Annotated in this window: 43 protein-coding genes (1 of these 43 running past the window's edge); 23 read left to right on the top strand and 20 right to left on the bottom strand. The window is 41.3% G+C overall.

All coding sequences use genetic code 11. The annotated features are described in order from the left end of the window. The 4 genes from ACM0OZ_RS23870 to ACM0OZ_RS23855 all read left to right on the top strand — a co-directional run. A protein-coding gene (locus ACM0OZ_RS23870) for a PAS domain S-box protein (protein ID WP_414585301.1) crosses the window boundary here: on the top strand, window positions 1–1,245 show its 3' portion. Its footprint begins 204 nt before the window's first position; only the last 1,245 of its 1,449 coding nucleotides appear in the window; its start codon lies off the left edge, out of view; the stop codon is at window positions 1,243–1,245. Window positions 1,246–1,351: 106 nt separating this feature from the next. Next, complete coding sequence (locus ACM0OZ_RS23865; protein WP_414585300.1) at window positions 1,352–1,675, top strand: hypothetical protein; 324 nt, start codon at window positions 1,352–1,354, stop codon at window positions 1,673–1,675. A gap of 561 nt (window positions 1,676–2,236) precedes the next feature. Then, the gene (locus ACM0OZ_RS23860; protein ID WP_414585299.1) at window positions 2,237–3,091 is read left to right on the top strand and encodes a bifunctional class I SAM-dependent methyltransferase/HIT family protein; all 855 of its coding nucleotides are present in this window, start codon (window positions 2,237–2,239) and stop codon (window positions 3,089–3,091) included. A gap of 192 nt (window positions 3,092–3,283) precedes the next feature. Next, window positions 3,284–3,577 carry a hypothetical protein gene (locus ACM0OZ_RS23855; protein ID WP_414585298.1) on the top strand — a complete coding sequence of 98 codons (294 nt, stop codon included), beginning with the start codon at window positions 3,284–3,286 and terminating at the stop codon, window positions 3,575–3,577. Window positions 3,578–4,122: 545 nt separating this feature from the next. Here the strand turns inward: ACM0OZ_RS23855 and ACM0OZ_RS23850 are convergent. Next, the gene (locus tag ACM0OZ_RS23850; RefSeq protein WP_414585297.1) at window positions 4,123–5,475 is read right to left on the bottom strand and encodes an N-acetylmuramoyl-L-alanine amidase; all 1,353 of its coding nucleotides are present in this window, start codon (window positions 5,473–5,475) and stop codon (window positions 4,123–4,125) included. Window positions 5,476–5,682: 207 nt separating this feature from the next. Between ACM0OZ_RS23850 and dnaG the strand changes: the two genes are divergently transcribed. Together dnaG and ACM0OZ_RS23840 are read left to right on the top strand one after the other, a co-directional pair. After that, entirely contained in the window at window positions 5,683–7,596 is a 1,914-nt protein-coding gene (dnaG, locus tag ACM0OZ_RS23845) for a DNA primase (RefSeq protein ID WP_414585296.1), read from the top strand. 191 nt (window positions 7,597–7,787) lie between these two features. Continuing rightward, window positions 7,788–8,153, top strand: coding sequence for a hypothetical protein (locus ACM0OZ_RS23840; RefSeq protein ID WP_414585295.1), 366 nt, complete (start codon window positions 7,788–7,790; stop codon window positions 8,151–8,153). Window positions 8,154–8,520: 367 nt separating this feature from the next. On the opposite strand, the gene ACM0OZ_RS23835 is transcribed toward ACM0OZ_RS23840, so the two are convergent. The 7 genes from ACM0OZ_RS23835 to ACM0OZ_RS23805 form a co-directional block, all read right to left on the bottom strand. Further along, window positions 8,521–11,979, bottom strand: coding sequence for an SAV_2336 N-terminal domain-related protein (locus ACM0OZ_RS23835; RefSeq protein WP_414585294.1), 3,459 nt, complete (start codon window positions 11,977–11,979; stop codon window positions 8,521–8,523). 53 nt (window positions 11,980–12,032) lie between these two features. Beyond that, window positions 12,033–13,181, bottom strand: coding sequence for an AAA family ATPase (locus tag ACM0OZ_RS23830; protein ID WP_414585293.1), 1,149 nt, complete (start codon window positions 13,179–13,181; stop codon window positions 12,033–12,035). Between the two features lie 24 nt (window positions 13,182–13,205). Further along, complete coding sequence (locus ACM0OZ_RS23825) at window positions 13,206–15,287, bottom strand: hypothetical protein (protein WP_414585292.1); 2,082 nt, start codon at window positions 15,285–15,287, stop codon at window positions 13,206–13,208. A gap of 740 nt (window positions 15,288–16,027) precedes the next feature. Further along, complete coding sequence (locus tag ACM0OZ_RS23820; RefSeq protein WP_414585291.1) at window positions 16,028–19,543, bottom strand: caspase family protein; 3,516 nt, start codon at window positions 19,541–19,543, stop codon at window positions 16,028–16,030. 903 nt (window positions 19,544–20,446) lie between these two features. Continuing rightward, window positions 20,447–20,659: a hypothetical protein gene (locus ACM0OZ_RS23815; protein WP_414585290.1), complete on the bottom strand. Its 213-nt coding sequence runs from the start codon at window positions 20,657–20,659 to the stop codon at window positions 20,447–20,449. A 127-nt stretch (window positions 20,660–20,786) separates the two neighbouring features. Further along, window positions 20,787–25,316, bottom strand: a complete 4,530-nt coding sequence (locus ACM0OZ_RS23810; RefSeq protein WP_414585289.1) for an NB-ARC domain-containing protein — start codon at window positions 25,314–25,316, stop codon at window positions 20,787–20,789. Window positions 25,317–26,195: 879 nt separating this feature from the next. Further along, window positions 26,196–27,692, bottom strand: a complete 1,497-nt coding sequence (locus ACM0OZ_RS23805) for a multicopper oxidase family protein (RefSeq protein ID WP_414585288.1) — start codon at window positions 27,690–27,692, stop codon at window positions 26,196–26,198. Between the two features lie 739 nt (window positions 27,693–28,431). On the opposite strand from ACM0OZ_RS23805, the gene ACM0OZ_RS23800 reads away from it, so the two are divergent. The 4 genes from ACM0OZ_RS23800 (at window position 28,432) to ACM0OZ_RS23785 (ending at window position 30,922) form a co-directional block, all read left to right on the top strand. Next, entirely contained in the window at window positions 28,432–29,379 is a 948-nt protein-coding gene (locus tag ACM0OZ_RS23800) for an ABC transporter ATP-binding protein (RefSeq protein WP_414585287.1), read from the top strand. A gap of 65 nt (window positions 29,380–29,444) precedes the next feature. Further along, on the top strand, window positions 29,445–30,218 hold the full coding sequence (locus tag ACM0OZ_RS23795; RefSeq protein WP_414585286.1) for an ABC transporter permease: 774 nt from the start codon (window positions 29,445–29,447) through the stop codon (window positions 30,216–30,218). A gap of 169 nt (window positions 30,219–30,387) precedes the next feature. Further along, complete coding sequence (locus ACM0OZ_RS23790; RefSeq protein ID WP_414585285.1) at window positions 30,388–30,612, top strand: DUF433 domain-containing protein; 225 nt, start codon at window positions 30,388–30,390, stop codon at window positions 30,610–30,612. After that, window positions 30,596–30,922, top strand: coding sequence for a DUF5615 family PIN-like protein (locus ACM0OZ_RS23785; protein WP_414585328.1), 327 nt, complete (start codon window positions 30,596–30,598; stop codon window positions 30,920–30,922). The genes ACM0OZ_RS23790 and ACM0OZ_RS23785 overlap by 17 nt, the downstream gene beginning before the upstream one ends. A 139-nt stretch (window positions 30,923–31,061) precedes the next feature. On the opposite strand, the gene ACM0OZ_RS23780 is transcribed toward ACM0OZ_RS23785, so the two are convergent. The 3 genes from ACM0OZ_RS23780 to ACM0OZ_RS23770 form a co-directional block, all read right to left on the bottom strand. After that, on the bottom strand, window positions 31,062–31,835 hold the full coding sequence (locus ACM0OZ_RS23780; RefSeq protein ID WP_414585284.1) for a glucosamine-6-phosphate deaminase: 774 nt from the start codon (window positions 31,833–31,835) through the stop codon (window positions 31,062–31,064). Between the two features lie 130 nt (window positions 31,836–31,965). After that, the gene (locus tag ACM0OZ_RS23775; protein ID WP_414585283.1) at window positions 31,966–32,172 is read right to left on the bottom strand and encodes a zinc ribbon domain-containing protein; all 207 of its coding nucleotides are present in this window, start codon (window positions 32,170–32,172) and stop codon (window positions 31,966–31,968) included. After that, window positions 32,085–32,924, bottom strand: coding sequence for a hypothetical protein (locus ACM0OZ_RS23770; RefSeq protein WP_414585282.1), 840 nt, complete (start codon window positions 32,922–32,924; stop codon window positions 32,085–32,087). Before ACM0OZ_RS23770 ends, ACM0OZ_RS23775 begins: the two co-directional genes overlap by 88 nt. Before the next feature lie 220 nt (window positions 32,925–33,144). On the opposite strand from ACM0OZ_RS23770, the gene ACM0OZ_RS23765 reads away from it, so the two are divergent. Further along, the gene (locus ACM0OZ_RS23765; protein WP_414585281.1) at window positions 33,145–33,312 is read left to right on the top strand and encodes a hypothetical protein; all 168 of its coding nucleotides are present in this window, start codon (window positions 33,145–33,147) and stop codon (window positions 33,310–33,312) included. A gap of 75 nt (window positions 33,313–33,387) precedes the next feature. Next, a complete protein-coding gene (locus tag ACM0OZ_RS23760) occupies window positions 33,388–34,068 on the top strand; it encodes an HAD family hydrolase (RefSeq protein WP_414585280.1) in 681 nt (226 codons plus the stop codon). Between the two features lie 25 nt (window positions 34,069–34,093). On the opposite strand, the gene ACM0OZ_RS23755 is transcribed toward ACM0OZ_RS23760, so the two are convergent. The 4 genes from ACM0OZ_RS23755 to ACM0OZ_RS23740 all read right to left on the bottom strand — a co-directional run bounded on the left by ACM0OZ_RS23755 (window position 34,094) and on the right by ACM0OZ_RS23740 (window position 40,210). Continuing rightward, the gene (locus tag ACM0OZ_RS23755; protein WP_414585279.1) at window positions 34,094–35,605 is read right to left on the bottom strand and encodes an ABC transporter substrate-binding protein; all 1,512 of its coding nucleotides are present in this window, start codon (window positions 35,603–35,605) and stop codon (window positions 34,094–34,096) included. Between the two features lie 40 nt (window positions 35,606–35,645). Then, window positions 35,646–37,013, bottom strand: coding sequence for a protein kinase domain-containing protein (locus ACM0OZ_RS23750; protein WP_414585278.1), 1,368 nt, complete (start codon window positions 37,011–37,013; stop codon window positions 35,646–35,648). Between the two features lie 825 nt (window positions 37,014–37,838). Next, window positions 37,839–38,948, bottom strand: a complete 1,110-nt coding sequence (locus ACM0OZ_RS23745; protein WP_414585277.1) for a helix-turn-helix domain-containing protein — start codon at window positions 38,946–38,948, stop codon at window positions 37,839–37,841. Between the two features lie 377 nt (window positions 38,949–39,325). Further along, on the bottom strand, window positions 39,326–40,210 hold the full coding sequence (locus ACM0OZ_RS23740; RefSeq protein ID WP_414585276.1) for an alpha/beta hydrolase: 885 nt from the start codon (window positions 40,208–40,210) through the stop codon (window positions 39,326–39,328). Between the two features lie 181 nt (window positions 40,211–40,391). Between ACM0OZ_RS23740 and ACM0OZ_RS23735 the strand changes: the two genes are divergently transcribed. Continuing rightward, complete coding sequence (locus ACM0OZ_RS23735) at window positions 40,392–41,348, top strand: RodZ domain-containing protein (RefSeq protein WP_414585275.1); 957 nt, start codon at window positions 40,392–40,394, stop codon at window positions 41,346–41,348. A gap of 39 nt (window positions 41,349–41,387) precedes the next feature. Here ACM0OZ_RS23735 and gatA read toward each other — a convergent pair whose 3' ends face one another. Then, window positions 41,388–42,842, bottom strand: a complete 1,455-nt coding sequence (gene gatA / locus ACM0OZ_RS23730) for an Asp-tRNA(Asn)/Glu-tRNA(Gln) amidotransferase subunit GatA (RefSeq protein WP_414585274.1) — start codon at window positions 42,840–42,842, stop codon at window positions 41,388–41,390. 623 nt (window positions 42,843–43,465) lie between these two features. On the opposite strand from gatA, the gene ACM0OZ_RS23725 reads away from it, so the two are divergent. The 3 genes from ACM0OZ_RS23725 to gntT all read left to right on the top strand — a co-directional run bounded on the left by ACM0OZ_RS23725 (window position 43,466) and on the right by gntT (window position 47,293). After that, the gene (locus ACM0OZ_RS23725) at window positions 43,466–44,812 is read left to right on the top strand and encodes an OB-fold nucleic acid binding domain-containing protein (RefSeq protein ID WP_414585273.1); all 1,347 of its coding nucleotides are present in this window, start codon (window positions 43,466–43,468) and stop codon (window positions 44,810–44,812) included. 537 nt (window positions 44,813–45,349) lie between these two features. Next, entirely contained in the window at window positions 45,350–45,967 is a 618-nt protein-coding gene (locus tag ACM0OZ_RS23720; RefSeq protein WP_414585272.1) for a hypothetical protein, read from the top strand. A 261-nt stretch (window positions 45,968–46,228) separates the two neighbouring features. Beyond that, complete coding sequence (gene gntT / locus ACM0OZ_RS23715) at window positions 46,229–47,293, top strand: guanitoxin biosynthesis MATE family efflux transporter GntT (RefSeq protein WP_414585271.1); 1,065 nt, start codon at window positions 46,229–46,231, stop codon at window positions 47,291–47,293. Between the two features lie 194 nt (window positions 47,294–47,487). Here gntT and ACM0OZ_RS23710 read toward each other — a convergent pair whose 3' ends face one another. Beyond that, window positions 47,488–48,084 (bottom strand): class I SAM-dependent DNA methyltransferase, encoded by a 597-nt coding sequence (locus ACM0OZ_RS23710; RefSeq protein ID WP_414585270.1) that lies wholly within the window; start codon window positions 48,082–48,084, stop codon window positions 47,488–47,490. A gap of 375 nt (window positions 48,085–48,459) precedes the next feature. Here ACM0OZ_RS23710 and ACM0OZ_RS23705 point away from each other — a divergent pair, with 375 nt between their 5' ends. The 6 genes from ACM0OZ_RS23705 to ACM0OZ_RS23680 all read left to right on the top strand — a co-directional run bounded on the left by ACM0OZ_RS23705 (window position 48,460) and on the right by ACM0OZ_RS23680 (window position 54,713). Then, window positions 48,460–48,789, top strand: a complete 330-nt coding sequence (locus tag ACM0OZ_RS23705) for a hypothetical protein (RefSeq protein ID WP_414585269.1) — start codon at window positions 48,460–48,462, stop codon at window positions 48,787–48,789. Between the two features lie 4 nt (window positions 48,790–48,793). Further along, a complete protein-coding gene (locus ACM0OZ_RS23700; protein WP_414585268.1) occupies window positions 48,794–49,174 on the top strand; it encodes a hypothetical protein in 381 nt (126 codons plus the stop codon). A gap of 330 nt (window positions 49,175–49,504) precedes the next feature. After that, complete coding sequence (locus ACM0OZ_RS23695) at window positions 49,505–49,843, top strand: DUF6464 family protein (protein WP_414585327.1); 339 nt, start codon at window positions 49,505–49,507, stop codon at window positions 49,841–49,843. A 397-nt stretch (window positions 49,844–50,240) separates the two neighbouring features. After that, window positions 50,241–50,786, top strand: coding sequence for a hypothetical protein (locus ACM0OZ_RS23690; protein WP_414585267.1), 546 nt, complete (start codon window positions 50,241–50,243; stop codon window positions 50,784–50,786). Window positions 50,787–51,114: 328 nt separating this feature from the next. Next, window positions 51,115–53,145, top strand: coding sequence for a sulfite reductase, ferredoxin dependent (gene sir, locus ACM0OZ_RS23685; RefSeq protein WP_414585266.1), 2,031 nt, complete (start codon window positions 51,115–51,117; stop codon window positions 53,143–53,145). A gap of 488 nt (window positions 53,146–53,633) precedes the next feature. Next, window positions 53,634–54,713 (top strand): ATP-dependent 6-phosphofructokinase, encoded by a 1,080-nt coding sequence (locus ACM0OZ_RS23680; RefSeq protein WP_414585265.1) that lies wholly within the window; start codon window positions 53,634–53,636, stop codon window positions 54,711–54,713. 118 nt (window positions 54,714–54,831) lie between these two features. Here ACM0OZ_RS23680 and ACM0OZ_RS23675 read toward each other — a convergent pair whose 3' ends face one another. Continuing rightward, window positions 54,832–55,104: a type II toxin-antitoxin system RelE family toxin gene (locus ACM0OZ_RS23675; protein WP_414585264.1), complete on the bottom strand. Its 273-nt coding sequence runs from the start codon at window positions 55,102–55,104 to the stop codon at window positions 54,832–54,834. Further along, on the bottom strand, window positions 55,091–55,390 hold the full coding sequence (locus ACM0OZ_RS23670; RefSeq protein ID WP_414585263.1) for a hypothetical protein: 300 nt from the start codon (window positions 55,388–55,390) through the stop codon (window positions 55,091–55,093). Before ACM0OZ_RS23670 ends, ACM0OZ_RS23675 begins: the two co-directional genes overlap by 14 nt. Window positions 55,391–55,431: 41 nt before the next feature. On the opposite strand from ACM0OZ_RS23670, the gene ACM0OZ_RS23665 reads away from it, so the two are divergent. Further along, a complete protein-coding gene (locus ACM0OZ_RS23665) occupies window positions 55,432–56,088 on the top strand; it encodes a Uma2 family endonuclease (protein ID WP_414585262.1) in 657 nt (218 codons plus the stop codon). A 50-nt stretch (window positions 56,089–56,138) separates the two neighbouring features. Here ACM0OZ_RS23665 and ACM0OZ_RS23660 read toward each other — a convergent pair. Further along, window positions 56,139–57,671: hypothetical protein (locus ACM0OZ_RS23660; RefSeq protein WP_414585261.1), on the bottom strand; the 1,533-nt coding region annotated here is incomplete at its 5' end.

The following is a 57,671-nucleotide window of genomic DNA, read 5'->3' as shown; positions in this document are numbered from 1 at the left end:
TACCAAGGTAAAGAAACTGTAGCCGCCTGGAGATATTTACCTTCTTTGAATGGAGGTATTTTAGTTAAAATAAATACTTCAGAAGCATTTTCTTCCTTAATAGCATTAAGAAGAGTTGTGATTGTTTTAGGGTTTATTACCTTATGTGTGGTAATTTTAGCCGCCTTTGCAGTCGCTAAATCTATTTCTAAGCCTGTTGTCAAACTGACTCAAGTTGTTCAAGATCTGGCTCGCGGTAATTTGAATCAACAAGCACCAGTTCTAACCCATGATGAAATTGGTCAATTAGCACAATCATTTAACTTCATGGGAAAAAAACTTCAAGAATCTTTTAATATAATTAAAGCAAGAGAGCAGGAACTAGCTACTGCAAAAGAGCAATTAGAGGCTGTTTTAGATGCCGTTCCAGGTTCCATTTCCTGGTTTGATTCTGGGGGATTATATATCGGTGTAAATCGTTATGTAGCCGAAAATTGGAATATTTCTCAAGATGCTTTTATTGGTAAAGAAGTAGGTTTTCTTAAGGGTAGTTCGTTGATCGCTAGCTTTATGCGTGATTTTTTTGCTTCTGAAGAAGAGGCTGCTTCACAACTCATAGAAGTAGAAGTGAATGACTCGCCAAAATACTATTTAATTGCGGCTCAAAAATATCAGAAAGGTAAGGCGACCGTATCTGTTGGGATTGATGTTACAGAACGCAAAAAAGCAGAGGAAGCGCTGCGAATTGCTGAGGAAAATTACCGCAGTATCTTTGAAAATGCTTTAGAAGGTATCTTCCAATCCCAACTTGATGGGCGCTTTCTCAGTGTAAATCCAGCAATGGCACGTATCTATGGCTATGATTCTCCGTCAGAGATGATAGCTAGTATTCATGAAATTGATACCCAAATTTATGTTGACCCCAATTGTCGAGAAAAGTTTGCATACCTAATGGAGGAAACAGGCAAGGTTAAGGATTTGGAATATCAGATTTATCGGCGTGATGGTAGCATCATCTGGGTACAAGAAAATACAAGGGCAGTCCGCGATACAAGCGGCAAGCTGCTGTACTACGAAGGAATTGTGCAAGACATTAGCGATCGCAAACGCCGGGAAGATGAACTCAAACGACAATTAGCTGAATTAAAAGTTGAAATTGACCAGAAGAAGCGCGAACAAGAAGTAGCTTTGATTACTAAAAGTGGATATTTTCAGGAGTTACAAAGTGAAATTTCTTCTGTGAATTTGGATGAGTTTTGGGAGTAGTACATGATAAGGTGATGAGTTTGTATTTATTACTGGAGTTTAGGGCAAAGGGCACTACGTCAAGCTCTGGAGAAAGCAAAACAACCTTAGCCTGTATCGTGTTGCTGTGAACGCCAACGCTGAAGATGGTCTAGAAGTCGATGGCAATTTCAACTCCATCAGTGCTAGCAACAGTGTATTCATCAACAACGTTGGTGATGGCTTTGATGTGAATGGAAACAGCAACATAGTTGGTCTGTTGGCAATGTCCTCAATTAACAACGGAGAGGATGGGCTGGAAATCAATGGCAATGACAACTTCTTGACTGTCATTGGCAGCACTTTCAGCAACAATGCAGGTGAACCCATTGCTGACCGAGGCATCGGCAATACCCTGAACTTGAGTGGTAACACTATTTCAGGTCTAGAAAACCAGCCAATTGTTATCTAGTAGCAGACTCAAACAGATTTGTCGGCTTCTAACTGAAGTCCAATAGGTTAAGCAAAACTACTGTTTGACTAAGATAAGCTTACAGGTACTACAAAACTTCGTTAATTTATAGCTGAGCGCAGTTGTTAAGGATGTAAACAACCCGCATGCGCGTGATAACTGCGCTACAGAATGTAAACCGAACACCAAGAGTGGCTGTCCTTAACCTTAACAACGACAGCCACTCTTTCTGTTGGAAGTCAAGGCTAATTAAGATGCGTTTGCTTTGGGGCGATCGCCCAACTTTCTACCGACGGACAATTTCTCGATCATGTCCGCGAGATTATCAGGTTTTTTAAGACAGCATAGTTGAGAATCCAGAATTGCTGCAATTCCTGAGACAGAATTATAGCGGGTTTGGTGTTGCCTGGAATACAGTAGAGACCGTACAGTACAGTCTCTACATACCATTGTGTATGTGATTCAAACGAGAACCGCACTTACTTCGGACTCCTAATTTTTAGTCGTCCGGTGGTTTGCAGTTTATCAGGGCTACTTAATCGAAAGAAGATTTCTGTTTCTATGAAAAAGCAAAAAAATCAATTTAGCCACCTCACCGCAATAGAAAGAATTTACCTATCAGTACCTGCACAGTTTTTGTTAGATAAGAATATGCTTCAAGGTAAAGTTCTAGACTTTGGTTGTGGCTTTGGCAATGATGTTAAATTATTGCGACAAAAAGGATTTGATATTACAGGTTATGACCCTTATTATTTCCCGCAATACCCTAATGAGAAATTTGACACAATAATTTGCTTTTATGTTTTAAATGTTTTATTTCTTGAAGAACAAGCTAATGTTCTCATGGCAGTCTCGAACCTATTGAAGCCGGGAGGTAAAGCGTATTATGCAGTGAGAAGGGATATAAAAAGAGAAGGTTTCCGAGAACATTATATCCATAAAAAACCGACATATCAATGTATTGTTAAACTTCCTTTTAAATCAATTCACTCAGATGAGTATTGCGAGATTTACGAGTATAGCCATTATAATTTACAAAGAAACTCATCTAATCATTGCATATTTTGCAACCCTCATAAAAATCTAACTATCCTAACCGAGTCAGCAACTGCTTATGCTATGTTTGATGGTTATCCCGTAAGTAAAGGGCATGTTTTGGTGATTCCAAAACGTCACGTTAGTAATTATTTTGAACTTCCGTTTAAAGAACAATCTGCTTGTTGGTTTATGGTTAACAGAGTGCAAGAAATTCTTAGTAAAGAATTTCAGCCCGATGGTTTTAATGTGGGAATGAACATCAATCGAGATGCAGGTCAAAATATGATGCATGCCAGTATTCATATTATCCCTCGTTACAAAAATGATACTGTTGGTGCTAAAGGTGGAATAAGATATGTGATTCCTAAAAGAAAATAGTTTGTAGTTTGTCGGTTGGGCAGAACCGCAAGAATGTTATCAATACAAGGTGCGATTGCCCCTTGGGCAATCGCTGTAATCTTGTTCTACTACTACCATTAAGCAAGTAAAAATAAAAAATTAGAAAAACCAATTTGTATTCACAGTACCTTGAACATGAGTTTTTTCGGAAATGAAAGGCGTGATATTAGCATGATGAAATATATTGCTTTAGTACTGCTATTGATACTTTTCTCCTTAGTAACTTTACCTGCTGAGGCATCTGTATGTCGGAGTTATCAAGGTCAGAAAATTTGCATTCTCAGTATCAAACGCAGCGCTAAAAATTATTGGGAATATAGGGCTGCCGTGAGCGTAGATGGAATCAAAAGACCAATCGAAGTCTATAACTGTCTTGAGCAAATTAAAGTTGAAAAAGATGGAACTGTCGTACCATTTGAGGACAATGATCCAGGTAAGTTGATATGCAGTTATTTCCAGAAGTAAATAGTAAACAAGAGTCCAAAAGTCAATTGGATAAAAATAAACCAGAGATTAACACAGATGCACACGTGAAAATCGCGCATCTTCAGATTCCCGACTTCTTAAAGAAGTCGGGAATCTTGTTGTTCAGTGGAGAAAAGAAAATTCATTCTTTGCTGAATCCCCGCGCATTTATTTATAGACTGACATCTTGCACCAAAAAAAGTTGATAATTTTTTACCACTCAGTATTAAACCTAAAGTCCCTAATTTACCGAAAAAAACCCAAAAAAGTAATGTAACTTTATCCCACCGCTTTTTACATAGGCTCGGTTCCTACGGAGAGGTGCAAGATCTGAGTAGAGACATTCTGACTCCTGGGTTCTGAGAACTGATTTATAAAGTAAACCTTAAATTGTAGGGTGCGTTAAAGCAACGCGCAACGCACCAACAAATGCGATGCGTTCCGGCAAGTTCTAACTCTCTCAAACTTTCAAATCCTTACATAGCCGTAACACATCCTACTTAATATTTACTTTATAAATGACCTCTGACTCCTTCTTTTGCCTTCTATATTAATCCCGCCGACTCATAGAGCCTTTTAAGCATTGCCATTATTTTGTTACCATAATCTAAATCTGCTGACCAACGTCCTGAAAGCTGGTCGATTGATGTTGCAATACCGCGCGTCACAAAGCGAAATCTCGGATCTACGACTTCCTGCACCAATGGTTCCAAACTGGCGTAAGCTTTCAAGTGTTGAATCTGCGCCCGAACACCAATCCTCGCACTTTCAAAAGACGCCACCTCTGCACCACCACCAATAGTCCCCAAACCAGCAAAGTTATTTTGCTCTGGTTTGAGATCGCCACCAAAGCGTAAAAATGCAGTTTCTAAGCACATTTGGCAAAAAGCAATGTCATAGTTGACTCCCTCTATCGTTGCTTCTTCGCGATAGAGTTTCGGCAAGTCAGGAAACTGCACGATCGCACTTTCATTATTGTTTCTCAAAAATAGCTGCAACTGTACTTCTGATGTATAACCGTTAGACATAATCTTGTCAATTTGACCAGCGGGAATTTGCAGAATCGAGCGTAAACTCAAAGTGCGACTTGCACTATCCCAAGAGATAGAAACATGAAACTCTTGCAGTTCAATAGCTTTGACGTAAACAACTCGGCGGTAACTCACGCGGCGGACATTCGGCGCTTTCGACAAATCAACCCGCAAACGATCCACCAAGTCAATAGGGATATAAGCATTACCATTAATCAGTATCCCTTGCTCTGAGTACTTTTGCCCGTTAATGTTGATATTGATTGGCGGATATGTTGGTTCTGCTTCCCCTCCTGAACCGGGATCAACTGTACGACTCCAAGATGCTAGTCCGTCGGCAATTCCCAATGCAAAATCACGGCGGCGAGTTTGTAGCAAAGCGCGATCGTCTGGGCTGGTGAGAAAGCCTACTTGCATCAACAAAGAAGCAATTGCTGTCTGACGACAGAACGCCAAGCGCCCCAAACCCGATGCTGAATCTGGTTTAACTCCCCGGTTTGGTAACTGAGGAACACGGCGCAGCAACGCCACCAGGAGCAGTTCCGCATTGCTTCTGCGCTCATCATTACTGGCAATGTAGAAAATGCTTGCCCCACGTACAGAAGGACTGCTGGCTGCATCAGCATGAATTTCTAGGGCAACATCTTTTTGACGAGCGCGAGAATTGATCCAAGCGATCGTTTGTTGAGCACTTAAGTCATCGGGAACCGCCAAAACTTCAAAATTACGCGCTCTAAGTTCCGTCACTATCAAATCCCGCAGCAGAATCATTTCCTTCGCTTCGTTTGTCCCACCAGCGATTGAGCCTGGATCAGTTCGTCCTGCTTCTTTGCCTCCGTGAGCTGCTGAAATAAAAATACGTCCCATTTTCAGTATTTCCTCTTATACAATTAAACTTAAGCGATTCTGGAGCGCCATTCGTGCTTTGGCAACAAGAATATAATATCCATCAGGAGTCCATTGCTTTGTTATTTGTCCCTTGTTTAAAGACCAATCGCTAATGTACAGACGCGCCAGGTTGCGTCTCTACAAGTACAGACGCGCTAGGGCGTGTCTCTACAACTTATGACCAATATGTACATCCCTCGCTTGCATCCAGACACAATTGAAGAAGTTAAACAACGGGCGGACATTGTCGATGTCATCTCCGAACACGTTGTTTTACGCAAGCGCGGAAAAGATTTTGTGGGTTTGTGTCCTTTCCACTCAGAAAAAACTCCTAGTTTCACCGTCAGCCAAACTAAGCAAATGTACTACTGCTTTGGCTGTCAAGCTGCCGGCAATGCTATTAAGTTCATAATGGACTTGGAGAAGCGCTCTTTTGCGGAAGTGGTGCTGGATTTAGCACGGCGTTACCAAGTGTCAGTCAGAACCCTAGAACCTGAACAAAGGCAAGAGTTGCAGCGTCAGCTGTCTTTGCGCGAACAACTGTATGAAGTTCTCGCTGCGGCGGCACAGTTTTATCAACACGCTCTCAGGTATAGTGGAGATAAGGCATTACAGTATCTCGAACAAGTGCGTAAACTGCGCCAAGACACAATACAGCAGTTCGGTTTAGGATATGCGCCCGCAGGTTGGGAAACACTCTACCGCTATCTAGTTGAGGATAAACGCTACCCTGTGCAACTGGTGGAAAAAGCGGGTTTGATTAAGCCACGCAAGGAAGGGGGCGGTTATTATGATGTGTTCCGCGATCGCCTGATCATTCCCATCCACGATGTTCTTGGGCGTGTTATTGCCTTTGGTGGCAGAAGTTTAGGCGATGAACAACCCAAGTATTTGAATTCACCCGAAACAGAAGTTTTTTTCAAGGGTAAGACTTTATTTGCCCTCGATAAGGCAAAAGCAGCGATTTCCCAAATGAATCAAGCCGTGGTGGTGGAAGGATATTTTGATGCGATCGCCCTCCATGCAGCGGGTATCAATAATGTTGTCGCCTCCCTTGGTACAGCTCTTAGCATAGAACAAGTTCGGCAAATATTACGCTACACCGAATCTAAACAGTTAGTTCTTAACTTTGACGCTGATAAAGCTGGGACAAATGCCGCAGAACGGGCAATTGGGGAAATTGCCGAACTTGCATACAAAGGTGAAGTCCAGCTCAAAATTCTCAACTTACCAGATGGTAAAGATGCCGATGAATACTTGCAAGGACGCAATCCAGAGGATTATAGAGAATTATTAGCAAATGCTCCACTTTGGTTAGATTGGCAGATTCAGCAAATCATCAAAGACCGTGACTTAAAACAAGCTGCTGACTTCCAACAAGTGTCAGGGCAGATGGTAAAGTTACTGAAAAATATTGCTAATAGTGATACACGTAACTATTACATCTCCTACTGCGCCGAGATACTTAGCTTAGGAGATACCAGACTTATACAGCTACGGGTAGAGAATCTTGTCACTCAAATTGCTCCTGCTAGCACACCCCGTAAGTCAACACCAGTCATCAAGCAGCAACCTGTAGCAGCACAGGAAAGTGTTGCATCTCAAGCAGGCAGTCTTTTAAAAATGGCAGAGGCTTTGTTATTGCAGATTTACTTGCACTATCCGGAATATCGTCAGGCTATAGTTGATGTTTTAGAAGAGCGAGATTTGCAATTTAGCCTTTCTCATCATAGATTCTTATGGCGACAAATTTTAGAAATTTCCTCTGGAATAGAGCATGATTTGATATCAACTGTACAAGATAGATGCTTAGAGTTTCCTGAGGAGATGAAATCAGTGACTCATTTATTTCATTTAAATGAAAAAACCCAGAAAGATATTATCTCACACCATGACAAATTGATTCAAGCAGCAACTGCTTGTATGGAAAGGGTGATCAGGGAAAAGCGCTGTCGTCACTTCTGGGAACTATTGGATCAAACCGATCCAGAAGCTGAACCCCAAAAATGGCAATCTTATTATGACCTTTTCTATGCTGAAAAACAGCGGCTTCAGGAGTTAGAACGACAGCGGCAATTTTCTATTGCAGATTTGCTGTAAAGGGGACTGGGAATTGGGGATTAGGGATTGGGGTAATGGTTATCAAACGAAAAATTATGTCCGGGGAAATATTGACCGAAACCAAGTCGGGAACATTTCCCCCAACAACCGTCCCCAGTACCTAAGGAGAGGAGCGGTATTCCTCTCCCACCATACGTACTCGTTGGTGGGGAGGACAGTGACCTCACCAGTTGAAGCCTCCTTTTGGTTTGTGTCACGAAGTTTTCGCCACTGTGGGGCTTCAGCCGATTGTACGCCGCACTTGGGCACTCCAAGGACAACGTCCACAGGCTCTGCATCGCCCGATTTACCAGTGGTTGTACACCTATGGCTTTGTACATCCCAATACAGGTGAGAGCTGCTTTTTTATCTTACCCAGAGTCAATACTAAGGTAATGCAAATTGCCTTGAACACCTTTGTCCAACAAGTCAATCCAGACAAAGCGAAGTTAATTATTTTACTACTTGACCAGGCAGGAAGGCAATTGCACTCACCGCTTAGGTATCCCGGACGGTGTAATTCTTTATCCCATCCCCCCTTATACCCCACAACTTAATCCAACCGAGTGTGTATGGCCTCTCCTACGTGAACTTTTAGCCAACCGCGTCTGGAATGACCTTGATACCCTGGAGGCGATTTTATCCCAGCGTTGCCTTTGGCTGATGCACAATCCGCAAGTAGTCAAAGGAGCCGCAGGCTTTGCTTGGCTATGTAATATCTAACGAATTGTAAAGATACTATCTTTGGCAACTTCGTATTAGTTAATATTCCGGACGTGTCTATTTTTATAGCCCAATCCCTTATAAAAAGATAATTTCATATGTTGAATATAAACTGCTCATACAAGCTGGAGTGTTTTAACAATTGTTAGTCCTGAGGGCGATTTGAAAATTAATTTGTTGAATTTTTGGATTTTGCCTATCTCATCTTTTTTTCAAGACTGGTATTGGTCCTTGTGAAAGATTTTCCATTTGAATGGCAACCATACCTTCATCAAAAGCTCGTTGAAACACATCTTGATTATTGAAAGTTCTGTAACCCAGTCCGTCATAAAACCCTTTAGCAAACTCAATCGCTGCACTGTCTTGAATTGAGTTATTCATGCCAATCACATAATTAATATATTGGCTAATTGCTACAGCAGGTTTTTCTGAATAACAAGCGTGAAGCAGCACACATTTAACATAATCAGCGTGTACCTTAAACAGAGATGCTAAACTAGATGGTGAAACTGGCTTATTGTTTCCCCCATCATCCTCTAACAGCAAGCTACCATCTTCTAAGCCATGCCCACAAAAATGAACAATAGATGGTCGTTGTTCCGCTATAGCTCTGCGAATATCTTGAGGACGCACAGCGGTTCTAATTCTAATTTCAAATAAATCTCGATTGGTAGCTCGTCGTATAGCTTCTTCAATTTCCCGAATTTCTTTATCTAAACGCAGACCATGAGGGATTGCTACTAAAATCAGGATTTGTTGCAGTGAAGGTAAATCTCGTCTTTTCAAGACTGGTATTGATCCTTGTGAAAGATTTTCCAGTTCAATGGCAACCATACCTTCATCAAAGGCTCTTTGATATGCATCTTGATTATTTGGAGTTGCGTAGCCCAATCCATCATAAAAACCTTGAGCAAAGGCGATCGCAGCCTTATCCCCAATCGGCAGATTCATCCCAATTGCATAATTAATATATTCACTAATTGCAATAGCTGGTTTGGCAGAATGACAGGCGTTAAGCAGTACGCATTCCACATAATCTGTGTGCAACTGAAACAGTGATGCTAGTCCGGATGCTGGGACGGGGTTGTTTTCTCCCCCCTCGTCTTCTAACAGCAAGCTGCCATCTTCCAACCCGTGCCCGCAAAAGTGGACGATTTGGGGTTTTTCTTCTGCAATAGCGCGGCGGATATCAGTCGGGCGGACAGCAGTCCTAAGTGTAATCCTGAATAAATCCCGCTTTGCAGCACGTCGGATAGCGTCTTCAATTGAGCGAATTTCCTTATCTAAACGTAGACGATGAGGGATTGCTGTCAAAATCAGGATTGTTGCTACACGGTAATTTGGCAAGAGTTCTTGGGCAATAGTCCGCAGTTGTTGGTTTCTAGGATTTGAATTACACGCAGCGCGAACTAAATCTTCAACCCATCCCTCAGAATCGGCTCTTTCTATTAATTCAAAGACAATATCTTGTAAACTGCCTTTGCCAGCAATTGCTCTTAAATTTTTATCTAATTCAAATGCCAACATCTGTTCCAGGGATGCTAGAGTCGGAAAAGCATCTATCAAAGCATATTGTAGTTGTTGTAGTTGTTGAGAGGAAACTTTAAGTGTTTCTGGAGCGTGATTTAGCAATAGTTCTTGGGCAATAGTCCGCAGTTGTTGGTTTCTAGGATTTGAATTACACGCAGCGCGAACTAAATCTTCAACCCATCCCTCAGAATCGGCTCTTTCTATTAATTCAAAGACAATATCTTGTAAACTGCCTTTGCCAGCAATTTCTCTTAAATTTTTATCTAATTCAAATGCCAACATCTGTTCCAGGGATGCTGTATCAGGAAAAGCATCTATCAAAGCGGATTGCAATTGCTTGCGCTGTTGACCAGATAAATCTATGAACGAAGAAGGTAAAGGCTCCTGTTGAATATCTGTGTTAGGAGAAGAAGTTTTTTCTGAAGACGTGAGTTTGGATTGAAAATTTCTTAACTCGGTGTTGGAGTTGTCCCACTCTTGCTCCATTTCTTCTGCAAACTGAATATAGTCGCCTCCCAAGCGCTTTAAAACTTTTGCTCTCAATAACGCGAAAGGTTTAATCTCTATATTTTCATTGTTTTCCTGATTTTTATTGTTTTCCTGGTTTTCATTGTTTGCCTGGTATGGTTTTCTCAATAAAGCGTTAAATTCTTTGAGGGTTTTGTTGATTTTCTTAGCGAAATACTCTGAAATCGCATCAATAATTTCTAAGGAGTCGGTAACGGGAGCAGCTTCAAGGAAATTATCCCGAATATCTTCGTTGATAAAATCAAATTCGATCTCATCAGGGTTTGTTTCTGGTATAGATTCAATTTCTTGTTTCTGTTTGAGTATCCCACCCAAAAAAACTTCTGCAACGTGGACTTGCTGAGATTCTTTAAGCATTTGTGCTTGAATTATGCGGACGATTGGTAAGGTAATTACAGGTGCAGCAGATAACAAACTGGCTAGTCTTCGTGCTATTGGGGAAGCTGTTCGACGGAAGTTGGAGATTATTTCTGCTGTTTCTGATGTTGGAGATATTTCTTCGGGTGGTGTAAAAGTTATAAAATTGGAGGGAAAAACAAATCCCGTGACATTAGCGTCACTTTTTCCCGCAATCATTTTGCTCCAATTTCTTGCTGTGTCTTCTTCCAGGGTGAATATGGGAATTTTGGTTCCCGTCGCAAAGTCAATATCATCCCAGAGCAATATTTTTTTAATTAATAAACCTTGGTTGGCTATTCTAGGGGTTAAGCTGGAAAATTGTACTTTTGCTCCTAAACTGAGTCCCGTTCTCTGCCACAGCCATTGAGGTAACATCTGTAGAATAGCAACGATATTTTTTTGCGCCCAAATTTTTAGCATATCAAAAGCCTTACCATTGTGCCAAATATCGGTAACGCAATCGCTTGCTAGCAAAAATAAACGCTTACCGCTAGGGTCAACGAGGGAACGGGGTTTATAGTGATGATGTTTACGAGATGTTTTACCTGTCCCCCGTCGCAGATAAATATCTCCTTCTTTATTAGTTAGTAGTCCCCAAATTTGCACATCCCGAAACGCACCTAGTATTTTTAGGAGTTTTTGTAATTCTTGGATAGTTTTTTGCCAAAAAATCATGGTGTTGCTTTCGTCAACCACCAACACCAAATCAAATGCTGGTTCTTGAGCGGGTTGAAAAACGGGAATGCGAATGCCTTCTGTGGCGATACGGTTAGCGGTAGCTTCTTCGTCTAAAATTACTTCTGTCTCTGAGTCAATTTTTTGCATTAAGGGACGTAAGGCTCTTGCTAATTTTAGAGGTTGGGGCAACCCAGGTGCATCGGGGACTTTGATATTGAGGGTATTACTGGAGGTAGAACTAAAAGCAGAGTGACTGGATTTAGTAAAAACTTCTGCTTTTGCTGTTGGTTGAGGAGGAGTAACGGGAGTGGGTTGGGTGTCTGGAGTGGTATTTTCTCCGGTTAGTTTTGGATCATCTTTTTTTGGTTTGTCTACTTTGACAGCAGGATTAGAGGTTTCTTCTACCGTTGTTTGACTTTGCTGTGCTAACCATAAAATCTCAGCAATTTCTGTACCCGTCAGTTCTAATTCCTGCTGTAGGGTAGCAATCAGTTTTTTAAACTTTGACGATGCTTCATCCCTCATCCTTTACACCCATTCCCAAAATCTCTCTCACAATATTACATTCAAGACAGTCGCTACAGTTCGTCGCTAATGGACAAACTCTTGAACAATAAATTTTTCAGCCCATCTTTATCCAAAGTTTCAGGACTGATATGATTTGTGAGTAAATATATAGTGTTCAACAACTGGTCGGTTGCGCGATCGCCTTCTTTTAGAAAATCATCAATTAGTTCGGATATTTTGGTTTCAGCTTGATTAAATGCTTTTTCCCCAAAATGAGCTTTGACGATACTTTTGAGAGCATCAGGTTGAGGGTCTGGCATTTTTACTCGCAAACAGCGTCGTAAAAAAGCAGGTGGAAATTCCCGTTCGCCATTACTGGTCATTATAACAATAGGAAACTCAGCACAGCGCACTCGTCCTTGATGAATTGTCGCTTTAACTCCTATGTCTGAGGTATAAACTTTTTCAGTATTAGTTTCTTTTGAGGTTGATTGCGCTTGTTTAGTTTCTTCAGTATTAGTCTGTTTGACTCTCCGAACTAATTCTGGAATATTAAAAGCACCTTCTTCAAAAATATCCAATAAGTCGTTAGGTAAATTAATATCACTTTTGTCAATTTCATCAATCAATAAAACTCTCGGAAAGGGAGAAGGTAAAAAAGCAGTCCCTAAAGCGCCTAAAGTAATATAATCACCGATGGATTGATCTTCCTTTTTTTCTGCATCTTGTAACCGACCAATGGCATCATAACGATAGAGCCCATCTTGTAAAGTTGAACGCGTAGTAATTGACCAAGTGAGAACTGGGCCTAATTTTAACTCATGGGCGATCGCATAAGCTAAAGAAGTTTTTCCTGTACCGGGATTCCCTGTCACTAAAAGGGGTCTGCGTAAATACAATGCAGCATTTACAGCGATAAGGACTTCTTGACCTGCTTCGGTAATTTTTTCTTGACCATCCTGGGTTTTCTCGACATGAATGCGGAATTTTTCACCTCTTTCTCGATTTCGCTGGTTTTCTTCTAATTGTGCTAATTCTTGAATCTGCTTCCAGCGTTGGTCAATTTCTTTTTTTTCAGCCTTATTAATTTCGTGAAACTTACGCCAAGGAGGAGGACTAGGAAAATTTCTATCTTTTTTACCTTTTTTTTGTGTAACTAGATTATCATGATGCTTACCATCACCGTAAAATAATCGCCAGTCTTGAGCTTTTTGTTTCATAATTGTACCATTTTGTATAGCAATTCAAAATGATTTTAAAGTGTTAATATTCGGTATACGATTTGGATGATCGCACAAAAAGCCTAGAGGATAAAATTTTTCATCATTATCATTATAATAAGCGTTCCTACGTAGTTCATGTAATTTTTCAATTAAATTACGGAAATCATTCTTGAAATACTCTAATTTAAAGTAATCATCGATGTCACAGAAATTCCTATTTTCGGGAATTGAACATCTTCTCCAAAAAGCTATAACTGTTGCTCCACGTATAACAGCTTTAAAAAAGGCTTCATCTGGTATATCATTGTAATTTAGCTTGACACTAATTTTTTTATCTTTGAAATTATCAGATATTTTACGAAAATTACCATCGACAACTTTTTGATTAATTATTTCAATTTCTTTATTAAGAAGATCTTCATCGGAATATTCGTTGAAATCACGCTTAAAACGGTCAAAGTTATTCTCGAGTGGCTTACGAAATGTATCCTTTAGGCGTTCTCTTAGGCGCACTACTATATTAAGTTCTGTGACAATTGGACTTTTCCCTAAAGTCTCATCATAAATAAACCACTCTTTGTCTAAGTTCTTTGTTAAATAGTGAAGTGGTAAAAATAATTCTATTGTTATGTTCTTTAACTTATCGGCTTCAAGTTGACTGAATAATTCATCGTGATATTGTTTTACTTTATTTGGGATTTCGTTAAACGAATTGCATATAATACCAGTTTGTTCGTTATGACCTGGTAAATTAAAAGGTTCTTGACAAAGTTTATTTAAGCTTTCACCTTCAATAAGATATTCAGCACGCAAGTTAAATTTATCACCTTCAGCATCAACTATTATCAATAAATAAGTATAAAATACTCGCCAACTACACTCATCTTTAGGCTGAATAGATATTGAGATATTTAATGGTGATGAGACTTTTTCAACCCAAGATTTTATTTTTTGATATTCTTGACTATTTTCTGTAAATTTACCAGCGAGATTTTTGGCAAACACTAAAATACTTGGAGCTTTATTGTTGCCTACCTCTGGAAAATCTTTCCGTAAGATATCTACAATATTATTTATGATTCCAGGATTGTTGAGTTCGCTGTTATCTCTTGTTGAATTCTTAGGTAGAGTTTCTCTGTAAGAACTTTGAACTAAGTTAAAATCTTTTATTCCTCTGATAATTTCTAAAAGCTGATTTAAGTCATCTCTTTTGATAGGATATGAATAATCAAGGTAAAATTTCATGAATGATTTATTGTTGAAAAAGCTGGATAGTGACTTTAATTCTTCTATAAATTTATCTACTTGATTGTCACTATTTATATATTTGATTACCTTTAAAACTGCGTCTTCATAACTTATTCTTTTTTTCAACAAAGGTACGAATTTTTGTGAATTATCTTTCGCTATAATAGCTCTTATTCCTTCATTAAAAGCCATTAAAAATATATCTTTATTATTATTTTTAAATCCTAACCCATCATAAAAACCCTTAGCAAACTCAATAGCCACTTCGTCTATTATCTTATTGTTCATGCCAATGACATAATCAATGTGATGACTAATTGCTACAGTCGCTGCTGCTGAATCACAAGCATTAAGCAATACACATTTAATAATATCTTCACGTCCCTCAAAAATTGATTTTAAAACCTCTGGTGAAATTAATGATTCATTTGAATCATTTTCTAACTTTAAGCTGCCATCTTCAGCATGACCGCAAAAATGAACAATTTGTGGATTTTCATCTGCAATTTGTCGACGGATATCATCAATAGAATATACAGGCTTTAGAATAGCGTTCTTAAATAATGAGCGATTTGAAGCTCTGTTTATCGCTAATTCTATTTCAGAAAATTCTTTGTTTAATTTTAAGTTAGTTGCAGATGTTTGAAAAACTAATATTTTTATTTTTCTGTTTCGCTTTTTGTTATCTTTCGGTATAGTTTGGTTTAAATTCTCTGCTGAGAAACTAACTGTGAATTCAAGCTTTGCATTAAATTTCTTACTTAACAAATTTTCTAAATCAGCTTTCTTTTCGTATGGATATACATTCAATATAGCGTCGCGTAATGTCTCGCATTGATCATCTGTTAATGGCATATTGATAATTTAATGGCAATTTAACTCGTATAAATTATATATAAGTAAAGTAAGGTAGATGAGTATGTTGAACCTTTTGAAGAATTATAGCCCTCTTATTTTATCAGGAAAGGCAGAGGGCAGGAGGCATCTATGCTGAAGGGAATTCTGACTCCTGCACTCTGCCCGTGACCTCCGGGAACAAGGGTTTAAGACCCCCACTGAACTCTTGTTCAGTGGCTCCAAGACAGGAGGGGTTTGAATCCCCTTCTGTCTTGTTCCTTCTGCCCTCTGCCCTCAGCATAGATGCCTTCTTCAACATAGAAAAAGAAAAATAAGAGCCAAATTTTCAACTGTAGATAGAGCGAACATTTGAGCATTTATTTTCTAACAGAATAGCTGAAATCAGGATTTTTGGTAAAAGTCTTACGCTGTAAGCGTTCTATATTATTCTCTCCTGAAAGTGATAAAAGAGGGATAAGGTGGGCAATGCCAGGCCTTTCAAGGCGTTCATTTGTACTACATTTTTCATCGATCTATTAATCCTTGCGCTATCATCCTTACGGGATTTTCTTTAACCAATGCTTCAAATAAGAGGGCAATATTTTGACTGTCTTTGATGTTGCGATCGCTGAGGATAACATAGATAGCTTAAAGCCATAATTTTATGCCCTATACAGGGAGCGGCTTTCAGCCTTTGGATAAGTAGTTCATTTGTTCGCGTTGAAAGGGCTGGGCTGGCAATGCCCACCCTACGAATTTTATGAATTATTACACAGTGCTTGTACTAACGCATCTAAACCAGCTTGAGTGGTGAAATATGTGAGATGGTCGCAAGCGACATCTGGCGATATAATTCTTGGCTGAGGGGTTCGCTTTAGGCTAATACTTTTAATGCTTTCCAACGTCACTGCGATATCGTTTGGTTGTTGCAGAAACACCGTATCTATGACACTATCTACAGCAGAGCCAAATAATTTCTGCATCAGTCGCTTTATCTGACTGGAGTTTTTTCCAGGTTCAATTTCTAATGCTGACGGACGAATTGAGCGATCGCCAGCGATTATCGTATATTGAACGTTGGGGTCAGTATTTTGGGTGATGCTTTGAATAAAATCGCCGTCCGGTTTCATCTGATTCAAAGCTTTCTCCTGACTTTCCAAAAACGCCAGCAATGCAGCAATAATATTTACAGGCCAAGCAACCCTAGAAAGTCCATTTAACCCTATACCAAGAGCAGTAAAAGCCCAATCTTGAATTTGAGGCCAAGGAGAACCAGCGTTAGGTGTACCCAACATTACTAAATGTTGAACAATTTGCTTTCCATTTTCTTTCTCAATAAAAGTACGAGAGACTAAACCACCCATTGAATGAGCAACGATGTCTAATTTTTTCCCCTCCTTTGCAGTTAAACCAACTTCCTCTAATTTTTGCTTAAGGAGCTTGGCGTTTTCTTGAATTGTCGTCTTGATATTTTCGTAATCAAAAGCCAGAACTAAGTCATACTTATCTTGTAGAGTTTTCTGTTGTCCATTGTCTGTAGTTTTTGCCAAGACGCTAGGAAGTAAACTTTCTGTATCGCCAATAATGCCATGAATATAAAGCAAAATTTTCTTGGCTGAAGCAACTTGTGTTTGAATTTCCTTGATATTGGCATTATAATTTACCCGTCCATTTTCGGAGACACTTGCAATTCTTAAAAGTGGATAGGGAAAATTCCAACCTAATTGCTTACCCGCGCTTTCGTAAAAAACTTTTTGGAAAAGGATCTTAATTGACCCTTGCAAACTGCGACTATCAACTGTTGGTTCTGGTAAACGTTCGATAGTAATTTCTGTCTTACCATTTCTCGTCTTAGCTTTACCCAAAGGTAAGAAAAATTCTCCATCATAAGCTACAGGTAAGATATACTCGCCTGGTAATAATTGGTCGCCAATCAATAATTTTATCGGATTTTCTGGCGTTACACTTTCGTGATTATGCACATCAACAATTTCTAGAATGCTAAATGAATCAGGGCTGCGAGTCTTGTTAAATTCGTAGGCTTCAACCAGCTTCCTCCCACCGTTTCGTTGAAGAACAGTTGGGTCTTGTAAGAAAATAGGTGGGATTAAATTACTGTTCACATCCCGACTACTTGGAGGTAAGGGGTTCAAGCTAAATTTTCCCTTAAAGCTTGGATGTCCTTGGAGTTCGACACCAGCCATTAAAGTGGTTGACTCAGTCTCTTTTATTTCTATTCCACCAGGTGGTTTGATTAGAGTAATTTTAACCTCCTGGGTCATCCAGTTATCGATATACTCGTCTTCTTCTAACTCAGTTTCACGAGTATAAACTTTATCCATTAAGCGGTTGAGAGCACCAGATAAACCTGAAGAACGCTTAACTGGAGGTGGAGAATCTAAAGCAGGTTGTAGGAGTAGATTTGCGTTAAATTCTCTCGTACTAACAATTAACTTGAAAATCGTATCGTACTCAGTAATCTCGCTATCTAAATATTTTTTGTTAATTCCTATTTTTAATTTTTTACCATTAATAGGTTCAGGATTAATGGTTTTTTTAGAGAAAACTATACTCCCCTTTTCTTCAAAAAATGGAGGAATTTCTATGGCAAAGCTTCCTGCTAATTCTATTACTTGGAAATACAAGTCCTGGTCGCTTTTATTTGTAACTTTGATTTCTACCCGTGGTTTCTCCCATTTATTATCTTTCCAAGTATATTCTCCACGCAAAGCAGAAGGTTCTGTTTTTGAGGAATATTGATTCTCTCCGGAAGTGATAATAACTTCCATCTCGACATCATATGCGATTTGACTGGTTGGTGGAGTTTTCAATTCCAGAATATTCTTCCAACGTGCAATGTGCTCTAAACGTTTGATAATTTTGGTGGCGCATTGTTGAGTGTAACCTTGATTATCAGGTACATCTGGAACAGGTGCAACTAATGGTTGTTTATCAGTAACTTGTTTAATCCAAAATTGACCCTTAATAGCTTCTAAATAATAATCTGCATCCGCAAGTGATTTGGTTTCTCGAATAAATAAGGAAGGTTTCCCAGCATTAACTGATGAAAGTGCTATACGAGCTAATTCGACACCTCCATCATCTCCTTGAAAATATACCTTTAACTTAGGTAATGGTATTTCTGTTACAATTGCCCAATAAGGTTTATCTTGAGATAATTGACTGCTATCACCGCTAATTTCAGCGATACTAACTTCTGTAAATACTTGAGTAAGCTTTGCTTGGCAAATAGCATTTTCAATTTCCTGTAACTGCTCTGGTGTACTTCCTTGAGGGAAAATAGCTATTCTAGTCTCCCCTTCAGATGTTGGACGAATACCATGTAAAATACCACCGTTAATTACCCAATTGCGATGAGTATTACTGTCATAACTCAAAGTAAAATAATTTATAGTTTCCCCTGCTGCACCTCCCAAGAAAGATTGTATTAAATCATCAGATGTTGCTTCTATTTGTGGTGACTGGTCTTTAACTTTACCAGTTATCAAAGCATTAATATCTTGAACTAAATTTGCATACGATAAATTACTATTAGTACGCTGTAAAGCTTCAGTTAAAAAGTAAGAAAAAGCACCACGACGTTGACTATTTGAGCCTATATGTTCTTTCGCAGTTTGAAAGTCGCGACAAGCAGCAATTGCTACGTGTTTGGGTGGTTCATACCTATTACTCAAGCGGTTATTTAGCCATTCTTCGGGAAAAAGAAAGTCTTTTAAATCTCTTACTTTTCCATCAGGATTTGTTTGACGTTCCACAACTTCTGGGTCTCTTGTCGCAGTACCGGAGTGACAAGAATCCAAAATAATTAGGATGTGAGGGTCTTTTTTTGCTACTTGCTCAATTAAATAGCTTAATTCCTTATCTGCTAAGTCTCGACCTTCTGATGTCCGGCTGTCATAGCAAACTAAAGTTTCAATTTTACCATCTCGTTCTTGTTTGCGAAAAAACTCTGGTGCTGTTTCATAGGAACCATGACCCGCATAATAAAACAATACAACATCTTCGCTGTCAGCTTGGCACAGATGTTGCAAAAAACCGTCGATAACCGCTTGACGTGTTGCTAAATCATTAGTTAACTTCCAAGGAACAACAGAATTTTCAACTAATTCCCATTTTTTATCAGTAGCTATTCGTTTACGTAAGTATGTTTCTATTGCTTCAATGTCATTGACGCAACCCTTTAGCGAATTCACTCTTGATTGAGGATGGTAATTATCAATACCAACAAGTAAGGCGTAAATTTTGTGAGTCATTCGTTTTCTCCTAGCTAAATGGGCAACAAAATCGGCGAGCAGTTAGTGCAAGCAAAAAAATATACCATTGTCAAGTATTAACTGTTGCTTCAGAGGGTGTCTGCCTCAGCAGCTGACCTGTGCCAGAGGGATTGGTTGACAAAAGCAGGATTTGTCGGATTGGGCTAAGACTTCCCTATAAGCATATAGAGGTAAGCAGAACTAACTTATGCACTTTACGCTAAAGTCGTGGATTGATAAGTAGGTCAACCTAATTAAACGTAAGACCTCTCTCCAAACCTCTCCCCTACAAGGGGAGAGGCTTTGACTCTCCCCCTTCCCTTATAGGGAAGGGGGCTGGGGGGTTAGGTTTATTTTATGTTTTTTAAGGTTGACCTACTTACCATTGGATAACTTATGTACGGGCTGATTACCGTGATTCAGTTACCAACGAATCGCACTTCCACAAATACTTGTGTCTCTACTTTTACTTGATATTGAACGTTTAGCTCCTGTAGAGCAACGAATTATTTGGGTTATTTCCCACTTTTGGTGATCCTAGTTGGGGGAAGGCAGAGGGCAGAGGACAGAAGGCAGAAGGAAGAAAACTCCATAAATTCTTGCGCCGCAGGGGTTACAGAACATCTGCATCATAATCTTGTCTGAAAGTTGGCTCTGAGTCGTTGTCACAAGTTGCACGACGACAGGCACTTAGGTTTCAAACCCTTCTGCCTTAAAGTACGTAACCATCCATCATCACGAAAATCTGACAAGAGCCTTAATTTGTCGCTGCGGTCAAATAATTCGTCGCTCTACAAACGCTCAATGGTGTTTTTACCCGAATGAAAGGCAAGGTTGCTGGGTTGAGACGGTGATGTTATTGGTGAAATAGCAATTGCTATTATCCTGTTTAGGAGACTATGCTTAAGCACCACGAATATCCTGCTGTTTATCAATTTCTGCTTGCTCCGCAACTTCTCCAGTACCATCAGCAGGGCTTGACACTTCCAGTCCGCCTCTATCTTGCACTATCGGAGAACGGGAACCATCATCACCATCTTGAATAGTTTCAGTTTCTTCTGCAGGAGAGCCTGGGTTTTCAGTAGACTGTTTGGATTTTAGATTCTCTTCGTTCATAGTTGCAAAAGGATAAAATTTAACTGATAAATTTACTTAGCTAATTTTTCTATTTTAGAATTTCATCTCTCATTTTGCTACTCTTTTAAGAGAGTGCTTTTACGCAAAAGAGTTTCCATTTCAGAAATTATTGCATTTCTACTGCCCCCAGCGCTTTCAACGTTGCCCTTTGAGCAGTAGTTAGACCAATCACCCCGGTGATGTTCATGCTCTCATAAGGTCTATCAGCCCTTAGTGTTTTCAAACATTCACCTGTCTGTACGCTCCAAAGCTTGATTGTCTCGTCTTTGCTAGCACTAGCTAAAGTTTGACCGTCTGGGCTGAAAGTCACTGACCATATGACTTTGTAGTGTCCCTCCAATATCTTGAGATTTGCACCAGTACTGACATCCCAGAGTCTTACTGTCTGGTCTTCGCTACCACTGGCTAGGGTCTTACCTTGAGGACTAAATGCAACTGACCTGACTCGGTGAGTATGTCCTTGAAAAGTTTGTAAGCATTGCCCTGTGCAGACATCCCACAATTTGATTGTCTTATCTCCACTGCCACTGGCAAGTAGGTTCCCACATGGACTGAAAACAACCGATAGAACCCAATCCTGATGTGCTGGCAAAGTTTGTAGACAAATGCCTGTAAAAGCATCCCACAGCTTAATAGTTTTATCATCACTACCACTTGCTAGAATCCTCTCTTGGGGACTGAAAGCTACTGACTTGACCCGATGCGTATGTCCGTGCAATGTATGCAAACATTCGCCTGTGTGCCAATCCCACAACTTCACGGTTTGGTCGCGACTGCCACTCGCTAGAATTTGTCCATCTGGACTGAAACTAATAGATTGTACCCAATCATCATGACCCCACAAAGTTCTTATGCATTCACCTGTACGGGTATCCCAAAGCTTGATAGTTTGGTCGTCACTGCTACTTGCCAAAATGGAACTATTTAGGCTGTCTACAGATCCATCTGTTGAAGTTCCAATCGATTGTTGCGGGGCAAAGGTGACTGATGAGACAATATTGGTATGACCCTGCAATATTTTCAGACATTCTCCTGTAGATAAATTCCACAATCTCACTTGATTGTCTTCATGACCACTTGCCAAAACATGACCATCTGAACTGTTCGCATCGCGTTGCGGAGCAAAGGCAACAAAAGAAACCCAATTGCTATAAGCTTCTAGGGTTCTTAAACATTTTCCTGCTTCAAAATCCCAAAACTTGACAGTTTGGTCATCACTTATACTCACTAAGGTTTGTCCATCCGGGCTAAAGGCAACTAACCAAACTCGGTGGGTATGCTCTTGCATCGAAAGCAGGCAATCTCCTGTGGAAATATTCCAAAGCTTAACGGTTTTGTCTTCACTTGCTGTTGCCAGAAGCTGACCATCTGGACTGTTCGTGCAGCGTTGCGTTCGCGCAGCGTCTCCGATAGGAGAAGCAAAAGCAACTGCCCATACGAAACTGCTGTAGTTGGGTAGTATTCTGACACATTCTCCCGTTTGGAGATTCCATAACTTCACTGTATTACCATCGCTTCCTGTTGCTAATGTCTGACCATCTGGACTGAGGGCAACTGAGAGCATCCAATTAATATGGATTTCTAATGTCCGCAGACACTTACCGTCACGAATATTCCATACTCTCACAGTTTGGTCTTCGCCACTACTGACAAGGGTTTGCCCATCACAACTAAATGAAACCCACATGACCCGAGCCGTGTGCCCTTGCAATGTTTTCCAGCACTGTCCTGTGTGGATATCCCACAACTTCACAGTATGATCATTACTGCCAGTTGCTAAATGTTTTCCATCAAGGCTGAAAGCAACCGATTGCACCCAACTCGTATGACCGCGCAGTGTTTTCAGACACTGTCCTGTGTGGACGTTCCACAGCCTCACGGTTTGGTCATTGCTACCACTGGCTAAAATGTGCCCATCTGGGCTAAAGGCAACAGAGACGACCCAAGCGGTATGCCCTTTGTAGGAAATGAGTTGTCGGCTATCTGCCACTTGCCACAAGCAAATTTCACTATCAATTCCTGTTGCTAACAGCTTTCCGTCCGGACTAAAGGCAGCTGATAGAATCCCACCTAAGGTTTGAGTAAAAACAGATTTGGTTAAATCCGAGTTGGCGAAGTTGACTCGATGCAAGTTCATACCTTGTAAATAAGCTTGCCAAACGGTTAAGTGAGAAAAATCATAGCCACCGAGATCTACCTGGAGTTGCCAAAGAAGATTGAGAAGATTTCCACCTGCATATCCTGGTTTGCGTGGTGTCTGTAAACGCAATGTTGATAGCAGGTTTACAAGACTGTTTGAGACATTTTCTTGACTACCAAACTCGTTCAGCAATTTATTAGCAAGGGGTTTGAGAATGAGGCGAATTTGAGCATTTCTGAGGTAATCTTTTGCAGTCGCTTTTATCAAAGCATGGCTATCAAAAAGTGCAATTTCTCCAGTGACAAGCTCTTGATACACCTGCTCAATCAATCGCTCGATGACATACTCCATGACCACCGATTGTTGAGTGAACTTTGCTGTTGTGTTCTCAATCAGCGATCGCAACTGCAAAGACTGCAAAGCTTCTAACAAAATTTTTGGCAGGATAGGCGGTAAAATATCTTCTCGTAATAAAGATAGGTCTACCCACTCCTGATTAATCGCCAGCCAATACATAATCTTCTGCTCTAAAGTAGATAGGCGATTAAACTGCTGGTCGAGTAAATCGGAAATATCACCAAAGATAACAGAGCCTTGTTCTAAAAACTGAGAAACATCACCCCCAAATAATTCCTGAATAGTTGTCGCCACAATCTTTAGCGCTAGAGGATTACCAGCATAGTGCTCTACCAGCGCTCGACTTTCATCTTCTGATACAGAAAAACCTTTTTCTGCCAGAATGGACTGACTTTCTTTGAGCGTTAAGCCACTCAGTCTCATAGAACGAATGGGAGAATTTATACCTTCTTTGGCACTAAGTCCTTTAGGTTTTTCTCGAGAAGTCAAGACTAAGCAACTCTGATGGCGGGTTTCTCCTACACATCTCAACAATTGCCCATATCCTTCATATCCTGCTTGGTAGGCTCGATTTGTCTCATCACTACATAAAATTGACTCAGCATTATCTAAAATGAGCAAGCAGCGTCTTGCACGCATATACTCAAGCAATCGAGCAACTTTACCATCTATGGTTTCTGGCAAATTCGTTTCCTGTTCCTCGCACAAAAAGCAAATTAGGTCTGCCAAAAGCTCCTGAACTGGTGGAGCATTGCGCAGACTTCGCCAAACCAGATACTCAAATTCGTCTTGAATGACTTCTGCTAGCTTTACAGACAAAGCCGTTTTACCAATTCCACCCATTCCAATTAAAGTAATCAGTCGGCAATGGTCACTCACAATCCATTGTTTCAAGGTGCCGATTTCTTCACTACGTCCGTAGAAAACTGAGACATCAATCGCCTCTCCCCAATCTTGGCGTCTGCTGGTGACTTTTCCTTCAAGGTTTTTACCAATATGGAAACGAGAGCTTTTATCACTCAACTGTCGCCAAGTCGGCGGTTCTATTGCAGGATTAATGCAAATGACAGGTAACCAAGAAGCACCGGGAAAGTCATCTTCTAACCCCTGTAACTTTCTGCGTGCTTGTTGCACCGCCAAGTATAGAGGCAGTTGTTCAAGTGCGAAAGCTTGCAAGAAGTACTTAAAAAATTCCTGTGCCACAAGATTTGGCACTGGCTCCCGCATGACAATCACTGTGGGAATATTTAATTTCTGGAGAGCATTTGCCAATCCTAATCCATCACAGGAGTTAAAAATCGCTAACTGCAAACCTTTATCAATAGCAGCTTTGAGAGCTTCTTCTAACTGTTCAACTGTTAAGCTGTTGTTTGTTGTGTCCTCGTTAATACAAATTCGACCTGTTTCACCTTCGCTATGACTATGACCAGCAAAAAAGAAAATATCCCAGCCAGCTGAATCCCAAAACTCTGTATTAATTTTTTGACGCGTTGGGTTGACAAGAAAAACAGGTTCTGCATCTGGTAAGCTATTAAGAAACTTGATTTCTGCCTCCGAATCAATCCCTTGAGTATTGCCTAAAATAGCCAAGATTTTGATTTTTTGTCTTGTCAGTTTTGGCTGCGAGTCTTCGGTGCGTCTATACTCTGGTGCAGAAAGAGCGATTTCTGTTCGTCGATAATCATTGAAAAAATCGCAACGGTACCAAGGTATTCGCCGCATCATTTCATTATTAGTTTCAAGAATCACCCGTATTTCTTCTGTTGGGTTTAGTAAGGAGCGCAGTTGTCGGCTAATGTTGATTATCCCCTCAGATTTGAGCCAAGTATTCATACTTTCTTGTAACCTTTGGCACAAATCATTAAAATCAGCAATAGAGATGTTGGTTATACCACTTTCATCAATTTCTAGTTCATCATCTTCTCCTGCTAATAGGGAACGTAGATACACGCTCCTACACAAACTCCCATAAGCTAACTGCCATTTTTTATACAATTCAATCAAATCTGGTGCAGGAGGTAACGAGCCTGTCAATTGCTGTGGAAGGGGATGACTATATATCCACAATTGGATAGTAATTTTTGGAAATCCATTGTACAAATCACCGTGTCCCAGATTGATGACAACTGACTTGCTCATTTGAAGATTTAAATATTATTTTCAGTATAGAGAGATGACAGTGCTTTTCACACTAGTTAAGATCTTAACATCTTTATTTTTTTATAGCATAATTATAGCGACAGCCGCGTCCAAGGTAGGATTCGCGATGATAGCCGCTGGAATAGCAATGAACAATTTAATAATTAGAAAAATCCGCTGAAACTGAAATAGTCTTCCTACCAACAACTCACGCATGAACCTATCCCACTAATAAGATTCTTTGAATCCAGATATGGATAGTAGCAAGGTCAATGAATGCATCAAAATAGGACTTACGCATTGTCAAAAAAATGATTATGTGAATTGAGTCAAATCTTCGGTTTGAACTCTTTTTTAGACGCATTATTTCGGCTCAATGAGGATTTTCATTTTCAATATACATATGAAATGTGAGAATTTGGTGAGCATTTCGTAAATTGTTTAAAACAAAAATGTCATTAAGGTTGCAGTTTAGTTAATGCACATTACCTTCTGTTTGTACAGTGCGTAAGTCCTACAAAATATACTTTCTGTCGCTTCCAGCGAACAACCAAACGATGATATTTTGAACACAGCGCAAAACAACGCTCTTGCTGAAATCTTAAAGCAGAGACTTTGATAGATATGCCTTTCTCATCTTCTACCGTGCAACCTCCTCCAGTGTAGAAGTTCTACGAGTGCTGCATGGAGCGAGAGATTTGGAGGCAATTTTGGATGAAGATGTAGACGAATGATTGTTGGATTCTCTTTTATAACGCTTTTCAAATAATTAGACCCTTTCCTTTTATGGGACGGGCAAGATGCCCGTCCGATTGCTCCTCACACATACAAGCCAGCCTATAGGGGATAAGCCCTTGGATTTTCGGTCATCGTATCTCTCTAAAGCGATGGTGCTGGGAGTGGCTGCGCCGGGGCTGACAACGGATCTATCCCTCCTTGTCCCACTTCAAACTGACGCATCATGTCGTGGTCTTCGTGAACCATGTTGTGGCAATGGTACATATACTTGCCAATTTGAGGTCTAAACCTCCCAATGATCCGTACAGTCTCGTTTTCACCAACGTAGAAGACATCCTTCAAGCCACGCTCATAGCCAAAAGGCGGCTGACCATTCCGGTCAAGGATTTGAGCATCGATAAGGTGAAGGTGAACAGGATGAAACCACAAACCTGAGTTGTTGTGCAGTCTCCAAATCTCCACTTCTTCCAGTTGTGGATTAGCATCAATTGCGTTTCGGTCCCATCCGTTGCCATTGATCACCCATAACGGATTACCACCTTGCTCAAAGGTGAAGTCGCGGGTTCGCACAGCTGAAGATTCTGGGATGAATTGAATATTGCGTAGTGTGCTGGGAATAGAGCTGTTATCGCTCTGTTGACGCACCACATCAAAGCGCATGATCTTATTTGTGTTGCCGGTATTATCGTTATTAGGGGGTCCGAGATTTTGCAGGACTACCTGAGTCCCTATGGAATACCTAGAAAAATCGATAATCAAGTCATAGCGCTCTGCCATTCCAATACGCATATCTCTAGTACTTACTGGTGCAGACATCAACCCAGCATCAGTACCAATCACAATTAAGTCATCACCCGTACTGAGAGCGAGTTTGTAAGAGCGGGAAACAGATGTGTTTAACACCCGGAAGCGGTACTTGCGGTTAGCTACCTCCATACGAGGCCAAGGCACACCGTTGACTGTTATCACATCGCCCATCAGACTGTGCTGAGCTTGGTCATCAAAAATGAGTGAACCATTAGACGCGAATATCTTATCTTGGATGATCAGAGGGATATCATAATCATCCTTGGGCAGTGGCAGATTCAGTTCATTGTCATCTTGGACAATATACATTCCAGCCAGCCCCATATACACATTGAAAGAAGTCTGACCGAGGGCGTGGTCGTGATACCACAAAGTAGCAGCGGTAGAGTTGGGATAGGTGTAATCCTTGTAGTACCCCTGAGGAATCAAATCCTCAGCGTAGCCATCGTACTGGGGTAACGATGCCATTCCATGTAGGTGAGCCGATGTTGGTACACCTACATTATTGATAAACCGCACAACCGATCGCCGATTTTGACGTTGTTTGATTGTCGGACCGGGAAATGTACCGTTATAGCCCCAAATCTCCGTTGTTCGTCCTGGTAATATCTCTACATTAGCCCTCTGCATCGTGATCTGGTAATAATCAGTTGTTGAATCGCTGCGTACAGGGCTCAACACTGGCGGTGTGCGGAACCCAAGTGTAAATGGCTCGACTCTCTCATCAGTTCTCTGAGCATATCCACGATTTTGAAGTGCTACGGGAAGCAAAACAGAACCCCCCGCAAGCGCTGCAATCTTCAGCGCTTCACGTCTGGTGATTTTCTTCATTGTGCAGTTCCCTGGTTAATAGTTTGTATAAATGTGACTGGCTTAAAGGCAGTCAGAATTTTTGTGTAGTGTCATTCTTTCATAAAAAATATAACAACACGCTAAAGTTTATTTAAGTAATAATACTAAAAATGAATAGGTTATAAAAAAATGACAAATGACTAATTTGAATTAAAATTACATTTTTATTATTTTTGTCTCTTTTGTGGCTGCGTCTCTTGTTTATTAAATATGTAGCGAAAAAAGTCAAACATAGCTAGAAAAGGTTTTGTGTAAAGCTTTCTAGGAATCGTAGTGTTAGCATAAATAATAAAAAAATGTAATTATTCTAAGTTAATTTTAATATGATCAAACATCAATTGTTAATTTCAGCAAATGAATTGTCTAATTCTAAGATTTGCTGATTTTACGTTTTATTGCCAAGCTGCTTTTCATAACAGATTGTGTAAAAATACTCACTTATTTTCTCCGATTCGTTTTCAGTAACGGTAACATCTGGACTGCGGATGCACCTACTGCCTGAGAAGGAATTAATTTTGGTGAAAAATGTCAAATTATTTTGTATGTAAATTTCACTTTTTTTGTACTTTTTAATACATTAAAACAATAGAAATCATCCCGTAACTCAGCCTTTAGGGTTAGATTTTGAAGTCATCTAATATATGAAATTGAGCGTAAAAAATAGTAAAAATACTGAATATAATTTTATTATCAGTAACCTCAATGCTGTCTTTTCCTCATGAAAGCACTCGAAGCCTACAGCCTCAAAAAAACATACCGCCAAAGCAAACAAATTGTGGAAGCAGTCAAAAACGTTTCCTTAACCATTCTCTCTGGTGAGGTTTTGGCGTTTCTTGGTCCTAATGGAGCAGGCAAGACGACGAGTATTAAAATGATGGCAGGACTGATTCAGCCGGATGCAGGTTGGATCAGAATTGCTGGAAGTGATCCCCATCGTAATCCAGCAGCATTGCAAAAGATGGGTGCAGTGCTGGAAGGAAATCGTAATGTCTACTGGCGACTCACACCAGAAGAAAATTTAGAATACTTCGGCGTGTTAAAAGGACTTTCTCGCCGAGAAGCCCGTAAATCAGGAATCGCACTTTTAGAAAGATTTGATTTGCTACACAAACGCCGTACACCAGTACAGCAACTTTCGCGGGGAATGCAGCAGAAATTAGCAATAGCAGTTGCCTTAGTTCATCAACCCTTGCTTTTATTATTAGATGAACCGACTTTAGGATTAGATGTAGAGGCGACTGAAGATGTGAAAGTGCTGGTGCGGGAAATTGCCGCTTCTGGTTGTGCTATCTTGTTGACAACTCACCAACTGGCGATCGCTGAAGAGCTTTCTGATAAAATAGCCATTATCCAAAAAGGTGAAATATTAGCAGAATCACCAACAAAAGAATTGATCAGACAGTTTTCTGGTACAGCTTACAAAATTGAAATGGAAGCTACATTAGATCAGGCAAGAATTGCAGAATTAATAGAAATTGGGGCTGATGTGGAAGATGAAAAAATTATCTATGTCACTCAATCAGAATTACTCTATCAAGTCTTTAATATCCTCAAACCTTTTCCTTTGAAATGTGTGGAAAAAGAGCAATCTGACTTGACAGAAATATTTTTGCAAATAGTTAGAGAAGGAACTGACCGTAAAAAGATATTAACGCGCTCAAACTAGAAGTGTGGGAAAATACAAACAAAAGTTACATCAGTGGACTTCAATAAAGTTTTTAAGAAATAGCAATGTTTGAATTATTTATAGCTGAATTACGTCGCAGTTGGCTTCAATTTCGTCGTTATCCAGCGGAGGCGATTGGGTTAATTGTCATCACCACTATCTTTTTTTATGGACTTTTTTTAAGCGCCCGTTACCTTGCTGGTCCTAGTTTACAGTTAGGCGATCGCCTCGACTCAATCATTATCGGCTATGTACTTTGGACTTTGGTGTTATTCATCGTTACGGACATTGCGGGTACCTTGCAATACGAGGCACAGACTGGCACTTTAGAACAACTTTTCCTTTCTCGATTTGGTGCCATCAAAGTCTTCTTGATGCGGACTTTGGCTAGCCTAACCTTGCAGATGGTTATTATGCTCACCATTCTATTTATCATTATGGGGCTGACCGGGAGCCGTCTGAACTTTCCCCCAACATTACTTTTTCCGTTCGTCACGGTATTAATGGGAGCTTATGGTATTGCTTTTACAATGGGTTCTTTAGCTTTATTACTAAAGCGTATCCAACAATTAATCGGAATTTTTAACTTTGCGCTCTTATTTTTACTAGCCACTCCCACTGAAACTTGGACACCACCACTAAACATTTTGGCACAATTACTGCCCATGACTTCTGGTGCAGCAATATTACGTGATTTGATGGCACGGGGTGAGAGTTTAAACTTCACGAAATTGGGTATAGCGTTCGTGAATGGGGTTGTCTATTTTGCTGTAGGATTACTGCTTTTTTATCTTGCTGAACGCGAGGCAAAGCGGCGAGGAATGCTGAGTGGATATTAATTAGGAAATAGCCGCAGGCTCTCGGCATGGTATCAAGATTTGGTAATATGATAAATTCCCTGCTCCGGACAGATGAGCGATTCGCTTGAGTTCGAGGAGCTGACAAGATAAACCAAGTGATTCTAAGTTAGGATCAAGGGAATATTTTGTTCAGTGGGATAGATTTGTGATGGCATCCGCATCGCGTGTTATTCATAGTGATCCCGACATACTGGGGGGAACACCTGTCTTTGTGGGCACTCGCGTACCGATGAAAACTTTGCTTGATTATCTTGAGGCGGGTGATTCGTTGGATGTATTTCTAGACCATTTTCCGAGTGTTAGCCGTCAGCAGGCGATCGCAGCCCTCGAATTGGCAAAGGAAATGCTGAGTGCCTATGCGAATCCTGCTTGATGAGTGTGTTCCACGACCTCTAAAACGTGAACTCATCGATTATGAGATATGGACAGTTGTGGAGATGGGATGGTCTGGCAAAAAGAATGGTGCACTGCTACAACTTATGGTTCAGGAGGGTTTCACAATTCTGCTAACTACAGATCAGAATTTGCGGTATCAGCAAAACTTGCAGCAAGCCGGAGTTGCAGTCGTTGTTCTCATGGCACCCAGCAATCGACTTCCTGATTTGCTGCCACTCATACCAGACGCCCGTAACGTGCTAAATATGATCGCACCGGGCGAAGTCATTGAAGTTGGAGGTTCTTGAGAGTTGCGTAGTCGCGGCACAACTCAATCGTTAGCTTGCCTGAGATTATCGTTTGAGGGAGTACTTTGGGGTTGTCTGGAAGGCGAATGATATTGATAAATTAGAAGATAAAATTATTTCTTCTTCATCCTTGTTGACTCTACTTTAACAAAGCCGCAGAATCTACATCCAAAAATAAGGTCGCTTGCTGCTGCGTACGGAGAATAGAAGCGGGACAATCTGTGGTAATTTCGCCCTCCAACATCTGTTTTACTATCTTCGCCTTGCGTTTTCCTAATGCAAGACAAATGATTTTTTTTGCCGAACAAATCATTGGCAAGGTGAGGGTAAAAGCATATTGCGGCACACTTTCCAAATTGGGAAAATACCCTGTGTTGACTTGTTGCTGGCGGTTTGTAGTATCCAGCTTCACCAGTTTCACTTTATAGGGGTCGTTAACATCCGCTACTGCTGGATCATTAAAAGCCAAGTGTCCGTTTTCTCCCACACCAAGACAGCACAGATCTATAGGTTGTGCTTGCAGGAGTTTGGTATAGCGATCGCACTCTACCAAAGGTTCAATCGCATCACCTTCTATATAGTGAAATTTTTTGGGGCTCACCTGCTTTTCCACACGTTCGCGCAAATAACGTCGGAAACTAGCGGAATGGTCAGCAGAAATGCCCAAATATTCATCTAGATGGAAACAGGTAATCCGTGACCAATCTACACCACCCAATGCTATCAAAGCATCAAGAAATTGAATTTGGGAGTTGCCTGTCGCCAGCAATAAAGCCGCAGCATCCTTTTGCTCAAGGGTGTGCTGTAAATGTTTTTGTGCAATTCCCGCTACATTCTGCGCCAGTTCAACTTCCGAATTATAAACCTGTACCTGCAAAGCATCGACGCGAAAAGAATTTTTGGCGGTTGACATTGGGATCTACAGAAAATTTTCTCACATTAAAGGAAACGAGTCGGGGCATGACCTGTCTGCCGTTACTCGTACTAGCTACGATACGTTGCGATTTGGAAGGTCAATTATAATTTTCTACTTTTAAGAATGGTTATCCAAAACTTTGACGTTTTGAACTTGGACGTAAACGGAAACCATACATTCCCGCCAATCCTAGAAACTCTAGATTCTTGGAGGCATTAAGATCAGCATGATCCGCATGACCACAATTTACGCACAAGAATCTATCACCTCTACGATTTCGTTTGTCCCATTTACCGCAAGCGTGACAGCGTTGCGAGGTTTTCCACGGGTGCAATGCGATTGAACCTCAATCCCCAACTCCGGGCTACGCCCCGCTTCGCTAACACAACGTCTGACCAACAAACTCGCGGTATAGGCATAAAGCCAATGAGACAGCCGCCGATTAAACACGCGGGAAAACGTTCCCCGTTTGCCGTGCTTAACTTTCTTCAAGTCTTCGATGACTAGCATCTTGATTTGAGAGAAATCAATTCGCTTAATCGCCTGAGCGATCATCGATTTCATTTCGACTCTGGTACGTTTCTGGCGTTTAGCAAAACCTTGAATCGTTTGATGCAATTCGGTTGCAACATTCTGTCCATCCGAAAACACCAATCCGTTTTTGTAATTGGAATCCATTCCCACAACCTTCCCTTCGGCTCTGGGTTGCGGACGTTCTTTCTCAACCAACAAGTCAACAAACAGTCTGTCGCCAAGCAATCCCAAACGAATTGTTCTGCTCCTAATCCAACCGGATGCAAGCTTTTCATTCATTGGCTTGGTCGCCTTAATGGGACAAACCATCTTCGGAGCGCCAGATCCAATAAATTTAATACACCAATCGAACCCTTCACCATTGAATGGTTCAATCGTGACGAAATGATAGAACAGTGTAACAACGTGGCGACGCAGTCTAGGTTTGCGCTTTTTGTCCTTCTTGCGCTGACTAGCAATGAACTCTTTCGCCTGTTTGCACAACGCTTGGGACAGGCGGGTTGTGATACCGAAGCGCTTAACAGCACGGTGAATTGTTGGCAAGTCAGCCAACTTTGCCGAAAAGTCTTGACTCCCAGATGCAGATCCACAAAGTATTGCATTACGTCATGGCACAGGCGCAAGAAACGCTTGAGTTCCTCGGACTTGCCTTGATTCAAGTCGTTAAGGAACACTCGATAAGCACGCGTCATCACGTTTTTCTTGCGCCTAGCTGCCATAAAGTAAAGCTCAGTTTATGCCATAATTGTACTGCACTTTCCAGTATAAAGCAATGGCTAAACTTACTGAAACAGTTACATTTCGCCTAACCGAAGATGAAAAACGCGACTGGATGCAATGGTGTGAATCGCAGCATCGCAGTCAGAACGAAGAATTTCGATTTTACTTAACCTTAATTCGTCGCAAATTAGCAAATATTGCCAAAGAAATGAGTGATTAATTACTATGCAGAAGGACAACAAAACAATGTAAAATATGTAATGAAACTTTACAAGAGTTTACACCGTAAAAAACCATGCTAGCTGCAATTCTGTTTGACCTAGATGGAACGATCGCCAACACTGACCCTATACACTACCAAGCTTGGCGGGAAATGCTGTTAGGCTACGGCATGGACATTGATGAAACATTTTACAAATCGCGAATTAGCGGGCGGACGAATCCACAAATCATAGAAGACTTACTGCCACAATTATCACCGGAAGAAGGTGCAAAGTTTGCAGACGAAAAAGAAGCGCTTTTCCGCCAACAAGCCAAAAATCTTCTGAAACCACTTGATGGATTTTCCGAACTACTAGCATGGACACATACGCACCAACTCAAATGTGCTTTAGTCACCAACGCTCCAAGATTAAATGTCCAATTCATGCTAGAAGTCTTGGGAATAAACGAAGCATTTGATACAGTTGTGATAGCAGAAGATGAGATAGCAGGTAAACCAGACCCTGCACCTTATCAAGTTGCTCTGAGTAGATTAGGCATCACGGCAGAACAAGCAATAGCACTAGAAGATTCTCCCTCTGGGATTCGTTCTGCTGTCGGTGCTGGTATACGTACTATTGGCGTTACAACCACTCAAGAGCCGAAAGTTCTCCAAGCAATTGGGGCATTTATGACAATTCCAGATTTTACTGATTTGCAGTTGTGGACGCTGCTGAACTCGTCAGTAGAGGAAGATGTGGCTTATTTGGGTTAAATCTACTCTGCCACTATTGCAAGTGCTACTGCACCAGTTGAAAACGATATCCTGTGGTGGAATTGCAAGACTGGCTTGAATCGCAAGGTACCACTTTGACTAGAAAAACTCCACCTTGGCGATCGCCCCGAAGGGGCGGGAGAAAAGCGCCATCGCCCTTTTCTCCCGCCTTAGAGACGCCACGGGCAAAGCTTTCCGTTAGGCGATCGCCTGTTTGCGAAAACTGAATCGTTCCCGTTGCTCCTAAAGCGGAAAAATTGGGATTAGACAATGCTTTTTGCAACTTCTCACGGGTGTTACCTTCTTTCAAGCCAGCGATAATTGCTTGGAGTGCATCATAAGCTGTAGCAGTTCGCGGACTCACCTCTGCACCCCAAAGTTGAACCGCTTTGGGGGCAAACAATTTGTTTCCAATAGCATCACGGTGCCAAGATACAGCCAGCACCATTCCTTTAACATCCGCTTGCCCATACTTTAACGTTCTTTCCGTGTACATTGCTTGAAAACCGAAAAGCGGTAGTCTGCCTTTATTTTCTCGCGCCACTTCAATAGCTAAATTGAGTTTATCTGGTCTAGGGATGAGTAGCAAACCTTCTGCTCCATCGCTGATGGCTCGACTGAGAAAAGTGCTGGGTTGAAACGTTGGCGCACCCAAATCGCAAACTGTACTGGTGACTTTACCTCCATATTTTCTAATCGAATCAGTGTATTGTTCTACAATTTCTTTACTGATTTTTTCCTGATTGACAGTGAATGTTGAATCACTACAAATAGCGATGTTGGTGAGGCGAGCTTTTTGAACAATATAGCTAGCAATAGCTTCACTGAAAACATTAGAACTAGGAGTAGCGTAAAAGACGTATTTTGTCGGGTTAGATGGCTTTTTTGGATTGACTAGTGAAACCATCACCAAACCACGTTTGTTATAAATTGATGGGTCACGGCTAAAACCAACAACTGCCACTATACTAGAGTCATTCACCAAGTCAGTATTTATCTGTTTAAGTATCTCATAGTTATCAATATTAACAATTTGAAGTTGCAACGGTAAGCCATTAATTCCTCCATTGCTATTCACCTCATCTTGAGCTTGAGCCACTCCGCGTAATATCTCTTCCGCCTCATTTAAGGAAATACCAAGCGGTACAATGACAGCAACTTTTAGAGATTTAGTGTTGCCAATTTTAGCGTTATTTAAATAAATTAATGTTTCCGGGTCATTACGTTTAGCTTGCAAGGATGATTGGAATTTAGTAACAGCAGTGACAAAATCTCCCGCTTCAAATGCTCTCCTTCCAGCTTCTTTCTCAAGAGGTCTTCCTTCTGTCACAAAAATTTTCTCACCCAAACTCATCCGATTTTTTAAAGGTGAATTGGTATAAGGTGGAACGAATGAAGCGCTCTGTTGTTTCAATTGCCCAGAATACTCTGTTTGGGGACGAATGACTGTACCTAATAACCATAAAATAACTGCTATCAGAAATCCAGACAGCCCCAAAGAAAAAAGGAGGCGGATATTTTCTGTGTTATTTTTCATATCAATTCACCCCAATTCTCAAAATTTTATCTATCATAAATTAGAAATATTTAGAGATAAATCTGTTCAAGAGTTGGGACAAATTGAAGAGAGTCACTGTCAGTAATCCAGCAAGGATAACTAGTAAGACTAAAACCAGAAATCCATTGATCCCAGCTTGAAAAATATTAATAATATAAAAATTATTGTAGATAAATACAATTAATAATGTCGTCATTCCGGCAACGAGAAACAAATAAGCCTTTTCAAAAATGGAGTGAGGCTGGGTAAAGATTAACCCTACTAAAATGAGCAACCATAAACCAGAGCTAATCCAAATAGTTCCGACAGAACTCAAAAGGGCGATCGCCAAAAATGAACTCCCTGATCCCGCCATAACTGCCCAAGGCAATAATTTCTCTATGGACTTTTGCGCCCCCTTAGGTGGTTGCGGTGGAATTTGTAGCGTTAGCTTTTCTGGTTGAACAGGCGAGAGGACTGTATACAGTGGCGTAGACTGTAAAGTAGGCAGTGGCGGTAACTCAACATTCAAGTCTTGTAAGACATCCTCCACTGACTGGTAACGCAGTTTATAGTTCTCTTGCAGCAACTTATCGATAATCCGCTCTAATTCCTGACTTATCGGTTCTCTTAAATACTGCCACCAAGTAGTAGTCCAGCTATAGCCCTGTTTCATCCATATTTCCCAAGGGCAAATACCTGTCAACATATGAAAGGCCGTTGCTCCCAAGCTGTAGAAGTCACTAGCAGGATAAGCTTCACCTGAATACATTTGCTCAAATGGCGCATAACCAAATGAACCAATGTTCGTTCCTGGTTTCGCGTGTACTGTTCCCGTCTTTTGCTTTGACACCCCAAAATCAATAAGCACTAACTTACCATCACTTTCACGGCGAAGGATATTTTCTGGCTTAATATCTCGATGAATGACCTGCTGCTGATGTACTGTAGCCAGTACAAATAACAAATCTTCCAAGAACTCTCGAATTTTTGCTTCATCAAACACACCGTGCTGTCCTAACTCCTGCAACAGATTCTGCCCTTCAATAAACTGCTGCACCAAATATAGGTAGTTATCTTCCTTAAAATAGGCATACAGGGTGGGAATTTGGGGATGTTCGCCTAAATGTTGGAGACGTTTTGCCTCTTGCTGAAATAACTCAGTCGCCTTTTGGCGTGACCAGCTACCTTGACCTTGTGGTACCAGTTGCTTGACCACGCATTTTTCCTCAAGCTTATCTGCATCTTCTGCAAGATAAGTGCGAGCAAATCCCCCGCCTCCCAACGGTTTGATAATGCGGTAATGACCCCTGAGTAACGAAATCAACTCTGCCCCGCAATTTCCACAAAAGTTTGTTCCTTTTGGATTTAGGGGATCAGAGCATTCAGGATTTAGGCAGCAAATCATAGTACTATTGCTGTCTTTTATGACTATCTTTTGTTAATAGTAATTAATATACATCGAGTCTTCTGAACTTTCCGGATTAAGAGTCTAATAATGTAACAAATCTCAAATCTATATTGATAGTCTACTTTATATTTTTTATTGTGAGCGATGCCTTATGGGCGGGGCGCAGCCAGTCCCCAGGGCTTACGGCACTGCCCATCTGCTCAATCGCCGTGAAAGGAGTTAAGAGTTATGAACTATAAATTATGAATGATAAGTTTTATCATCCATAATTGACCGAAGAAAGTACTCATACCAATTCTTTGTAAAAAAAGCACTTTATCTTCCCTCAGTCTAGAAGACCTCTGGATTTTAAGGATGCAGAGCATCCAACTTCTTGTTCCCAGGCTCAGCCTGGGAACGAGTTAAGAAAGTACTCATACCAATTCTTTGTAAAAAAAGCACTTTATCTTCCCTCAGTCTAGAAGACCTCTGGATTTTAAGGATGCAGAGCATCCAACTTCTTGTTCCCAGGCTCAGCCTGGGAACAAGTTAGGGAGGCTCCGCCTCATTTTTTAAGAGCATCTTCAGGTCGAATTGGTATTACAGAGAATTGGTATTAAAAGTTGCAAACAGGAGCCAGCACTTACTTAGGGAAACCCGCGCCCCGGTGGCTGGCGTTGGTTTTCCTAAGAGTGCAAACTGAACGCAAAGCGTCCCGTGAGGGATACGGGGCGTCCTTATCAAATAAGAGCGCATTTATTTATGGGGATGTATTCTGACAACGGAGTTCTGTGTTCTGTCTTCTGTGTTCTTCTTAAGCTCATAACTCATAACTCATCGCTTTTAAAAAGCTTCTGGTGGAGCAATATCAGATCCAACAGTGACATTAGCACTACTAGAGAGTCCCGGTTTAGAAATGGGTTTTGTATCCTGCGATGAATGAGTGAATGATGAAGAAGGTGGAGTTGCTGCATCTTTATCGATCAGTCTATCAGCATTTGCTTGTTGGGATGCCATGACTGACAATCCTCCTACTGAACCAGCGACAAGGGCTGCATAGCCTACGTACAAATGCACCGGATGCAGCGCTATTCCAAATCCAAAACGGCTTTTATGCTGATACGAAGTAGGCGGTATAATTGCTTTTACTGGTTCTGGCGCAGGTAAAGAAGCAACTAAATTTGTGCCATTTAATCCAAGAGCATTAGCCATGACACGAATAAAGCCACGAACATAAACATCTTCTGGCAATGATTCCCAATCACCGTTTTCCACTGCCTCCATGTGATGAAGTGGTACGTGAGTGTAAACATGAAGTTGCCCCAGAGAAAGACCTTGAGACTCACGAGTTTGCCGTAGTTGTTCACCGATTTTACGTAGATTTTCTACGCGCTGTTCGGCTGCCATTTGTTTGGCTAGTTCAGCTTGTTTCCGTTTTTTCCCAGGAGTGAACCACTTAATCGTTTTTTTCGTTTTGGGACGGTCTTCTTTGGCTTTTGCGGAATTATTTGCTGTATGACTTTCTACTTGAGATTCTGATGGTAAATCTGCTTTACTATCAATCTCGAACGTCGTTTTTTGGTTAATGGTAACATTTGTTAAGCACTGTGATAAACCATGTGATAAATCATCAGTGGAAGCTGTTTGTTCAGTAGGTGATGGTTCATTTGTGCTGTCTTGGTGTTGCTGATTTTCATTGCTGTTCTGATACTGTTGCACAAATTTGCGAAATGCCAAACCAATCGCTTCTCTACCTATTGATTTAAATAAAACGTTGGCTTGCTCAGATGAAGAACCGAGCAAGTTTTGCAACATCGTTATAGCACGGCGATAAGCTTTACTCTGATGCAGTTCAGCTTCTATTTCTCCTAAAAGCGTCCGCAATTCATCTTGAGAAATTTCAATAGTTGGATTTCCGAGAATTTTTAACAAATATACAGGTGTGGTAGCCATTGTAGGGAGCCTCTTGCGGCAATTAAGCAGAAGTTATACCTGTGTAATCTCTTCTACTGTTTGCTGAGTTTTCCGGATTGTTACGTAGTTATTTTTTCTGAATTCAAGAAAAATAATTTTTTTTTCTTGGCTCAGTTTTGGCATACCATACTAACCTCATCTTTAAGATTGTAGAGGTTATGCCAATTTTTTTACGAATACTTATTAAGAATATTCGTATGAAAAATTACTTCATTTATGAAAACATTTACTAACTATAATTGTTAACTCTTAAGTTCTGCTACTACCTAACGAAGTAGGTTCTAAGTAACAAGCAATAAGTCTGAGTAGAACGGTACACCAAGAATTTTTTGTGATTTTGACTCAGAACTTACAAATCAGAACTCAGTACTGGTGACAAAAGAGCGCACCGCTTCCAGATATACAGAAGCAGCGACTTCTGCTACATTGTTATGTGCTGCACCTGGAACGAGAAGCAATTTTTTTGGTTCAGGAGCAGCAGCATACAAGTCTTGGCTCATGAAAGCTGGTACTATGACATCAGCAGTACCGTGAATAAATAAAACTGGTATTTTTAAATTTGGCACCTTTGTAATCGAATCAAAACGTTGTCTTAAGATTGAATCGACTGGAAACATCCAAAAATTGTTCCTGTAAGCGACGACTTTCCGGATTGAGGTAAAAGAGCTTTCCACAATTAATCCAGCAGCATCTGGATGTTTGAGAGCCAAATCAATGGCTACCGCGCCTCCCAGGGAATGTCCGTAAATCAAAATTTGGCTGGGTGGAATCTGTCGCTGGTAAACTAAATAATCCCAAGCTGTCGCGGCATCTTGATAAACCTGCGATTCAGTAGGAAAGCCGCCCTCACTCCGACCATAGCCACGGTAATCAACGAGTAACACCGAAAACCCTAGTTGATGAAACCTGTGTGCGTGGGCGACATTTGCGCCAATGTTGATAGCATTGCCATGCAGGTACAGTACAACTTTGGCATTGAGCTGGTTTGCTTGTATCCACCAACCATGAATGCGTGCCACCTTGCCTGATTTAGCGTTCACAGGCAACCAAACATCTTCGTAAGCTAAATTAAAAAACTCTGGTGTCGTTTCAATAACCTTTGCGGGAAAAAAGATGAACCGAGATTGTTGGAAAAAAAGAAATATACATACAGCCAAATAGGCTATTGCTACAACGAGTCCTAACCAAATAAATAATGTGAACAGTAATTGCACTGGATATTGCAGTTTGTTTGTCCTCATGTAAGTATTGATAAATACAATATTATTAGCCTAACAAAGCAGCTTTATCTTGATAAAATAATCAATTAATTAATCAAAAAATGATTTAAAATAAAATGAGTCAACAAGTCAATTTTTATACTTTAATTAAAGTAGTTCTTGATTGAATGATAAAACGTTAGCAACAAAAGAGGAGAAGACGGTGAAGCTGTTAAACGAGGCTCAAGAAGAGCAACTCAAGGAAGTCGTTGCACATCTACGGGAAGTACGCGAAGAAAAATCGATACGTTTAGAAGAACTAGCAGCTTACACACGTATTCGATTAGCTTTCTTAGAAGCTATAGAAGAAGGGCGATTTGAAATATTGCCAGAGCCTATTTATGTCCAAGGGTTCATCCGCCGCTATGGAGATGCTATGGGACTAGATGGTGCTGCTTTAGCAAAAACTGTTGCAAGTATTTGTTCTCCTCCTGAAGAACCCAATCATGATAATCAGGAGTTAGATAAAAAACCAAGTTTATACATACCTCTTGCTGTTCCCTACGCCCTGTTAATAGCAGCCGCCTCCTTTGGACTGTTTTATATTCTCAATCCACAACGTTCAGTTGAATCTTCTAGTCAAAAGAAATCCTCACCGCTTGCTTCCGAACAAAAAACAGAATTTGCACCTCAGACTTCATCATTAGCATCATCCTCCAAACCAAAAGCTAGTTCACCTGTCGCCTCAACGACAACCAAGGAATCGCCTGGAGCAGGTGCGATCGCTCCAACTCCATCCCCCTCAAAAGAAGCGACAGCTATTACAGAACCCACCACTCCAAGCCCAAGCGCATCTCCTACAGCACAAACGACTCCTGTTGAAGTGACTCTTGAGCTGCAAGACAAATCATGGGTGCGAGTGAAAGTGGATGGCAAAACTGAATTTGAAGGGGAGTTAAACAAGGGAGATAAGAAAACCTGGACAGCACAAAAAGAGTTGACTATCCGTTCTGGAAATGCTGGTGCAGTATTAGTTTCTACTAATAACAAGCAACCAACACCATTGGGAAGTATGGGGAGTGTGAAGCAAGTTACATTTACTCCAGAAACCCCAGAAACCCCAGAAACTCCAGAAACTCCAGAAACAAATAACACACCAGAAACTGTTAATAGTCAATAGACATTAGTAGACATTAGTACTAAGACAAATGACTCTTAACTATAGTTCCGGCGTGCGTAGATGCCAAGTCGTCGATTGCTCATAAGCATAAGCGACTTGAAACAGTTGATCTTCTCGCAAAACATTGCTGATAAGCTGCAAACCAATTGGTAACCCATTGTTATCAAAACCACATGGCACGCTTAAACCCGGTAAACCAGCAAGATTTACGGGAATAGTCATCAAATCAACTAAGTACATACTCAAAGGATCAGCGGTTTTTTCCCCTGCTTTAAATGCAGTGGTGGGAGCTGTGGGACTGACTAAAACATCAACTTTTTCAAACGCTTTTTCAAAGTCTTGTTTAATCAGGGTGCGAACTTTTTGTGCTTTCAGATAATAAGCATCGTAATAACCAGCCGACAGGGTGTAAGTTCCAATCATAATCCGGCGTTTGACTTCTGCACCGAAACCAGCAGCACGGGTGCGACTATACATTGATATCAAATTATCTGCATCAGGCGCGCGGTAGCCATACTTAACGCCATCGTAGCGAGCCAGGTTTGCTGATGCTTCAGATGGGGCGATGACGTAATAGCTTGGTAAGCCATAACGGAACCGAGGACAGGAAATTTCTTGAATTTCCGCTCCCAATTCTTTTAATTGTTCGATCGCCGCCTTAACAGCTTCTTCGACTTGTGAGTCCAAGCCTTCACCAAAAGTTTCTTTAATGACACCAATTTTTAGCTTTCCTTTCGGGAAATCTGGTTTTAAGTTAGCGGTGTAGTCGGGAATTTCGACTTTTAAGCTGGTGGAATCTTTGGGATCATGACCGGCGATCGCCTGCAATAATATCGCTGCATCTTCTACTGTGCGTGCAAATGGTCCAATTTGGTCTAAAGATGAAGCAAAAGCCACCAAACCATAGCGAGAAACCAGTCCATAAGTTGGTTTCATCCCCACAACTCCGCAGAAAGAAGCTGGTTGTCTAATCGAACCGCCAGTATCGGAACCTAGGGAGACAACACATTCTCCTGCTGCTACCGCTGCGGCTGAACCGCCAGAAGAACCTCCAGGAACCCTTGACAAATCCCAAGGATTGCCGGTGAGTTTGAAGGCAGAGTTTTCTGTAGAACCCCCCATAGCAAACTCATCCAAATTCGTTTTTCCTACCATCACCGCACCAGCATCTGCCAGTTTTTGGGTGACAGTTGATTCATAAGGCGGTACAAAATTTTCCAGAATTCGAGAAGCGCAGGTGGTGGGAATTCCCTTAGTACACATATTATCTTTGATCCCAATGGGAATCCCTGCTAAAATACCGATTTCTTCCCCGGCGGCGATTTTAGCATCTACATTCCGCGCTTGCGTTACAGCCTGTTCAGCAGTAACGCATAAGAAACTGTGCAATTTCGGTTCTATTGCTTGAATGCGCTCTATTGCTTCTTGAGTAATTTCAACGGCAGAACGTTCTTTCTTGATTAGCTGTGTGTGCAACTCGCGGATGGACGCCATGATTGCTCCCTTTACGACTCAAGTCCTTGATTTTAGTACATTTTGACCGAAGAAAGAACTCAGAACACAGAACTCAGTAATCAGAATCATGAACGGTAAAAAGCGTACAGAGCAAGTGTTCTTAATGAGGGAAGTACGCATAAAGATGTCCAAGCGAGCGGAAAGTCTATGAGAAATACGGCGTCCTTGTTCAAATCCCCTAAATTTATGATGCTGTTGGCGAATAAATGAGGAGTCATACCCCCTAAGCTTCTCGTTAAGAGGCTCAGCCAGGGAATGCGCTACTAAGAGGCGGAGCCTCGGGTATTTAGATTGAGGCAGAGCCTCGTCCCCTGCATTTCCAGCCTGAGGCTGGAAACGAGCTTATGAGGGGCTAAATCCCTCATAAATTGACCAACAGCATCATTTATTTATGGGGATGTCCGGTTCTGTGTTCCTAGCTGCACTACTGAGTTTTTTTTAAGGTTCCTGCCCAGTTAGTTCAGCCGTGCAGATATTCAACTTAAAGGCGGCTTGAACTAAATTAAGATATGTACGCTCATCAGCTTAATTATTATTCCAGTCAGCAGGGCATTGCCCGCTTTTGTTCTTGAGAATTTTATAGCTTTTAGGAAATTAATAAAATGGTTAAAATTGTCACACGCAAATCATTAAATACGGGAAATGTCTATGATATTGGCGTAGAACGGGATCATAATTTTGTTACTAAAAATGGCTTCATAGCTTCCAATTGTTTCAATAAATCCCATTCTACAGCATATGCTTATGTAACATATCAAACCGCGTACTTAAAAGCTAACTATCGATTGGAATACATGGCGGCGCTGCTGACGGCTAACAGTGACGACACAGACAAGGTGCAGAAATATATTTCCGCCTGTATGAGTATGAGTATTCAGATAGAACCGCCAGATATCAATCGCTCTGAGGTGGATTTTACACCGTCAAATGGCAAAATTTTGTTTGGACTTTCCGCTGTTCGTAACGTGGGACAAAACGCAATAGCGTGTATTTTGGAAGTGAGAGAGAAAGGAGAGTTTAAATCCCTGGGTGATTTTTGCGATCGCGTGGATTTGGGTACTGTTAACCGTCGCACTTTAGAATCGCTCATTTACTGTGGAGCCTTTGATAAAATCGACTCCAACCGCAACCAACTTATCCAAGACCTAGGTTTAGTGTATGATTGGGCACAATCGCGTGCCAGAGATAGAGCGACTGGACAGGGAAATCTTTTTGATTTGTTAGGTGGCGGATTTTCTCATAATAAAAACAAAGTCCAAAATAGCTTTGAATCTGCTCCCAAAGCTCAACCGGTTCCTGATTTTCCTCCACAGGAAAAGTTACGGAGAGAAAAAGAACTTTTGGGATTTTATGTATCAGATCATCCTCTGAAAGCTATTCGCCAATCAGCGCGTGTTCTAGCTCCGATTAACCTTTCGCAACTTGGCGAACAGAAAGAGGAAAGTACCATTTGTGCGGTTGTCATGCTCAATGGCGTTAAAAAAGTGATGACCAAAAAAGGCGATCCAATGGCGATTTTGCAAATAGAAGATTTAACTGCACAATCAGAAGCGGTGGTATTTCCCAAAATTTATGAGCGAATTAATTCACTGCTTCTGGTTGATTCTAGGTTAATTATTTGGGGCAAAATAGACCGACGCGAAGACCAAACTCAATTGATTGTTGAAGATGTAGAACCAGTGGAAACAGTACATCTGGTGATGGTGGAACTCAATCTCCAACAAGCAGCGACTATTGAAGAACACCATCGCCTCAGAACAATTTTGCAAGAACAATCAGGAGACAAAGAAAAAGCAAAAGTACCAGTGATAGGAATTGTACAAGCCGGAAATTCTCGTCAACTTGTCCGTTTTGGACGACAATTTTGGGTACAAGATTCGAGAACAACTGTTCAGGCTCTTCAAAACGCGAGATTTTCTGCTCATGTACAATCGCTGACTAATGTTTAATGAAACAGGACGCCGCAAAGCAATACGGTTCGGATAAGACTTGATCCCGCCAACCCACGCTAGTCCGCACGGGCGGCGGGAACCCCCTTTTTCCTTATGACCGTTACGAGCAAGTATGCAAGCTTAAAAAGTATATTCCCTTCTCGGTACAAGATTACCTATCTTCTTCCTTCTCTTCTCCTGTCGGAGACGCTACGCGCCGAGAGCGCCTGTCCGCAGGACTTACGAGACGGCTTCCGCCGAACGTGTCCTAGCCGAAGGGACGCCGAAGAGTGGATCTACGTGGTCCAGAGGACACGCTGCTTTGAACGTGGTTCATTTAATCGGTATTCTTCTAGCTGCAAGGGAGTAGCTTATAAAAAACAGCAAATAGCTAGATAACTATTTTGCGTTTGCGTCATCAGTAAATTACCGTAGCTAACTTATGGTTGAATCGTTTTTTTAGTTACTTCTGCGGATGATATCTTCCTTGTGTACATGATATTTTTTATGCCATGAAGGTGTGTGTGGCAACAAAGGGGAAGGAGCAAAAACTGCATGACCGCAGATGATGTTAATAACTTTGTTGTATATTGCAAAAAAATTCAACCCCAATCTCAGGAAAACATCAAAAGGTTTTTTGAAGGGGTTATCGCTTTTCCTTATGACAAGGAACTCCTGTTGCAAGCTTATTTATTTTTGAATATTAAACAGATATTTCCTTCATGCTGTGAATTACTATTATTTGAAAAGTCCCCAATTGCTGATTATACAGATTTGGGTAAGTGCGATTTTGTTTATCTGACTTCATTCGGTAAAATTTTTATAATTGAAACTAAATTTATTGATACAGAAGCGACTGGGGCAACAGAAAGAAAAAGAAGAAATAAGCACAGAAATAAAGTATTCGAGCAGGTAATAACTTTAAAAAGCAGATTTAGTCAGTATTGGAATATTAAGCTAGAGCAATTAGAGTGTGCTGTTTTTACAACAGATCCAGAAATAGCCTGGCGAGGAAACGGTGTGAATGTTATCACCAAATCAATCCTCATAGATAAGCTCGAATATTGGAGAATGAATTACAGCAGAATTCAGGAGTCAACCCCTTCGGGGAATTCAAAATTCAAAATTCAAAATTCAAAATTGAAAACCCCACGGATAAATCCGGGGGCTTGAATAATGTTGCTCCGCATTTTTTCTTCTCCATGAAGAAATTCAGGGGCTTGTATCCTTTTGTTTTTCGGTCAGGAGGAGGCAGTGCGGTGGTGAGCCAGTCTGGTGCGCGGGTTCCCGAGGACAGTTCTCTTGGAGGGTTTCTCTCCGGGAGAAACTGTCCGTCCCGTTAAGGAACTGGCGTGCATGGTTCCCCGGCATAAAGCAACTGCCGTTCAGAAGTCAGAAGTAAAAAGGGCTTAGTGTCTCGGCGCGCTCGTACTTTTGCAGTACCCTTTGGGGGAGTTGGGGTTTACCCTACTAAATGTTACCCCGGAAATCAAATCTTCAGGTCTAGCCTATTTCAACACCCAAATTTGGGGAGCGCCTGCGGTTTTGCTCAATTACGTTCTGATAGGTTGGTTTCTGGGACAAGAAAAAAATGGCTTAGTTGTGCTGTTGTCAGTCGTTGGCAATGGTGCCAAAATCGCACTCGACTACCTGTTTATTATCCATCTGGGATGGGAAAGTACAGGCGCTGGAGTTTCCTATGCAACAAGTCAATATCTGTCGTTGTTAGTGGGATTGATATTTTTCTGCACAGAAATACAATGGTTTGAGGTACAAGCTGTAGTTGGAAAAATTTGGGACATAAGAGCTATAAAATCTACATTGACCCTCAATGGAAACATCTTTGTCAGCAATTTAGTTTTTATGTTTACGTCCTTAACGTTTTCTTATCAGGGGGCACAGATGGGGACGATTATCTACGCTCAAAATGCCTTGCTTGCACAGATATGCAATTTGAGCTTCTATATTGTAGAAGGATTGGGATTCAGTACAGAAACTCTAGTCGGAAATTTTAAAGGAAAAGGAGCTTCACAACAGTTAGCACCCCTAGCTCGTGTTTCAGTCTTAACTGCTGTGCTGGTGGGACTGTCTTTCGGTGGAGTGTGTTGGCTATTTCCCAATACTGTTTTTGGGTTGTTAACCAACCACACCGAAGTTACCGAAAACATTCATATTTTTGTTCCCTGGTTACTACTCGTCCTAATATATAGTTCAATAAGTTTTATGCTGGATGGTTACTTCTTGGGTTTAGCACAAGGGCATACCCTCCGCAATGTGAGTTTAGCCGCTCTTATAGTGGGATTTGTGCCTACTGATTTTGCCGCTATTAAGTTTTCGAGTAACCATATCTTGTGGTTGACTTTGTGTTTGTTCTATGCAATCAGAATGGTGATGCTTGGGGTACAGTTGCTTAGGACATTTAGGAGTGATGTTGAGGATGATGGTGTCTCGGTAGAGATTAATACAATTACCGCTGCTAAGGAGTTACCTCTTGACTAGGATTCAAAAAATGACCTCCTGCTTCTCCAATTCCTGGCAACAATAACTTAGAAGCGGCAAATTGTCTGTCGAAATTTACCTACCGATAAACCGTGAACCACCGCACAGATTTATCGGGTCAATTCCTATTCCTTAAAGCTAACTGAAGAACTGACCCATCGAGATTGTGAGGGTTACAATGAATTGAAAGAGAACTAGAAAGCCTTCTCATCAAGCTCTAGATATATCATTCGTGTATAAATAGAAGTACCAAGAGTCGGAGATACCCAGCCCAAGATAAAATAGTCTTCTAAAGTATTTGAAATATTAACTTGTGAATGATCGTAAACGGGCAAATAAGCATTTTTAATATAGTCATCTGTTAGACGATCTAGCCCTATTAAAATAGCTTTTCGAGCAATTCGATTGACCTGTTTAAGAAAAGTATGGATATCTTCTACCAAGAACAATGCGCTTAAAGAAACAACAAAATCGTAGGATTTACTTTCTATCTTAGGAAGACCATCTTGTATAGTCTGATGTATAGTTTTATAACCTCGTTCAGAAGCATATTTCAGCATACCTCCTGAAACATCAATTCCCGTATATTCAAAATCTCCTTGGAGAACTTCACTTAGCAGTCCTGTCCCACATCCAACGTCTAGGACACTCCCTGTTTGCTGATTATACTTCTGAAATATTTTTTTTGCCTCATTATAAACTTGAACATTGCATTCAGGGCTTTTCGCCGCTTCATCATATTTTTCCGAAAATTTATCATAATACTTTTCTATATCATTTTCTTGATTCATTCTGACCTCTCGTATTTTTACATGAGTTCGACGGGTTAATCCAGGTGCAAAGCACAACCTTGACTTTCCTCATAATAATTCAATACGGTTAAGTAGGGGTTAATCTAGGAAGTATGTTATTAGAGGCAAGTAGTACAAAATCTCAGTTTGTAGTATGACAGAACATGGCTAAAACCTTTATTCTTTCATTCCACTCTTGTGGTGACTTTGGGTAGATGAGCGCGAGCTAGGTCTAGATATTTTCAGAGAAAACGATAGCTGAAAAGTATATACAGTAAAACTTTCAGTCTCTTTTCCCCCTCATAACACGGTCGCTAGAGCTACCCCTAAAACTATTGTCGTAAACGCTCGCTCGACAATGACACAAACCATATCATGAACACTGATAAACGTTGGAGTGTGTACGACCGCTACAGTAACAATATTTATATAACTGAGGAGCGATGGGAACACATTATTGATCCAGAAAACCATCCAGAGATGGAAGAATGTGAGGATGAACTAAAACAAACCATTCGTTCTGGTCGTCGGACTCAAGACCCATTGAATCCGCAAAAATATCGTTACACTAAGGCATTTGATGATTTACCTTTTGGCAACACTCACATAGTCGCTATTGTTCTGTGTCGCTTTAAAGAAGGGGAGTTGGGTCAACCGATACCAAATAACTACGTAGTCACGGCATATCAAAAGGTGATGGGTTAAGTATATGAGCAAGCCAAGTGTTAAATATGATGAAGCAAGCGATACGTTGACTGTTTGCTTTGAACCAGGGTCAAAAGCAACGGGGATAGAACTGACCGACCATATCTTGTTGCGAATTAATCAACAACAGCGTCAGGCGGTAAGTATCGTTTTTTTTGAGTATTCGGTGTTGGCGCAAAAAACAGAGATGGGAAGCCGCAGCTTCCCCCTAACTGGTTTATCCCAGATATCGAACGACCTTAGAGAGATGGTCTTTGAGATTTTGTTGTCTGACCCTGTGTCTGATTTTTTACACCTTTCCGCTTATACGGTTTCTTTGGTGGAAACTATTCCCATCGTTTCTATCCAACCCATGCCCGTTGAAATGACTCAACTTAGTGCCTAGTACCAAATCAAAATTGAGCTCTCCCTGAGCTAAAGCCACAGGGATTCTAACATGTTTCATCACTGAGTAGGTCTTTGATTTGGTGAGGGAGCATGTCACTCAAGTAAGACTTGTGCAAGCTCAAAGAGCGACTTATAAACAAATCTTAAGGTAGCAACATTCAACTAAAACGCACGGTTTGGGTTGCAACGGTTATGCTGATTAAAGTGGCAGTTGACACTTATTCTAGTGTTAGCTTTCTTTCACGCGGAATTTCCCACGGGTTGCATCCTTAAACGCGCAGATGCAATACCAGGGACGATAAGCGCACAAACAAAAGAAGGTGTTGAAGTGAAGACACTTTTGGTTATTATCATTGGTTTCTTACCGTCCCTATTCTCCCTGTGGTTGATGCGTAAAACCCAGGCTAGAACACGTTCGCAGTTTAGGCGAGCAGCTACGAGTTCTCCTGCACGGCGAATACGGCAGAATACCATAAGCGATCCGAGCGATCGCTATTATCTCGAAGGAGTCGGCTACCTGATTGGCGACATCAGCTGCCAATTTAATGCCCGTTCTGGCTACTTGCGCTGTGCTGTCAATCCCAGCGGACCATGCGAAGGTTGCCGCTATTATCAACCTAAGGAAACCGTTTGTAGTGAAAATAGCTCGTCAGACTTACCGTATTGACTAATAAATAAAAATCTTCCTTTTACATTTCTCCCTCTTTGTAACGAGGAATGATGGAAATGGACACAGATAATGAATCTGTGTTGATTTTTTTGTGTTTATGCTTCCAAATAAACTCAACCTATTTTTTGCAAAAACTTTACTGAATACTGATAAAGGATGATTGATTAATGTGACACTCAAAAAAGTGTCTATTTTGAAACAAAAACACCGGACAGCCGCAGTGTGTCATGTATTTATAATACCTTTCTAACAAAATAACTAGAAAAATATACGTTGAAGTATTCAGCATCAATAGCAACAGATAAGGAAAAATTTTTTCAAATTACATGGAACATTTTGGTTAGTTTTTCGACCTTGGATTTAAAAGCAATACCTACAACATTTGGTAAAGATTATGAAACGGTTGCTTAAGTCCTTTGTGACAATTTCTGCATTGTCCTCTGTGGTAGTTGCTCCTATTTTTCTCTCGGCTGGTCAAGCTTCTGCTTTGCCTCAACCAACACAAAAGGGTACTGATGCTAACTATGTTGGTGTTGGTGTTTCTGCTGGTGTTACCAATGGTGGGCAAAACAGTGATGCTGCAGGAATTGGCGGAAATGTCACAGGTCGCGTGAAATTAGGAGACACACCTTTGTCTGCACGTGGTCATGTCCTTTGGGGCGATGAAACAGCTGCTATTATCCCACAAGTTTCCGCAGACCTAGGGATTGCAAAAGGTACCAATGCTTTCGTAGGTGTTGGTTACTCTTTTGTAGAGGACAAGGGCAAACCAAGTCCGTTGGGCAACAAAGATGGACTAGCGCTGACTGCTGGCGTAGAATCAGAACTCGGTAATAGCTTTATGGTCTACAGCAACGCTACCTTCGGAATTGATGCTTACAAAAATAGCCCTGCTTCTGCCCTCAGCCTTAATGGTGGTCTAGGCTATCGCTTTAAATAAAGCTGTAGTTCAAGTGTCAGGTTGAACATACAGCTTAACCAATGCTTACAGGAGGTTAACTCCTGTAAAGTCAAGAATTATAGACGAACCATTTGCCTATTTAAATGCGCCAAATGGCAAGTTATAACTCCTAACTATAGTATAAGTAGTATTGCTGGGTTTATCTAAGTGTTACATCACTGAAAAACCCAGCTTTTTGCCATGTTAAAATCAAATTATTCCTCTTAATTCCGACCGGATTTACGGAAATAAATAAGCCGAAAGGGTGCTTCTAAGTTACGCTTCGGCGCGTTGAGATGATTTATTTAAAAAATTCTGTACCACTCCAATGGTTAAATCTGCCCCTCCCCTGACCGCAAGCCGTAAGCCTTCCAAAGTAGAAGCAATCAAGGAACGTAGCAATTCTTTGCGTGAACCTGTTGCAACTGAAATACTCCAGGACACGACCCACTTTAGTGAAGATGCTATACAAATACTAAAGTTTCATGGTTCTTACCAGCAAGATAACCGTGACAATCGGGTCAAGGGACAGGAAAAAGATTACCAGTTCATGCTGCGGACGAAAAATCCAGGTGGATTAGTTCCGCCGCAACTGTATCTGACTTTAGATAAGCTGGCTGATGAATATGGTAACCACACCTTGCGAGCAACCACGCGACAAGGGTTTCAGTTGCACGGGATTTTAAAGAAAAATCTTAAGGCATCAATGGCTGCCATCATTAATAGCATGGGTTCGACCCTGGGAGCTTGCGGCGATCTGAACCGCAACGTGATGGCACCTCCAGCACCGTTTAAAAATAAGCCTGAGTATCAGTTTGCCTGGGAATACGCTGACAATATTGCTCAATTGCTCACACCCCAAACAGGTGCTTATTACGAAATTTGGCTGGATGGTGAAAAAGCAATTAGCGCCGAAGAAAACCCAGAGGTGAAGGCGGCGCGAGAAAAAAATGGCACTGGCACAAGCTTCCACGACAAGGAAGAACCGATCTACGGGACTTACTATATGCCACGCAAGTTTAAGGTTTGCGTGACTGTGCCAGGAGATAACTCGATAGATTTGTATAGCCAAGACCTCACTTTGGTGGTCATAACTAATGACAAAGGAGAGTTAGAAGGATTTGATGTCTTTGCAGGTGGCGGCTTAGGACGGACACACAACAAAGAAGAAACCTTCGCCAGACTCGCAGATCCAATTTGCTATGTAGACAAGGATGACGTTTACGATATCGTCAAGGCGATTGTTGCCACTCAAAGAGATTATGGCGATCGCACTGACCGCCGTCACGCCAGGTTAAAATATCTCATCCACGATTGGGGCGTTGAGAAGTTCCAATCTATGGTCGAGAAATATTTTGGCAAACCGCTTGCACCCTTCAAGCCACTACCAGAGTTCAAATATCATGACTTCCTCGGGTGGAATGAACAAGGCGACGGTAAGCTGTTCTTGGGTATTTCCATCGACAACGGTCGGGTTAAGGATGAAGGCAACTTCCAACTCAAAACCGCTTTGCGGGAAATTGTCGAGCAGTTTAACTTGCCCATCCGCCTAACACCCCACCACAACGTCATTTTCTACGACATAGAACCAAAGAACAAGCAAGCTATTGAAAAAATTCTCAACCGTTGCGGCATCGTTTTTGAACCAGAGAAAATCGACCCCCTTGTGCGGTATGCAATGGCTTGCCCAGCTATGCCCACTTGCGGTTTGGCAATTACCGAATCAGAACGGGCGATTCCAGGAATTTTAGACCGGATTCACGCGTTGTTAGATAAAGTGGGTTTACAAAATGAGCATTTTGTGGTAAGGATGACGGGTTGCCCTAACGGCTGCGCTCGTCCTTACATGGCAGAACTGGGCTTTGTAGGTAGCGCTCCCGAATCTTACCAACTTTGGCTGGGAGGTTCGCCAGATCAAACCCGGTTGGCGTTACCTTACATGGAGCGTCTGCACCATAATGACATAGAAACCCAGCTAGAACCGATTTTTGTCTACTTCAAGCAGCAGCGCCAGCCGCAAGAAAAATTCGGTGATTTTTGCGATCGCCTTGGTTTTGATGCCATCCGCGAGTTCGCCGCCAAGTACGAATCTCAAACTGTAGCACCGCCAGAAATCACAGACGATGCTGATGGTTTGGTGGAGACAATGGCAGATTCTACCACTGCGCCAATTACAGAAGAGAGTGAGCGTCAGGAAGTGGCGATCGCTAACACAACGACTGCTAGTAGCAAAACACGTCGGCGCATCACCCTTCAGGATGAGGTTTATAACAAACTGAAGGAAATCTCCACGCGTCAAGGCAAGCCGATGACCAATTTGGTGAACGAGGCGCTTCTAGATTACTTGAAGAATCTGTAGCGCATAGCATAAGGTCGGGGTACAGCATGCTGTGCCCCTACAACCGACTTGTATTGCACCCAACAGAGAGTGTGAGGCGATGCAAAAAAGTTAATTTTTGTCCAAAGTCCAAAGAATGACAAAAAGCACTGGTTGCGCCTAAACTCCCAGTGCCGATCTCATAAAGTGTGAATATTCTTTTTTTATCATTAATATTTAATCTAAGTTGTTTCAAAGCTTGTAAATAAACGTCCTACAAATCCCACCGTGATATATAGATAAACATCTTACAAATCTCACAAATCCTACCGTGATATATAGATAAACTAACTAAGGAAAATCTAATTACTCTGTAACCTCCTCACGTTTTTTATAAAAATCGTGGGGTTTTATTTGTTTTGAGTCAGTGATACCAAATCCGCTTTTCTAACCCCTTTTAGCCCAGGCGATGAGAATTACGTCAAGGCATAGGAAAATGAATTTGTACAGTGCGTAAGTCCTAAAAACATATGGGAAAATGCAAGCGTATTGGCATTCTTACTAGTGGAGGAGATTGCTCTGGTTTGAATGCGGTGATCAGAGCTGTTGTCCATTGTGCTTGTGGAAAAGGTTGGGAAGTGCTGGGAATTCGTCAAGCAACTCTGGGATTAATGGCGCGTCCACCCCAATTCACAAAACTGGAAATCGACCAAGTTGACCCGCTGTTAACTTCTGGTGGGACAATGTTAGGAACCACCAACAAAGGCGATCCTTTTGCTTTTCCTATGCCTGATGGCAGTGTATGCGATCGCTCAGAAGAAATTATTGCAGGCTACCATCAACTAGGTTTAGATGCTTTGATTGGGATTGGTGGCGATGGTAGCTTGGCTATTCTCCGTCGCTTGGCACAACAAGGCGGTATTAATTTAGTGGGTATTCCCAAAACGATTGATAATGATATTGGGATTACCGAACATGCCATTGGTTTTGATACGGCAGTTAATATTGCTACAGAAGCACTCGATAGGTTACATTTTACTGCGGCTTCTCACAGTCGAGTCATGATTTTAGAAGTCATGGGTCGTGATGCAGGACACATTGCCATTGCTGCGGGAATTGCTGGGGGAGCAGATGTTATTTTAATTCCAGAAATCCTCTACACGATTGACCACATTTGCTACAAAATTAAACAGCGCCAAGACAAAGGCAAAAACTATTGTTTAATTATTGTTTCCGAGGCAGTTCGTACTCAAGAGGGTGAAACTCTCACAATGACAAATCGTTTGGGTCAATCTCGATACGGTGGTATTGGTCAATACTTAGCTGATCAAATTAGCGATCGCATTGGTGCAGAAACGCGAGTCACAGTCTTAGGACACATCCAACGGGGTGGAACCGCTTCACCACTAGATCGACTCGTGGCAGGTGCCTTTGGTGTAGCAGCAGTAAATCTCATTGACGAAGGTAAATATGACTACATGGTAACGTGGCAAAATCGCCAGGTTTTTGCTGTGCCCATTGCTGAGGCGATCGCTCAATATAGAGCTGTCAATCCAGAGGATACTTTAGTGAAAACTGCTCGTGGTTTGGGTATTTATTTGGGAGATTGACATTAAAGACGTTGCACTGCAACGTCTTTAAAGTACCTTTACCTTGGCAAAAGTCAATCGAGCACTGGGTCGTTTTTCATGTTCTAGTCTAAACAAAAGTAAATTCAGTTGACATTCATTAAGGGAAAATTCTATATATGTCTTTGCGATGAGCTACACGCTGACAAATTAGTGTACTAGTCTCTTTATCTACCGTAATGCCAATTCTATAATCGCCAACGCGAATTTTATATTTATCAGGATATCCCTTCATCTTTTCCAAATATCCTAAATCAAAAGGATTGTTTGACTGTATTTCTTCAAATACAATCGGTTCAATACGAGCTTGCATATCTTCTGGTAAAGCTGCCAAGTCTTTGAGAAATCTTTTGGTGTATTCAACCTGCCACATTTTTGCCCTTCAGCGACTGGTAATACTTCCAAGCTTCTTCTTTAGAAAGGCGTTCGTTATCCTCTGATTCTGTCATTAAATGTACTAAACCATAGTTTTCTAAGATTTCTTCTATTTTTTCAAAATCAGCAATGGGAATTTGAACGGCTATAGGTTGCTGATTTTCGTCCATTACATAATGCTTTTGAATATCAACCATTTTTACCTCCTGTGGATTAATATTATCATTTTTGCCAGCCTGCACTAGTGGGTTATCGCTTGGAAAGTCCAGCAACAGAATAATCACAGTTAATCGCTATAATTTTGGTGAGTGTTAGGAAACTAGCCATGTTAGAATACGACCTGCCACGGTACTTGCCCTCAGCCGAAGAACTACCCGACTCTGACGAAACGCCTGTGGATAATGAACTGCAAGAGTTAATACCAGGCTTGCTGAAGGCAATACTGCTAATACTTTGGGCAGAACGCATGGACTGGTTTTTTGGCATAGATATGGGTATTTATTATCACCCCGATAAAGCGCCGATTGTACCAGATGGGTTTTTGAGCTTAGGGGTAGAACGGTTTTATGATGAGGAATTGCGTCCCAGTTATGTGTTGTGGGAAGAAAAAGTTGTACCGACTTTAGTGTTAGAGGTGGTATCTCAAACTTATCGTAAGGAATATACGACTAAATTAGATGAATATGCAGATTTAGGTGTACTTTATTACGTAATTTATTCTTCTCGCCGTCGCCGCAAACCGCGTTTGGAAGTGCATAAATTAGTTAATGGCAAGTATGAATTGCAAGTAGGAAATCCAGTTTGGCTACCGGAAATTGGCTTAGGAATTGGATGCGCTCGCGGCAATTATTCTGGTGTAACTAGAGAATGGCTTTATTGGTATGATCAGTCAGGAAAACGTTATCCTACCCCGCAAGAGAAGATTCAACGGTTAGCGGAAAAATTGCGATCGCTCGGCATAGATCCAGATAATGTTGACTGACGCTAATTCCCAGACAATCGACTTGTATTGCACTAAGAAGAACAACAAAACTATTTGTTCTGATTGCGGATGAGCCCTGTAAACCCAGCAACCCACAAAGAGGTAAACACCCATCCGAGGACGATATGCAGCCAGAAATACCAGCGCAATAGAATGTCTGAACGGGTTTTAAACAGGAAGGGCAAAGTTTTGTCACTTCTTTTTTTGCTATTTGGCAACCAATGACTCTCCTGATGAAAATCAACAATTGGCAGAAAGACATCAAGAGAATAAATCAGTGGATTGAAACTAGGATAATTTACTGCAACCTCAGAGTTGAGCTTTGATTCGTCGAATGGTGCAAAATTAGAAGAGGGTGAAATTAGCCCCACTTCGTAACCACGCCAAAAGAAGAACGTACCTAAAAACACGACTACCAATGAATACCACAAGGCACGTTGCGGTCGATAGCCATAAGCAATAGTTTTTCCTAGGAAACGATTCCAGAACAGTTCCCATCCCTTCAAACCGCCATAACTTAATCGGTCTCGTTGTTTTCCAATTAAAATCTCTATGGCAGCATCTTCATGACCATTAGTCCGCAACACTCCGGCTAAATGCTCATAGGGTTGCAGTGCAAATTCTCGTTCCGGTTGAAGCCGTAGCCACTTTAGCCGCTGTTTGCTATCAGGTGGGGATGACTCGCTGATTGTATTGTAAGTAAACCCATTGAGATGTAACCTATTTTCACCGGGCCAGCTCTTTGCCTCGTCAGCCAGCGTATTGACTCTGGCAAAACTAAGATCCAATATCATCTGCTGGGGATTATTTATTTGTTTGAGATAAAGGGTGTCATCGATTCTCGTACTGACTAGGCTGACTCGCCCTTGGGCTGTAAAGCTATTGGTAAAATAGACATCCCCTTCAATATTTGCTCCATTAATCACCAGAGCATACTTTTCCTGGTTGAAGAAATGACCTCTGTTGCAGGCTAAATCACCACCAATGCAAGCTCCCCACAATCGCACTTGCCCTTTCGCCTCAAAGCCATAGCTCAGGAAGACATCAGCCGTAATATTTGCCCCATCGGCAAACAGAGCATATCCTTTCTCGTTGAAGAAATGACCTTTACTGCAGTCGAGTTGACCACCAATGGAGGCTCCCAGCAGTCGCACTTCCCCTTTAGCTTCAAAGCCATCTCTCAGCAAGACATCAGCCGTAATCTTTGCGCTACTGGCAAGCAGAGCATATCCTTTCTCGTTGAAGAAATAACCTCCACTGCAGCTGAGTTGACCGCCTATGTAGGCTCCGGACAGTCGCACTGCGCCTTTCGCCTCAAAGCCATCACTCAGAAAGACAGCACCCGTGATATTTGCGCTCTCGGCAACTAGGGCATATCCTGTCTCGTTGAAGAAATGACCGCCGCTGCAGTTGAGAACACCGCCAATAGAGGCTCCCAGCAGTCGCACTTCCCCTTTCGCCTCAAAGCCATTTCTCAGGAAGACATCACCCGTGATATTTGCGCCATCGGCAGACAGAGCATCTCCTTTCTCGTTGAAGAAATGACCGCCGCTGCAGTTGAGAACACCGCCAATAGAGGCTCC

The sequence above is a fragment of the Scytonema sp. PCC 10023 genome (assembly GCF_963920835.1).
Taxonomy (GTDB): domain Bacteria; phylum Cyanobacteriota; class Cyanobacteriia; order Cyanobacteriales; family Nostocaceae; genus Kalymmatonema.
The sequence above is the reverse complement of the archived record's forward strand: the minus strand, read 5'-3'. Positions and strand labels throughout refer to the sequence as shown.

Bases quoted from the DNA above. Each gene is read 5' to 3' on its own strand.
- ACM0OZ_RS23860 (WP_414585299.1), top strand. From the start codon at position 2,237: ATGAAAAAGCAAAAAAATCAATTTAGCCACCTCACCGCAATAGAAAGA.
- ACM0OZ_RS23855 (WP_414585298.1), top strand. From the start codon at position 3,284: ATGATGAAATATATTGCTTTAGTACTGCTATTGATACTTTTCTCCTTA.
- ACM0OZ_RS23850 (WP_414585297.1), bottom strand. From the start codon at position 5,475: ATGGGACGTATTTTTATTTCAGCAGCTCACGGAGGCAAAGAAGCAGGA.
- dnaG (WP_414585296.1), top strand. From the start codon at position 5,683: ATGTACATCCCTCGCTTGCATCCAGACACAATTGAAGAAGTTAAACAA.
- ACM0OZ_RS23835 (WP_414585294.1), bottom strand. From the start codon at position 11,979: ATGAGGGATGAAGCATCGTCAAAGTTTAAAAAACTGATTGCTACCCTA.
- ACM0OZ_RS23830 (WP_414585293.1), bottom strand. From the start codon at position 13,181: ATGAAACAAAAAGCTCAAGACTGGCGATTATTTTACGGTGATGGTAAG.
- ACM0OZ_RS23825 (WP_414585292.1), bottom strand. From the start codon at position 15,287: ATGCCATTAACAGATGATCAATGCGAGACATTACGCGACGCTATATTG.
- ACM0OZ_RS23820 (WP_414585291.1), bottom strand. From the start codon at position 19,543: ATGACTCACAAAATTTACGCCTTACTTGTTGGTATTGATAATTACCAT.
- ACM0OZ_RS23815 (WP_414585290.1), bottom strand. From the start codon at position 20,659: ATGAACGAAGAGAATCTAAAATCCAAACAGTCTACTGAAAACCCAGGC.
- ACM0OZ_RS23810 (WP_414585289.1), bottom strand. From the start codon at position 25,316: ATGAGCAAGTCAGTTGTCATCAATCTGGGACACGGTGATTTGTACAAT.
- ACM0OZ_RS23805 (WP_414585288.1), bottom strand. From the start codon at position 27,692: ATGAAGAAAATCACCAGACGTGAAGCGCTGAAGATTGCAGCGCTTGCG.
- ACM0OZ_RS23800 (WP_414585287.1), top strand. From the start codon at position 28,432: ATGAAAGCACTCGAAGCCTACAGCCTCAAAAAAACATACCGCCAAAGC.
- ACM0OZ_RS23795 (WP_414585286.1), top strand. From the start codon at position 29,445: ATGTTTGAATTATTTATAGCTGAATTACGTCGCAGTTGGCTTCAATTT.
- ACM0OZ_RS23790 (WP_414585285.1), top strand. From the start codon at position 30,388: ATGGCATCCGCATCGCGTGTTATTCATAGTGATCCCGACATACTGGGG.
- ACM0OZ_RS23785 (WP_414585328.1), top strand. From the start codon at position 30,596: ATGCGAATCCTGCTTGATGAGTGTGTTCCACGACCTCTAAAACGTGAA.
- ACM0OZ_RS23780 (WP_414585284.1), bottom strand. From the start codon at position 31,835: ATGTCAACCGCCAAAAATTCTTTTCGCGTCGATGCTTTGCAGGTACAG.
- ACM0OZ_RS23765 (WP_414585281.1), top strand. From the start codon at position 33,145: ATGGCTAAACTTACTGAAACAGTTACATTTCGCCTAACCGAAGATGAA.
- ACM0OZ_RS23760 (WP_414585280.1), top strand. From the start codon at position 33,388: ATGCTAGCTGCAATTCTGTTTGACCTAGATGGAACGATCGCCAACACT.
- ACM0OZ_RS23755 (WP_414585279.1), bottom strand. From the start codon at position 35,605: ATGAAAAATAACACAGAAAATATCCGCCTCCTTTTTTCTTTGGGGCTG.
- ACM0OZ_RS23750 (WP_414585278.1), bottom strand. From the start codon at position 37,013: ATGATTTGCTGCCTAAATCCTGAATGCTCTGATCCCCTAAATCCAAAA.
- ACM0OZ_RS23745 (WP_414585277.1), bottom strand. From the start codon at position 38,948: ATGGCTACCACACCTGTATATTTGTTAAAAATTCTCGGAAATCCAACT.
- ACM0OZ_RS23740 (WP_414585276.1), bottom strand. From the start codon at position 40,210: ATGAGGACAAACAAACTGCAATATCCAGTGCAATTACTGTTCACATTA.
- gatA (WP_414585274.1), bottom strand. From the start codon at position 42,842: ATGGCGTCCATCCGCGAGTTGCACACACAGCTAATCAAGAAAGAACGT.
- ACM0OZ_RS23725 (WP_414585273.1), top strand. From the start codon at position 43,466: ATGGTTAAAATTGTCACACGCAAATCATTAAATACGGGAAATGTCTAT.
- ACM0OZ_RS23720 (WP_414585272.1), top strand. From the start codon at position 45,350: ATGACCGCAGATGATGTTAATAACTTTGTTGTATATTGCAAAAAAATT.
- ACM0OZ_RS23710 (WP_414585270.1), bottom strand. From the start codon at position 48,084: ATGAATCAAGAAAATGATATAGAAAAGTATTATGATAAATTTTCGGAA.
- ACM0OZ_RS23705 (WP_414585269.1), top strand. From the start codon at position 48,460: ATGAACACTGATAAACGTTGGAGTGTGTACGACCGCTACAGTAACAAT.
- ACM0OZ_RS23700 (WP_414585268.1), top strand. From the start codon at position 48,794: ATGAGCAAGCCAAGTGTTAAATATGATGAAGCAAGCGATACGTTGACT.
- ACM0OZ_RS23690 (WP_414585267.1), top strand. From the start codon at position 50,241: ATGAAACGGTTGCTTAAGTCCTTTGTGACAATTTCTGCATTGTCCTCT.
- sir (WP_414585266.1), top strand. From the start codon at position 51,115: ATGGTTAAATCTGCCCCTCCCCTGACCGCAAGCCGTAAGCCTTCCAAA.
- ACM0OZ_RS23680 (WP_414585265.1), top strand. From the start codon at position 53,634: ATGGGAAAATGCAAGCGTATTGGCATTCTTACTAGTGGAGGAGATTGC.
- ACM0OZ_RS23675 (WP_414585264.1), bottom strand. From the start codon at position 55,104: ATGTGGCAGGTTGAATACACCAAAAGATTTCTCAAAGACTTGGCAGCT.
- ACM0OZ_RS23665 (WP_414585262.1), top strand. From the start codon at position 55,432: ATGTTAGAATACGACCTGCCACGGTACTTGCCCTCAGCCGAAGAACTA.